Source organism: Neobacillus vireti (genome assembly GCF_036962345.1).
GTDB lineage: Bacteria > Bacillota > Bacilli > Bacillales > Cytobacillaceae > Neobacillus > Neobacillus vireti_A.
In genome coordinates, this window is sequence record NZ_JBALNB010000018.1 from 115,121 (window position 1) to 172,791 (window position 57,671).

The 57,671-nt window shown below is 37.9% G+C and carries 53 protein-coding genes (2 of these 53 running past the window's edge); 41 read left to right on the top strand and 12 right to left on the bottom strand.

Annotated elements, in window-relative coordinates; translation table 11 throughout:
* Positions 1 to 23: the final stretch of an IclR family transcriptional regulator gene (locus tag V7108_RS21340; protein WP_335520242.1), read on the top strand. 763 nt of this gene lie to the left of the window's left edge; the window shows 23 of its 786 coding nt (coding positions 764-786); its start codon lies beyond the left edge, outside the window; the stop codon is at positions 21 to 23.
* A 59-nt stretch (positions 24 to 82) separates the two neighbouring features.
* Here V7108_RS21340 and V7108_RS21345 read toward each other — a convergent pair whose 3' ends face one another.
* On the bottom strand, positions 83 to 1,072 hold the full coding sequence (locus V7108_RS21345; RefSeq protein WP_335520239.1) for an NADPH:quinone oxidoreductase family protein: 990 nt from the start codon (positions 1,070 to 1,072) through the stop codon (positions 83 to 85).
* Positions 1,073 to 1,161: 89 nt separating this feature from the next.
* Here V7108_RS21345 and V7108_RS21350 point away from each other — a divergent pair, with 89 nt between their 5' ends.
* From V7108_RS21350 to V7108_RS21420, 15 genes are all read left to right on the top strand, one after another.
* Positions 1,162 to 2,709 (top strand): NAD(P)H-hydrate dehydratase, encoded by a 1,548-nt coding sequence (locus V7108_RS21350; RefSeq protein ID WP_335569345.1) that lies wholly within the window; start codon positions 1,162 to 1,164, stop codon positions 2,707 to 2,709.
* A gap of 177 nt (positions 2,710 to 2,886) precedes the next feature.
* Positions 2,887 to 4,068 (top strand): MFS transporter, encoded by a 1,182-nt coding sequence (locus V7108_RS21355; RefSeq protein WP_335569415.1) that lies wholly within the window; start codon positions 2,887 to 2,889, stop codon positions 4,066 to 4,068.
* 119 nt (positions 4,069 to 4,187) lie between these two features.
* A complete protein-coding gene (locus V7108_RS21360; RefSeq protein ID WP_420489207.1) occupies positions 4,188 to 5,108 on the top strand; it encodes a DUF1002 domain-containing protein in 921 nt (306 codons plus the stop codon).
* Positions 5,109 to 5,379: 271 nt separating this feature from the next.
* On the top strand, positions 5,380 to 6,525 hold the full coding sequence (ftsZ, locus tag V7108_RS21365; protein ID WP_335518865.1) for a cell division protein FtsZ: 1,146 nt from the start codon (positions 5,380 to 5,382) through the stop codon (positions 6,523 to 6,525).
* A 180-nt stretch (positions 6,526 to 6,705) separates the two neighbouring features.
* Positions 6,706 to 7,689 (top strand): proline dehydrogenase family protein, encoded by a 984-nt coding sequence (locus tag V7108_RS21370; RefSeq protein WP_335569346.1) that lies wholly within the window; start codon positions 6,706 to 6,708, stop codon positions 7,687 to 7,689.
* 153 nt (positions 7,690 to 7,842) lie between these two features.
* Entirely contained in the window at positions 7,843 to 8,838 is a 996-nt protein-coding gene (locus tag V7108_RS21375; RefSeq protein WP_335569347.1) for a TAXI family TRAP transporter solute-binding subunit, read from the top strand.
* Positions 8,839 to 8,914: 76 nt separating this feature from the next.
* Positions 8,915 to 9,430 carry a DUF1850 domain-containing protein gene (locus V7108_RS21380; protein WP_335513204.1) on the top strand — a complete coding sequence of 172 codons (516 nt, stop codon included), beginning with the start codon at positions 8,915 to 8,917 and terminating at the stop codon, positions 9,428 to 9,430.
* On the top strand, positions 9,417 to 11,369 hold the full coding sequence (locus V7108_RS21385) for a TRAP transporter permease (RefSeq protein WP_335569348.1): 1,953 nt from the start codon (positions 9,417 to 9,419) through the stop codon (positions 11,367 to 11,369). Before V7108_RS21380 ends, V7108_RS21385 begins: the two co-directional genes overlap by 14 nt.
* Positions 11,370 to 11,537: 168 nt before the next feature.
* Complete coding sequence (locus V7108_RS21390) at positions 11,538 to 13,061, top strand: DHA2 family efflux MFS transporter permease subunit (RefSeq protein WP_335569349.1); 1,524 nt, start codon at positions 11,538 to 11,540, stop codon at positions 13,059 to 13,061.
* Positions 13,062 to 13,192: 131 nt separating this feature from the next.
* Positions 13,193 to 14,329: an acyltransferase family protein gene (locus tag V7108_RS21395; protein ID WP_335513210.1), complete on the top strand. Its 1,137-nt coding sequence runs from the start codon at positions 13,193 to 13,195 to the stop codon at positions 14,327 to 14,329.
* 201 nt (positions 14,330 to 14,530) lie between these two features.
* Entirely contained in the window at positions 14,531 to 15,862 is a 1,332-nt protein-coding gene (locus V7108_RS21400; RefSeq protein ID WP_335513211.1) for a hypothetical protein, read from the top strand.
* Positions 15,863 to 16,004: 142 nt separating this feature from the next.
* Entirely contained in the window at positions 16,005 to 17,138 is a 1,134-nt protein-coding gene (locus V7108_RS21405; protein WP_335513213.1) for a glycerate kinase, read from the top strand.
* A 103-nt stretch (positions 17,139 to 17,241) separates the two neighbouring features.
* Positions 17,242 to 17,811 (top strand): DNA-3-methyladenine glycosylase I, encoded by a 570-nt coding sequence (locus V7108_RS21410; protein ID WP_335569350.1) that lies wholly within the window; start codon positions 17,242 to 17,244, stop codon positions 17,809 to 17,811.
* Positions 17,812 to 18,196: 385 nt separating this feature from the next.
* Entirely contained in the window at positions 18,197 to 19,246 is a 1,050-nt protein-coding gene (locus V7108_RS21415) for a VanW family protein (protein WP_335520739.1), read from the top strand.
* Positions 19,247 to 19,408: 162 nt separating this feature from the next.
* Positions 19,409 to 20,194, top strand: a complete 786-nt coding sequence (locus V7108_RS21420; RefSeq protein WP_335569351.1) for an SDR family oxidoreductase — start codon at positions 19,409 to 19,411, stop codon at positions 20,192 to 20,194.
* A 52-nt stretch (positions 20,195 to 20,246) separates the two neighbouring features.
* Here V7108_RS21420 and V7108_RS21425 read toward each other — a convergent pair whose 3' ends face one another.
* Positions 20,247 to 21,941: a hypothetical protein gene (locus V7108_RS21425; RefSeq protein WP_335515012.1), complete on the bottom strand. Its 1,695-nt coding sequence runs from the start codon at positions 21,939 to 21,941 to the stop codon at positions 20,247 to 20,249.
* 259 nt (positions 21,942 to 22,200) lie between these two features.
* Positions 22,201 to 22,965 (bottom strand): 23S rRNA pseudouridine(2604) synthase RluF, encoded by a 765-nt coding sequence (gene rluF / locus V7108_RS21430; RefSeq protein WP_335515017.1) that lies wholly within the window; start codon positions 22,963 to 22,965, stop codon positions 22,201 to 22,203.
* Between the two features lie 152 nt (positions 22,966 to 23,117).
* Here rluF and V7108_RS21435 point away from each other — a divergent pair, with 152 nt between their 5' ends.
* Together V7108_RS21435 and V7108_RS21440 are read left to right on the top strand one after the other, a co-directional pair.
* Positions 23,118 to 23,987: a cation diffusion facilitator family transporter gene (locus tag V7108_RS21435; RefSeq protein WP_335515015.1), complete on the top strand. Its 870-nt coding sequence runs from the start codon at positions 23,118 to 23,120 to the stop codon at positions 23,985 to 23,987.
* Positions 23,988 to 24,042: 55 nt separating this feature from the next.
* Positions 24,043 to 24,528: a PaaI family thioesterase gene (locus V7108_RS21440; protein ID WP_335515010.1), complete on the top strand. Its 486-nt coding sequence runs from the start codon at positions 24,043 to 24,045 to the stop codon at positions 24,526 to 24,528.
* A 44-nt stretch (positions 24,529 to 24,572) separates the two neighbouring features.
* Here the strand turns inward: V7108_RS21440 and V7108_RS21445 are convergent, their stop codons facing one another.
* Both V7108_RS21445 and V7108_RS21450 read right to left on the bottom strand, forming a co-directional pair.
* A complete protein-coding gene (locus tag V7108_RS21445; protein WP_335569352.1) occupies positions 24,573 to 24,944 on the bottom strand; it encodes a hypothetical protein in 372 nt (123 codons plus the stop codon).
* A gap of 259 nt (positions 24,945 to 25,203) precedes the next feature.
* Positions 25,204 to 26,124, bottom strand: coding sequence for a TetR/AcrR family transcriptional regulator (locus V7108_RS21450; protein ID WP_335569353.1), 921 nt, complete (start codon positions 26,122 to 26,124; stop codon positions 25,204 to 25,206).
* Positions 26,125 to 26,308: 184 nt separating this feature from the next.
* Here V7108_RS21450 and V7108_RS21455 point away from each other — a divergent pair, with 184 nt between their 5' ends.
* The 4 genes from V7108_RS21455 (at position 26,309) to V7108_RS21470 (ending at position 30,676) form a co-directional block, all read left to right on the top strand.
* Positions 26,309 to 27,838, top strand: a complete 1,530-nt coding sequence (locus V7108_RS21455; RefSeq protein WP_335569354.1) for a DHA2 family efflux MFS transporter permease subunit — start codon at positions 26,309 to 26,311, stop codon at positions 27,836 to 27,838.
* A gap of 106 nt (positions 27,839 to 27,944) precedes the next feature.
* Positions 27,945 to 28,406, top strand: coding sequence for a branched-chain amino acid aminotransferase (locus V7108_RS21460; protein WP_335569355.1), 462 nt, complete (start codon positions 27,945 to 27,947; stop codon positions 28,404 to 28,406).
* 97 nt (positions 28,407 to 28,503) lie between these two features.
* Positions 28,504 to 29,190: an oxidoreductase gene (locus V7108_RS21465; protein ID WP_335514998.1), complete on the top strand. Its 687-nt coding sequence runs from the start codon at positions 28,504 to 28,506 to the stop codon at positions 29,188 to 29,190.
* A gap of 130 nt (positions 29,191 to 29,320) precedes the next feature.
* Entirely contained in the window at positions 29,321 to 30,676 is a 1,356-nt protein-coding gene (locus V7108_RS21470; protein ID WP_335569356.1) for an aspartate aminotransferase family protein, read from the top strand.
* A 58-nt stretch (positions 30,677 to 30,734) separates the two neighbouring features.
* On the opposite strand, the gene V7108_RS21475 is transcribed toward V7108_RS21470, so the two are convergent.
* Both V7108_RS21475 and V7108_RS21480 read right to left on the bottom strand, forming a co-directional pair.
* The gene (locus V7108_RS21475; RefSeq protein ID WP_335569357.1) at positions 30,735 to 32,048 is read right to left on the bottom strand and encodes a multicopper oxidase domain-containing protein; all 1,314 of its coding nucleotides are present in this window, start codon (positions 32,046 to 32,048) and stop codon (positions 30,735 to 30,737) included.
* A gap of 42 nt (positions 32,049 to 32,090) precedes the next feature.
* Positions 32,091 to 33,503 carry a multicopper oxidase domain-containing protein gene (locus V7108_RS21480; protein WP_335569358.1) on the bottom strand — a complete coding sequence of 471 codons (1,413 nt, stop codon included), beginning with the start codon at positions 33,501 to 33,503 and terminating at the stop codon, positions 32,091 to 32,093.
* Between the two features lie 497 nt (positions 33,504 to 34,000).
* Here V7108_RS21480 and V7108_RS21485 point away from each other — a divergent pair, with 497 nt between their 5' ends.
* From V7108_RS21485 to V7108_RS21520, 8 genes are all read left to right on the top strand, one after another.
* Positions 34,001 to 36,235: a DEAD/DEAH box helicase gene (locus tag V7108_RS21485; RefSeq protein ID WP_335520106.1), complete on the top strand. Its 2,235-nt coding sequence runs from the start codon at positions 34,001 to 34,003 to the stop codon at positions 36,233 to 36,235.
* Between the two features lie 351 nt (positions 36,236 to 36,586).
* Entirely contained in the window at positions 36,587 to 37,699 is a 1,113-nt protein-coding gene (gene proB / locus V7108_RS21490) for a glutamate 5-kinase (protein ID WP_335520102.1), read from the top strand.
* 8 nt (positions 37,700 to 37,707) lie between these two features.
* Positions 37,708 to 38,949: a glutamate-5-semialdehyde dehydrogenase gene (locus V7108_RS21495; protein ID WP_335520099.1), complete on the top strand. Its 1,242-nt coding sequence runs from the start codon at positions 37,708 to 37,710 to the stop codon at positions 38,947 to 38,949.
* Between the two features lie 141 nt (positions 38,950 to 39,090).
* Positions 39,091 to 41,367 carry an ATP-dependent DNA helicase gene (locus tag V7108_RS21500; RefSeq protein WP_335520096.1) on the top strand — a complete coding sequence of 759 codons (2,277 nt, stop codon included), beginning with the start codon at positions 39,091 to 39,093 and terminating at the stop codon, positions 41,365 to 41,367.
* Between the two features lie 97 nt (positions 41,368 to 41,464).
* On the top strand, positions 41,465 to 42,238 hold the full coding sequence (locus V7108_RS21505) for a hypothetical protein (RefSeq protein WP_335520094.1): 774 nt from the start codon (positions 41,465 to 41,467) through the stop codon (positions 42,236 to 42,238).
* Between the two features lie 23 nt (positions 42,239 to 42,261).
* Complete coding sequence (locus V7108_RS21510; protein ID WP_335520092.1) at positions 42,262 to 43,125, top strand: DUF3307 domain-containing protein; 864 nt, start codon at positions 42,262 to 42,264, stop codon at positions 43,123 to 43,125.
* Positions 43,126 to 43,207: 82 nt separating this feature from the next.
* Positions 43,208 to 43,732, top strand: a complete 525-nt coding sequence (locus V7108_RS21515; protein WP_335520090.1) for a type 1 glutamine amidotransferase domain-containing protein — start codon at positions 43,208 to 43,210, stop codon at positions 43,730 to 43,732.
* An 82-nt stretch (positions 43,733 to 43,814) separates the two neighbouring features.
* Positions 43,815 to 44,087 (top strand): DUF1292 domain-containing protein, encoded by a 273-nt coding sequence (locus V7108_RS21520; protein ID WP_335569359.1) that lies wholly within the window; start codon positions 43,815 to 43,817, stop codon positions 44,085 to 44,087.
* 42 nt (positions 44,088 to 44,129) lie between these two features.
* Here the strand turns inward: V7108_RS21520 and V7108_RS21525 are convergent, their stop codons facing one another.
* Both V7108_RS21525 and V7108_RS21530 read right to left on the bottom strand, forming a co-directional pair.
* Positions 44,130 to 44,576 carry a hypothetical protein gene (locus V7108_RS21525; RefSeq protein ID WP_335520051.1) on the bottom strand — a complete coding sequence of 149 codons (447 nt, stop codon included), beginning with the start codon at positions 44,574 to 44,576 and terminating at the stop codon, positions 44,130 to 44,132.
* Positions 44,577 to 44,772: 196 nt separating this feature from the next.
* Positions 44,773 to 46,140: an aldehyde dehydrogenase gene (locus tag V7108_RS21530; RefSeq protein WP_335520052.1), complete on the bottom strand. Its 1,368-nt coding sequence runs from the start codon at positions 46,138 to 46,140 to the stop codon at positions 44,773 to 44,775.
* 143 nt (positions 46,141 to 46,283) lie between these two features.
* Between V7108_RS21530 and V7108_RS21535 the strand changes: the two genes are divergently transcribed.
* Positions 46,284 to 46,532 carry a hypothetical protein gene (locus tag V7108_RS21535; protein WP_335520055.1) on the top strand — a complete coding sequence of 83 codons (249 nt, stop codon included), beginning with the start codon at positions 46,284 to 46,286 and terminating at the stop codon, positions 46,530 to 46,532.
* Positions 46,533 to 46,566: 34 nt separating this feature from the next.
* Here V7108_RS21535 and V7108_RS21540 read toward each other — a convergent pair whose 3' ends face one another.
* On the bottom strand, positions 46,567 to 47,163 hold the full coding sequence (locus tag V7108_RS21540) for a TetR/AcrR family transcriptional regulator (protein WP_335569360.1): 597 nt from the start codon (positions 47,161 to 47,163) through the stop codon (positions 46,567 to 46,569).
* Between the two features lie 252 nt (positions 47,164 to 47,415).
* On the opposite strand from V7108_RS21540, the gene V7108_RS21545 reads away from it, so the two are divergent.
* The 3 genes from V7108_RS21545 (at position 47,416) to V7108_RS21555 (ending at position 50,408) form a co-directional block, all read left to right on the top strand.
* Positions 47,416 to 48,186, top strand: coding sequence for a 3-hydroxyacyl-CoA dehydrogenase (locus V7108_RS21545; protein ID WP_335520061.1), 771 nt, complete (start codon positions 47,416 to 47,418; stop codon positions 48,184 to 48,186).
* A gap of 44 nt (positions 48,187 to 48,230) precedes the next feature.
* Positions 48,231 to 49,385: a thiolase family protein gene (locus V7108_RS21550; RefSeq protein ID WP_335520064.1), complete on the top strand. Its 1,155-nt coding sequence runs from the start codon at positions 48,231 to 48,233 to the stop codon at positions 49,383 to 49,385.
* Positions 49,386 to 49,469: 84 nt separating this feature from the next.
* Positions 49,470 to 50,408 carry an MBL fold metallo-hydrolase gene (locus V7108_RS21555; RefSeq protein ID WP_335520067.1) on the top strand — a complete coding sequence of 313 codons (939 nt, stop codon included), beginning with the start codon at positions 49,470 to 49,472 and terminating at the stop codon, positions 50,406 to 50,408.
* Between the two features lie 46 nt (positions 50,409 to 50,454).
* Here the strand turns inward: V7108_RS21555 and V7108_RS21560 are convergent, their stop codons facing one another.
* Entirely contained in the window at positions 50,455 to 50,982 is a 528-nt protein-coding gene (locus V7108_RS21560) for a helix-turn-helix domain-containing protein (protein WP_335520072.1), read from the bottom strand.
* A 148-nt stretch (positions 50,983 to 51,130) separates the two neighbouring features.
* On the opposite strand from V7108_RS21560, the gene V7108_RS21565 reads away from it, so the two are divergent.
* The 4 genes from V7108_RS21565 (at position 51,131) to trhO (ending at position 54,107) form a co-directional block, all read left to right on the top strand.
* Positions 51,131 to 51,775, top strand: coding sequence for an alpha/beta hydrolase (locus V7108_RS21565; RefSeq protein ID WP_335520070.1), 645 nt, complete (start codon positions 51,131 to 51,133; stop codon positions 51,773 to 51,775).
* A gap of 22 nt (positions 51,776 to 51,797) precedes the next feature.
* Complete coding sequence (locus V7108_RS21570) at positions 51,798 to 52,220, top strand: DoxX family protein (RefSeq protein WP_335569361.1); 423 nt, start codon at positions 51,798 to 51,800, stop codon at positions 52,218 to 52,220.
* A 17-nt stretch (positions 52,221 to 52,237) separates the two neighbouring features.
* Positions 52,238 to 53,017 (top strand): DODA-type extradiol aromatic ring-opening family dioxygenase, encoded by a 780-nt coding sequence (locus tag V7108_RS21575; protein ID WP_335569362.1) that lies wholly within the window; start codon positions 52,238 to 52,240, stop codon positions 53,015 to 53,017.
* Between the two features lie 142 nt (positions 53,018 to 53,159).
* Positions 53,160 to 54,107, top strand: a complete 948-nt coding sequence (gene trhO / locus V7108_RS21580) for an oxygen-dependent tRNA uridine(34) hydroxylase TrhO (RefSeq protein ID WP_335569363.1) — start codon at positions 53,160 to 53,162, stop codon at positions 54,105 to 54,107.
* A 40-nt stretch (positions 54,108 to 54,147) separates the two neighbouring features.
* Here the strand turns inward: trhO and V7108_RS21585 are convergent, their stop codons facing one another.
* Entirely contained in the window at positions 54,148 to 55,299 is a 1,152-nt protein-coding gene (locus tag V7108_RS21585) for a glycoside hydrolase family 18 protein (RefSeq protein ID WP_335569364.1), read from the bottom strand.
* A 371-nt stretch (positions 55,300 to 55,670) separates the two neighbouring features.
* Between V7108_RS21585 and V7108_RS21590 the strand changes: the two genes are divergently transcribed.
* The 3 genes from V7108_RS21590 to V7108_RS21600 form a co-directional block, all read left to right on the top strand.
* Positions 55,671 to 56,777, top strand: a complete 1,107-nt coding sequence (locus V7108_RS21590) for a metallophosphoesterase (protein WP_335569365.1) — start codon at positions 55,671 to 55,673, stop codon at positions 56,775 to 56,777.
* A gap of 148 nt (positions 56,778 to 56,925) precedes the next feature.
* Positions 56,926 to 57,216 (top strand): 4a-hydroxytetrahydrobiopterin dehydratase, encoded by a 291-nt coding sequence (locus V7108_RS21595; protein ID WP_335569366.1) that lies wholly within the window; start codon positions 56,926 to 56,928, stop codon positions 57,214 to 57,216.
* A 33-nt stretch (positions 57,217 to 57,249) separates the two neighbouring features.
* A protein-coding gene (locus V7108_RS21600; RefSeq protein WP_335569367.1) for an aromatic amino acid hydroxylase crosses the window boundary here: on the top strand, positions 57,250 to 57,671 show its 5' portion. 1,306 nt of this gene lie beyond the right edge of the window; only the first 422 of its 1,728 coding nucleotides appear in the window; its start codon is at positions 57,250 to 57,252; its stop codon lies beyond the right edge, outside the window.

Consider the following 57,671-nt stretch of genomic DNA (forward strand, 5'->3'; position numbering starts at 1 on the left):
TTTCTGTTCAAATTGAAAAATAAGGAAATTGGGAATCAGCAAAAAAAAGCCGCAAAACTTTAGACAGTTTTGCGGCTTTCATTTACATTTTTACGATAAATCGACCTATTGCACGCCCTTGTAAAATGAGTGGGAGAGTCGCTGGCAGTTCTGCTAAGCTTATTTCTTTGGAAATGGAATCTATCACTTCTGGTTTAAAATCACTGGCCATTCGCTGCCAAAGCTTCTTACGGACTTCCATTGGACAGTTGACAGAATCAATCCCTAGTAGATTGATACCGCGGAGGATGAACGGAAACACAGTCGTAGGAACGCTTCCCCCACCCGTTAATCCACTTACTGCCACTGAACCATTATAGTGGATTTTACTTAATATAGCTGCGAGTGACTCTCCGCCAACCGGGTCGACACAACCAGCCCAAAGCTGTTTATCTAAAGCTTTGACCTTTCCGTTATAAACTTCATCCCGAGAAACAACCTCTTTTGCACCAAGTTTATGTAAATAATCATGTTCACTTTCTTTTCCTGTACTTGCGGTAACATCGTAGCCTCGTTTTGCCAGGATAGCAACGGCAATACTTCCTACGCCGCCAGTAGCCCCAGTAACCAGCACTTTACCTTTTTCAGGAGAGAGCCCGTTTTCTTCAAGTCTTTGTACCGAAAGAGCTGCGGTTAACCCGGCGGTTCCATAGATCATTGCTTCTCTTAAAGAAAGGTTTTCAGGTAAAGGTACAATCCAATCGGCAGGAATACGTGCATATTCACTGTAACCGCCATAATGGGAAACTCCAATTTCATAACTGGTTGCAATGACGTGATCTCCCTCTGAGAAGCGGGGGTCTTTTGAAGAAACAACCACACCTGCTAAATCAATCCCTGCTACAAATGGGTAGGACCTAACGATTTTCCCTTCAGGAATACTGGCTAAGCCGTCTTTGTAATTAACACTAGAATAGGCAACATTAATTAATACCTCGCCAGCTGGTAAATCATCAAAAGTGATATTTTTAATCCCGACTGTAAAATCATTTTCTAACTTATCAACGACTAAGGCTCTGAAATCCCCACTCAATAGAAAGACCTCCTTATAATTAATAAATTTCCATTTCCATCATACTACATTATTATGAAAGTATAGAACTCTAAACTGGAGTGATGTTCATGTTTGCAGCAGGGCAAAAGGAAATGAAGAAAATGGATCAATTTACCATTGAAAGAATTGGCTTACCCGGGGCAGTGTTAATGGAAAATGCGGGGGCAAGAGTAGTCGAAGAAATACTCAAAAGCGCTGAGAGCAGCAATCCGAGAGTGATTGTTTTGGCAGGTGGCGGCAATAATGGCGGTGATGGTTTCGTCATTACACGCAGGCTATTTGATCATGGATTACATCCACAGCTGTGGCTATTAGTTGATCCTGTTCGAATAAAAGGCGATGCTAAAATTCATTTAGATGTTTACCTGAATAGAGGTTTACCGCTAATTCAACTTCAAAAAAATAACTTTGAAACCCTTCAGGATGAATTAAGTCAGGCAGACATTATAATTGACGCCATTCTAGGAACGGGTGTAAACGGTCCAGTTCGAGAACCTTTAAAGAATGTGATTTCCATGGTCAATTCATTTGAAGGAAAGAAACTCATTATTTCAGTTGATATTCCATCAGGGGTTAGTAGCGATACTGGTAGGGTTGAGGGGGAAGCTGTCAAAGCCTCAAAGACGATTACCTTTGTGTTCCCCAAGAAAGGCTTCTTTCTAAATGATGGTCCTCAATATGTTGGTGAGTGGAAGGCAGTAGACATTTCTGTGCCGCCTTCGATTGTTGAAAAATTAGGACTAGAATTGCCTAGGCTTATTACCGAACAGCTGGCAAAGGCTGCTATTCCAATCCGGCCAAAGCATGGTCATAAGGGAACCTTCGGTCATGCGCTTATCTTAGGCGGTTCCCGGCAATATATCGGTGCTCCAATCTTTTCGGCAAAGTCTGCATTGCAATCCGGAGTAGGATTAGCAACCCTGGCCATTCCAGAAACTATTTATCCAATGGTTGCTGCACAAAATCCTGAATCTTTATTACTGCCTTTGTCTGATGAGAATGGGCATTTTTCGGAAGAGGCAATCGTTGAACTCGCACCGTTGCTTGGTCAATTTGATTGTGTAGCAGTTGGGCCAGGAATAAGCAGATTTCCAAACGGAGAAGAGTGGATGAAAGCATTATTTTCTCATCTGACCGATCAACCTGTTGTCATTGACGCAGACGCTCTAAACCTAATTCGAAACCAAATGGACCTGCTGAGGAATTATAAGGGTAAGGTAATCATGACTCCTCATCCAGGAGAAATGTCAAAGCTGCTAAATGTTTCGGTGAAAGAAGTAGAAGCAAACCGACTAGAAATCGCGAGTCAATTTGCCAAGGAGCATGCCATCTATTTACTTTTAAAAGGACATCGTTCTATTATCGCTGAGCCAACGGGAGAGCTATACATAAACCCACATGGTCATGATGCGCTTGGAAAAGGCGGGAGTGGTGATATCTTAACTGGGCTCATTGCTTCTTTTCTAGCTCAGGGAGCTGCTCCAATACATGCGCTTATTTCTGCAAGCTATTTACATGCTCGTGCAGGTGAAGAGAGAGCCAAAGAATTATCCCACTATGGCGTAATGCCTTTTGATATCATCGATGGGGTGAAGAGGCTCTTAAAAGAAAGTTAGCATTATTATTTATGTACTAATTTCAATACCTTGAACTAAAATAGAAAAAGGTAAAAAAAATTTGGAGTTGATAGTATGTATTTAGTGAGACCCCCTTGTTAATCTAAAAAGAAGACCATCCGTCCACCTCCTATAATCCTCTTAAAAAAAAGAGAAAAAGGAGGACTCAACTGGATGATGGTAAAAAACGTAAAGAAGCTCTACCTAATTATATTTTTTCATAACCTTATCCCTGCATATGTAATCGAAAGGTTGTTTTGGGAGCAACGGGGTATGACAGTTTTGATGGTGATACTTTGTGAAATCATTTATGCCGTCAGCATAGTCATATTTGAAATCCCGACAGGTGTTTTTGCTGATAGATTTGGTAGAAAAACGCTCATTGTTTTTGGATCCGTGTTATCGATGTTTGAATTTATTATTTTGCTGTTTGCCTTTAATTTTTGGACATTTGCTTTGGTTGTTTTTTTAGCGGGCATTTCGAGCGCCTGTACAAGTGGTGCATGGAATGCACTTCTATATGAGTCACTTTTAACAGTCAAAAAGCAAAAATCCTTTGAAAAAATTGTTAGCAGAATGAATTCACTTGATTTTATCGCATCATTACTTGCAGCCCTATCTGGAAGTGTTATGGCAAAATATTTAGGTTTTGAATTTAACTATATTGTTTCAGCAGTAAGTATGTTCCTAGCATTGGTCCTTACAATCCAATTAGAGGAACCACAAAGGAAAAGTTATCAAAAGAAGATGGGAAAAAATGAGGGGTTTTTTATGGTTTATGTCCGAAAATCCATCTCCTTCTATAAAACCAATCCAAAGGTAGTTTCTATTATAGCGCATGCGATGGGTATTGCTGCCTGTATTACGTATTTAGATGAGTTTTGGCAGTTATATTTAAATGAGATTGGCTTCTCTGTTCTATTTTTTGGATTATTTTCAGCCTGTATTTCGCTCGCCAGAATTCTAGGAAACTTACTTGCACCTTATCTGCTTACCTATTTCAAAGTACAATCAATTTTTCTCTTTATACTTGGAATCACCACTGTTTGCTTTTTCATGTCTGCTATATATCCAGGTATAATCGGCTTAATCAGTATCATACTCATTTTTTTTGCTAGTGGGGTGATAGATCCAGTCGTAAATGGTTATCTTCACCACCATGGGAATTCGGAAATTCGAGCCACAATTGAGTCAATTCAATCATTGATCGAGAGCATCGTAACCTTTACAGTTGGAATAGGCTTTGGTATGATTTCATCAAGTTTCTCAACCGTTTCAGGGTTCATGTTTTTAGGAGCGATATCCTGCCTATTTTTCTTATACTATTTGAAAAGTATTCAAGGCTTTTTTAAGAATTAGGAGCCATCCTACGGGGTGGTTTTACTATTTAAAACATGCTTTGATCTAGTTGAAACTAATTAGCCTGTTTTTTCGTCTTTTAATTAAGCAGCTAAGAAATTTGATTAGGAGTGATTTATTTGAAGTATTTTTATAAAGTGATTTCAATTACAATTCTATTTGCATTAATAGTGTCCGTCAGTAGTACAAGTAAGGCATTTGCCGACAGTAGTGGTAATAAGGAAGAGAGCATCAATGAAAAGTTTGGATTGCCAATTGTCGTTTACGGGGAAGCACTGTCTGCTGCACAAAAAGATGAAGTGAGAAAGCTTTTAAAAGTAACTGACACGAGCAAAGTGAAAGAGATTACGGTTAGTGGTCAAGACTTAGTCAAGTATATTAAAGGTGACCGTCACTCAAATATGTACTCCTCGGCTAAAATTACTAGAAAGGATTCAGGCGAGGGGCTAGTCATTAATCAGGTCACCCCTGAAAATATTACAGAGGTCACCAATGAGATGTATGCCAATGCCTTATTGACTGCGGGGATTCAGGACGCAGTTGTAGATGTTGCTTCGCCGGTAAAAGTCAGCGGCCACTCTGCCTTAGTTGGAATCTATAAGGCGTATGATGAAGGTAATGGTGCAACCCTCAATTTAGAGCGGACAGAGGTTGCCAATGAGGAATTGAATTTGGCTACTGATTTGGCTAAAAAAGAAGGATTAAATCAAGATAAAGTGAGTGAACTTTTGACGGAAATAAAAAAGGACATAGCAGAGCAAAATCCAGCCACGAAAGAAGAATTAGCTGCTCTTATTGATGACAAGTTAAAAACACTAGAAATAAGTCTAAGTCCTGAAGATCGTCAGCTCTTAATTGATTTGTTTGAAAAAATGAGAGATTTAAATATTAATTTTGAAAATGTTAAATCACAGCTTGAAAATCTTACCCAAGATATCCAGCAAAGAATTGAAGAAGCAGTAGGAGACCAGAATTTTTTACAAAAAGTAGCAGATTTCTTTAGAGAATTGATTGCTAGTATCAAAAGTATTTTTGCATAATATAACGCTCAGTCACTTGACTGGGCTATTTTTATAAAAAATTATTGATAAATCACGAGGAATGACCGCAGGACTATATAAAAATCCCCAGATTTTTGTTAAAATAGGATTTAAGGACAAAAGTTTCGACAAAATTCACAAAAAGATAATTTTGGTAGATTATAATTTATTATATTGTAATGAATCTGCTAATAATTAGATTTTAATAGACGCACTAGAATTTTTTGAATAATGAGGAAATGAATTTTGCGGGAGCAGGAGGAAATAGATAATGTGGGATTTTGAATTGGACATAGATCAAGTAGCGAGAATAAAGGTAATAGGTGTTGGCGGCGGTGGGAATAACGCGGTAAACCGTATGATTGAAGACGGTGTACAAGGTGTTGAATTCATTGCTGTTAATACAGACGCCCAAGCCTTAAAACTATCAAAAGCTGAGATAAAAATGCAAATTGGTGCAACCTTAACAAGGGGGTTAGGAGCCGGGGCAAATCCTGAGGTTGGAAGAAATGCCGTTGAGGAAAGCAAAAAGCAAATTCAAGAAGTGCTAAAAGGCGCAGATATGGTCTTTGTTACCGCTGGTATGGGCGGGGGAACTGGGACTGGAGCTGCACCTGCCATTGCGCAAATCTCACGTGAGTTAGGTGCATTAACCATTGGTGTGGTTACACGTCCATTCGGTTTTGAGGGTCGTAAACGGGCCACTAATGCAGCTGCTGGTATTGATTTAATGCGTCAAGCAGTAGACACCTTGATTATTGTTCCCAATGATCGTTTGCTGCAAATCGTTGATAAAAAGACACCAATGATTCAAGCATTCCGTGAGGCTGATAATGTGCTTCGTCAGGGTGTTCAAGGTATTTCTGATTTAATTGCGGTACCTGGATTAATCAATCTTGATTTTGCCGACGTTAAAACCATCATGTCAAACCAAGGGACTGCTCTGATGGGGATTGGCCTTGCCAAAGGGAAAGATCGTGCTGTAGAAGCCGCAAAGAAGGCCATTTCAAGCCCGCTTCTAGAAACTTCGATCGATGGAGCACAGGGTGTATTAATGAATATCACTGGTGGTAGTAATTTGAGTCTGTATGAAGTTCAAGAGGCTGCGGATATTGTCTCTTCTGCTGCAGACAAGGAATTAAATATGATTTTCGGTTCGATTATTAACGAAAATTATAAAGATGAAATCATGATTACCGTCATTGCAACTGGTTTTTCCGAGATGGATCTTTCTCATAAAAGGCCATCAACTGGTCCGTCAAGAGATGTAACCGCAAAACCGCAATTACAAGGAATAGCAAGACGGGAGCACAGTGTGAAAGAAGATGTTAACCATACCAATGAAAGACCGCGGCAACAACAAACAGAAGATGCACTGGATATCCCAACATTCCTGCGCAATCGTAATAGAAGATAAGATAACCACAATGATTCAAAAAGACTGCTGAGAATATTACTTAGCGGTCTTTTTGTGCAGCAATAGAGAAAGTAAGTGTACCAATTTGCCAGGCTGACCATATTTTTATAATTATGAGAAGATTTTTTAAACTTTTATGCTAAAATAATATTGAAATAACAACAGCAGGGGGTAATCGCTATGTTAAAAGATATTTTTATAGGTTTATCTCAAAACCAATTTCTAAATAATGCTGCTAAAAAATATGGCCTAAAATTGGGGGCACAGAGTGTAGTTGCCGGAACCAATATCGATGAAGTCATCAAAAGTATTAAAGAGCTAAATGCACACGGAATTTCTTGTACAGTTGATAACTTAGGAGAATTTGTTTTTAAAGAAAAAGAGGCATCAGAGGCAAAAGCACAAATTCTTAACGTTATTGAAGCGATTCACGAGTATAAAGTGGACGCACATATCTCTTTAAAGCCAACACAATTAGGTTTGGATATAGAATATAACTTTTGCTTAAGTAATATAAGAGAAATTGTTGATCGTGCAAACAACTATGGTATTTTTGTTAATATTGACATGGAAGATACCAGCCACCTGCAGCCAACTTTTGATGTTTTGGATGATTTATCTAAGGAATATGACAACGTAGGGACTGTTATCCAAGCATATTTGCTACGTGGTGATGAATACCTTGAAAAATATAAAAACTATCGTTTACGAATTGTAAAAGGGGCTTATAAGGAGCCTTTTGAATACGCTTACCAAAATAAAAGAGACATAGATTCAAACTTCATCAAGCTTATCGAGTGGCATCTATTGAACGGCAAATTTACTTCTATTGCTACACATGATCATAGGATCATTAACCATGTGAAGGATTTTGTAAAACGAAATAACATACCGAATGAACAATTTGAGTTCCAGATGCTTTATGGTTTTAGAAAAGAACTTCAACTGCAATTAGCAAGTGAAGGATATAATTTCTGTACTTATGTTCCTTTCGGAGATGATTGGTATGGATATTTTATGAGACGTCTAGCAGAAAGACCTCAGAATTTAAATCTTGTTGCTAAGCAGGTTTTTAATAAAAAAACAAACACTGTAATTGGAGTTGCGGCTGGAGCGTTCTTGTTAGGCAGATTGACTAAGAATACCAAAAAGAAACGAAGATAAACCTTTAAACCAACCCTACTCAAATGAGAGGGTTTTTCTTTTTGTATTTATATAGGTCTAAAGAACTATTATGAGTAAAATTGACAAGTTTATTACTTTTCAATAATAAGAATGGATTGATGAACCTGTATTTTATAAAAAGGGGGCAATTTTATGAAGAAGAAAAGATTATACCTTACGATGGCCTTTCTCTTAACACTATCGATGATTCTGGCAGCTTGTGGAAACAAAGAAGAAGCTGAGGAAAAACCAGGCAGTGGATCTGGGGAAGACAAACCAAAATTTGTTAGTATTTTAACAGGTGGTACGGGAGGAACCTATTACCCGTTAGGAGGCTCCTTTGCTAAGATTATTAAAGATGAAACAGGAATTGAGACGAATGCTGAAACAAGTGGTGCTTCCGCTGAGAACATGAACACCCTTAAGAATGGCGATGCAGAAATTGCATTTTCCCAAACAGATATCGCTTCGTATGCAGTGGACGGTAAATTAATGTTTGAAAATAATAAGGTTGATAACGTGAAAGCGATCGCTACGTTATATCCAGAAACCATTCAAATTGTTACAACGAAGGAATCCGGCATTACTTCAATTGAAGATTTAAAAGGGAAAAAGGTATCAGTGGGTGCACCAGGATCCGGTACAGTAGCAAATGCCCAACAAATTCTTGAAGTACACAGTATGACATTTGATGATATCCAAAAACAAGATCTATCATTCGATGAATCTACCCAAGGCATTCAAGACGGTACGATTGATGCGGCTTTTGTAACAGCAGGAACACCTACAGGAGCGGTTGAAAGTCTTGGAGCAACAGAGAATGTTGTTATTGTTCCGATTGCACAAGACAAAATCGACGATTTGATTAAAAAGTATCCTTTCTATGTAAAAGAAGAGATTCCTTCTGGAACCTATGGATTAGAAGCAGCTGTAACCACAGTAGCCGTTCAAGCGATGCTTGTTGCAAGCAGCGATCTTTCAGAGGACGTTGTTTATGATGTTACAAAAGCAATTTTTGAAAATATTGACAAAGTGACACATGCAAAGGGGAAATTAATTAAGGTAGAAAATGCCTTAAATGGTGTGGGGATTGATGTTCATCCTGGCGCACAAAAATATTTTGATGAAAAGGGTGTTAAAGCACAGTAGCCGTTTCACCTCAGGTACTATGAATGGCCGGCTGAGCAAGAGCCGGCCTCCTTTTTCCAGTGGATAGGAGGGTTGGATGAAAAACGTTCTTTTAGTCCTATTTCTATCAATCTCCATGATTATTATTTATGTATTCATTCCACAACAACAATCTATTGTTTTCCAACCAAACGATAGTAATGCAAACATGGCTTACATCCCAACAAAAGAGGAAACTCAATTTAAAATTAAATACACCCATTCGATTCATTTAACTGATGTTGTTGAAAGTTACAAAATCACTCCCAGCAAAAAAATTCACCAATATGAGCTGATGTATGAAGACTTTTCAATCGGCATGCCTTCAAATGCTGAAGAAGGAGAAACGTTTGAGGTCCTAAATGGCTCCTATTACATTAAAAATATGAAACGGATTTTTCCTTTCTTTCATTTACGAATCGGACAGGTTCGTGCCAATCATACTGTGATTTTTAAAAATGTAGAATATCCATTATCCCATTCTATTCCGCCTGGGACGTCTGTAAAAGTAGAAATTCGTACATTGAACTTTATTGACCTTTGGAAAGGAGTGAATATACTTGAATCACTTTGAACAGACACTGTCTGATGAGAAACAACAGGAACTTTTGGAAAAGTATGATCCTGAAGCAGGAACAAGAAAACTAAAAGGTATAGCAGGCTGGATCGCCTTTACTGGCTTATTGTTATTTTCTTTATTTCACCTCTATACAGGAATATTTGGAACGCTGACAGCGCAGCTTCAACGTTCTATTCACTTAGGATTTGCCCTGGCACTTATTTTTTTCCTTTTTCCAGCGAAAAAGAAAAATCGGGGAAAGGAATTCAAAGTTGCTTGGTATGATATCATCTTTGCTGTCATTTCTGTGGTTGTAGGTGCTTACTGGCCACTCATGATTGATGAGTTGGTATTGAGGTCAGGGAATGTAACGCAGATTGACTTTTTTGTGGGTATTGCAGCAATTGTACTAGTTTTAGAGGCAACTCGCAGAACAGTTGGACTGCCTATTACCATTATCGCAATCATTTTTATGGTCTATGCGGTTTTTGGTCCCTATATGCCGAGTGTAATTGCGCATAGAGGACTCGAATTAGAGCGCTTAGTTCAAACGATGTTCTTTACAACTGAAGGGATTCTTGGGACTCCGATAGCGGTATCATCCACATTTATCTTTCTCTTCTTACTTTTTGGTTCCTTTTTAATCAAAACAGGAGTTGGAGAGTATTTTAACGATTTATCCATTGCGATTGCAGGCAGGAGTGTAGGCGGACCTGCGAAAGTTGCCGTATTTTCAAGTGCTTTACAAGGTACCATTAGCGGCAGTTCTGTTGCTAACGTGGTAACCTCGGGAGCTTTTACAATACCGATGATGAAAAATCTGGGTTATAAAAAGGAATTTGCAGGTGCAGTCGAGGCCTCTTCCTCTACTGGCGGCCAATTGATGCCGCCGGTTATGGGTGCTGCGGCATTCTTAATGGTAGAGTTTATTGGTGGAATCAGCTACTGGGAAATTGCCAAGGCAGCAGCGATACCAGCTGTTCTATATTTTACAGGTATTTGGATTATGACACATTTTGAAGCAAAGCGAATAGGTCTTCGTGGGTTAACAAAGGAAGAAATGCCTAATAGAAAAGAGGTTCTAGGAAAACTCTACTTATTACTTCCTATCATTGCGATTGTTCTTTTGTTAAGTTCAGGAATGAGTGTTATTAGGGCTGCACTTTGGTCGATTGTCATAACGGTTGTGGTAAGTGCGTTTAAAAAGAATACGAGAATCGGATTTAAAGGAATTATTGATGCCTTAGTAGACGGGGCAAGGTCAGCATTAGGTGTTGCTGCGGCCTGTGCGGCGGCAGGGATTATTGTAGGAGTGGTAACGAAAACAGGACTAGGGTTGAAAATGGCGAATGGTCTGCTAGATTTTGCTGGAGGGGCACTGCTGCCGACCTTGTTTTTAACCATGATAGCTTCCTTAATATTAGGAATGGGATCACCGACAACTGCTAATTATGTAATTACATCAACGATAGCTGCACCAGCAATTATTTTATTAGGTGTTCCAGATTTATCAGCTCACTTATTTGTGTTCTATTTCGGAATTGTTGCTGATATTACTCCTCCAGTTGCATTAGCTGCATTTGCAGCTGCAGCGATTTCGGGCGGCGAGCCGTTTCGAACTGGTGTAGAATCAACCAAGCTGGCCATTTCTGCATTCATTATCCCTTATATGTTTGTTTTGTCCCCGGAATTGTTGATGATTGATACAACATGGACTTATTTGATTTGGGTTGTGTTTACAGCATTTACGGGGATGATTGCGATTAGTGCAGGGGTAATTGGATTCTGGATGAGAAAATTACATTGGGTTGAACGGATAGCTGCAATAGGTGCAGGATTATGTTTAATCTACCCTGAAACTATCTCTGACATAATTGGCTTAGTTTTATTTGCAATCCTGCTTGCCCTACAATATTTCTTTAAGCAGGGGCAAATGCCAAAAGTACAACATTAAGTATTAAAACAAAAATCGAGACTCTTTTTTAGAGATCTCGATTTTTGCTTTGGACTCATCTAGATTCAATTTACTTTCATTGAAAATAATCGAACTGTAGTTTAAGATAAAGTTCATGTATGAATTTACCAATACATATGAACAGGATACTACAGGAGGAACACACCAATGGAACAATCCTTACAAAAAACTGACTCACCACCATACGGAATTATTGCCGTTTTAATGGTAGGCGCTTTTATTTCTTTCCTAAATAATACTCTATTAAATGTTGCACTGCCTTCCATTATGAAGGACTTAAATGTGGATACTTCAACTGTTCAGTGGCTGACCACTGGATTTATGTTGGTAAATGGGATTATGATTCCTAGTACTGCCTTCTTAATACAAAAATATACTGTTCGAAGGTTATTTTTAGTGGCTATGGGTTTATTTACAGCCGGGACGGTTATTGCTGGTATTGCCCATGCATTCCCTTTATTGTTAAGTGCTAGAATGGTACAGGCAGCTGGATCAGCTATCATGATGCCGCTCTTAATGAATGTAATGTTAGTAAGCTTTCCTATTGAAAAAAGGGGAACAGCGATGGGGGTTTTTGGTTTAATCCTCATGTTTGCACCGGCAATTGGTCCTACTTTATCTGGCTGGATCATTGAACATTATGATTGGAGAATGCTGTTCCATTTCATCACGCCTATTGCAGCAGTTATTCTCTTGATAGGCTTCATAAAGCTCAAAGATAAAAAAGAAAAAGTTGATATCACACTTGACTTCTTTTCGCTTTTACTTTCAAGCATTGGTTTTGGAGGGCTTCTCTATGGATTTAGTTCAGCTGGCAGTAAAGGATGGTACAGCCCTCAAGTTTATTTGACGATTATTATTGGGGTTATTTCTTTGATATGGTTTATCTTACGCCAATTAAAACAAGAGAGCCCGATGCTGAATTTTAGGATTTTTAAATATAATATGTTTGCATTATCATCAGCTATTTCTGCAATTGTAAATATTGCAATGTTTTCAGGGTTTTTGCTTCTCCCTATTTATGTTCAAACCATTCGTGGAATATCTCCATTGGATGCGGGCTTAATGCTTTTGCCTGGAGCTTTAGTAAATGCATTCATGTCACCTGTAACCGGAAGATTATTTGACAAATTTGGCGGCAGGATACTTGCGATTACAGGCTTGTTTATTACTACGGTTACAACTTATTATTTCAGCAGGTTATCTTTTGAAACAACCTATATGTCTTTAGTTATTTTACACGCCATTCGGATGTTTGGAATGTCGATGGTGTTTATGCCAGTGTCGACGAACGGGTTAAATCAATTACCACAACGTTTTTATCCGCATGGCACTGCGATGAATAATACTATGCAGCAGGTTTCAGCTGCCATCGGTACTGGTTTATTGATTACCCTTATGTCTAATCGTTCTGCTTCATATGGAAAAGAACTATCACAAGCCACTATGCAAAATATGACTGAGCAGCAAACTGCAGCTGGCTTAGCGGAGATGAAACAGCAAATTGCGATGCAATCAATGTTAGAAGGAATTAATTTTACTTTCTTCATATCAGCAATCATTATTGGTGTTGCATTGATACTTGCTTGCTTTATCAAACGCGCTGTGCCGGCAGAGGATAATGAAAATACTACCCAAACAACTAAAAAAGCCGTAAATGAATTGGCATAGCAAGAAATATTACAAAGAAATCGAAATAAAAATCGATTTCTTTTTTTGTGGAAATGATTTCCGACTATTTGTAAATGTTTTATAATTACATTGGAAAATAGTTTTGCGTTTTTTATAGGGGGAAATTTTCGTTGAAAAGAAGATATGATTTAGATTGGATTCGAGTTTTAGCGACGATTGCTGTTTTCATCTATCATTGTTTTATGTTTTTTAATCCATGGGCTTGGCATGTTAAAAATAATCAAACAGACCCAACAATAATAACGGGCATTTCTTTATTTATGAGTGTATGGCTAATGCCCATTTTTTTTGCATTATCGGGAATCAATTCCTGCTACGCCTTACAGAGAAGAACTGGCAAACAATATCTTAAAGAAAGACTAACACGACTAGGAATCCCTCTCTTATTTGGTGTATTAATATTGACTCCTCCTCAAATCTATATGGAACGGGTTAGTCATGGGCAATTTTCTGGATCATTTTTTACATGGTTCCCTCACTATTTTGATGGAGTTTATCTCGATATAGGAGGTACAGGGAATTTTGCCTTTGTTGGACTCCACTTGTGGTACCTTTTGGTTCTTACGGTTTTTAGTCTGCTCACACTGCCATTGTTTCTTAAAAAGAAACCATCTATTTCCAGAGAGTTAAAACCATTGCACCTCTATCTATTAGCAATTCCACTGATGCTAGTAACCAGTTTCGTGGATATTGTAAATTTAGGTGGCTGGGATATTAGTATTTATTTAATCATTTTTCTCTATGGTTATTTTTTCTTAGCCAACCAGACATTCATAGAGGTTGTTCAAAAAATGCCCGCATTTAATATGTCAGTTGCAATGGTGACCACCATAGTATTTGTTTATGGTTTCATGACAGGTATGACTGATGCAGGTGTCGGGGCTTCAATTTTCCTTGCTTGTGTCAAAGGTTTAAATGGTTGGAGTTGGCTGCTCGTCATTTTTACTTTTGCAGACAGTAAGCTATCCTATACAAATAAATGGCTTAACTATGGTAACGAAGCATCCATGCCATTTTATGTACTACATCAGCCGATCATTGTTACAGTAGGATTTTTTATTGCGGAATACGATTGGTCTATCCAGTTTAAACTTTTATTTATCATTATCACTGCATTTCTTATTATTATGTTCATCTATCAATTTGTTATTATAAAAGTCTCCTTTATACGGATCCTATTTGGGATGAAAGGGAATAGAAGAAAAACAATCGATATCCAAACAAACATTCAAACCGAAGAACATTGAAAGGATCAATAATTAAAAACTCAGTCCTCATATTAAAACTAGTTTTTTATCTTTTTAGGCTCGAAATGTTAACTTTTAGAAACTCTTTTTGAATTTAATTGAAATGTAGGTATAAAGGGACTACTATAATAAAAAAATACTAAATAGATTAAGTGAAAGAGAAGTTACTTTCTTTTCTCTTTTCCTCAAGGAGAGACAGCAATGCGAAGTTATCTCATCATAGGGATGTGTGTATTATTCTTATTTCAATACTTTTTAAAGATGCAGTGGCTTGAGTATGCGGTAGTTGCCCTATCTATACTTGCATTTTTGGGAAGTGCTCTAAAGGCTGATAAATTTCCACGTTGGCTTGGGATTATGATGATGACTGGAGGGTTAATGATTGAGTGGAATAAAGGTACAGGAATCGCTGGAATAAGTGAGGGGATATTTTTAATCCTCCCGTTGTTGAGTTTAATCACACTTGCTCCACTACTTTCAATCCCACTTAGGTTAGGTGGATATTTCCATTCCATATCTGTGTTGTTACGTAATTTATTACTACAGCCAAAAAAGTTATATGCAGGTATTACGGGGACATTATTTTTGTTAACACCGATATTGAATTTAGGTTCAGTAAGGATCATCAATGAATTTTTAGAGGAATTAAAACTCCCTGCTGCTTTGTCAGCAAAGGGCTATCTTGTTGGTTTTTCTACTGCGGTCATGTGGTCACCATATTTTGCGTCCGTCTCACTTGTATTGCATTATTTAAATATACCGTACAAGGATTATATTATTTATGGTGTAGCTCTTTCCCTGCTGTCTTTAATAATTGGTAACCTATTGTTTGCAATTTGGGAAAGACGAAACCCGTTATCAAAAGAAGAAGGCGTAAAGGTTCCGTTAGAAAAACAATATCGAAATCAACTTACGAAATTAGTGTTTTTTGTGATCGTGTTAATTAGTTCCTGTTTACTTATAGAGAAGCTGACAAGCTGGTCGATGATTGTTATCGTCTGTCTCTTGTCAATCATCATTCCACTTTTATTTGGTATACAGACAAAACGCTGGAGCGAACTTGTTCCGAGATTAATAGATTTTCGAGATCGAACCGTTTTGATGTTGAACAATGAAATTATGCTATTTATGAGTGCCGGGATGTTGGCCTTCGCCCTGAAAGGTACTCCGGTTGCAAATGGAATTAGTGACTTTCTAACGACTTTAGCGCAACAATCATTCGTGTTATTTGCTATTGCTGTTATGGTAATTGTATTAAGTATTACTTACTTGGGGATCCACCAAATTGCGGCGGTAGGGGCTTTAGCTATGCAGTTAAACGCTGTAGAGTTAGGAATTAGTAACATTAGCCTCGCATTGTTGCTATTACTAACTTGGTCTATTTCCTCAGCACTAAGTCCATTCTCAGGATTAAACCTTATGGTGAGCCGATTTGCAGGAATATCAGGTGTACAGACTGGCCTGCGCTTTAACGGATTGCACTTATCGGTTATTGCGATAATTGGAATTGGTATTATTTCCATAATAGGATAAAGAAAAGCCTTCACTTTTGAAGCGTCCTTGCTTGGTGCGATAAATTATAGTAGGGTGGTTGTAAGATAACCCTCTCTTTATCCAAATATTAAGAAAATATAAATATTAATTTTTCTACTTTAAATGTAAAGGACAGATTATGATGAAGTTTGTGTTAGCGCCTGATTCATTTAAGGAGAGTATGTCCGCAAAAAAAGCTGCCCTTGCAATGGAAAAAGGGATACATTCGGTTTTTCCAGACGCAGAATGTGTGATTGTTCCTATGGCTGATGGAGGAGAAGGGACGCTTGAATCACTTGTAAGTATGACAAATGGGGAAATAATTAAGACAGAAGTTATAGGCCCGTTAGGTGAAAAAGTTATTGCGGAATATGGTCTTTTAGGTGAAGGTCAAACAGCTGTTATAGAAATGGCAAGTGCAAGTGGATTAGAAATCATTAAACTAGAAGACCGTAACCCCTTAGTGACTACTACGTTTGGTACAGGTGAATTAATCAAACATGCACTAGACAAAGGTGTGACCCGTATTTTAATCGGGATTGGGGGAAGTGCCACGAATGATGGAGGAGTAGGAATGCTCCAAGCACTCGGTGTTTCCTTTAAAGATAAGAACGGTCAAGAATTAACCTTCGGCGGTGGTTCATTAAATCAAATTTCTTCTATCGATTTAACCGGATTAGATAAAAGAATTGAGAATGTGAAAATTGATGTGGCTTGTGATGTGACGAATCCATTAGTGGGGGTAAATGGTGCATCTGCTGTTTTTGGACCACAAAAGGGTGCTTCACCTGAAGTAGTACAGCTTTTGGATCAAAACTTAGCTCATTACGCTGAGGTTATCAAACGTGAGCTAGGTAAAGAAATAGCACATACAGAAGGTGCAGGTGCTGCTGGAGGTCTTGGTGCGGGATTAATGGCATTTTTAAATGCTAATCTAAAAAAAGGTATTGACTTAGTCATTGAATATACGGGTCTTGAGCAAAGAATTATAGGAGCTGATTATGTTTTTACCGGGGAAGGCAGTATTGACGGGCAAACGTTATTTGGCAAAACACCATTTGGAGTAGCTTCAATAGCAAAGAAGTATTCTATTCCAGTGGTAGCTTTTGCAGGACGAATTGGCAGTGGTGTAGAACCTCTTTATGAAAATGGATTTACCTCCATTATTGGAATACTAAAAGGTGTTTCTACTTTAGATGAAGCATTGAAATCCGGTGAAGCAAATCTATCCTTCGCTGCAGAAAATATCTGTCGAGTGATTAAATTAACTAGATAAATCCATTAAGCAGTCATCATTCGATGGCTGTTTGTTTTTTATGTATAATGTGAATAAATTACTAATTATAATTTGTTTGTTAAAAAGAATGGATGTGGAGTGTTTGACAACGAAAAGATGCGGTTGGGTGAATCAGGACCCACTTTATATCGAATATCATGACCAAGAATGGGGTGTACCTGTTTTTGACGATCGGCTGTTATTTGAATATTTGAACTTAGAAGGTGCGCAAGCAGGGTTAAGCTGGTACACGATTTTGAAGAAAAGGGAAAATTACCGCGAAGCATTTGATTATTTTGATGCAAAAAAAATTATTTCATATGATGAAAAGAAAATAGAAGAACTTTTACAAAATGAAGGAATTGTTCGAAATAAACTTAAAATTAACGCTGTCGTAACGAATGCAAAAGCATTTTTAAAGATTGTAGATGAATTTGGTTCATTCAGCCAGTATATATGGGCGTTTGTTGATGGAAAGCCTATCTACAATCACTTCAAAAAATTATCAGAGGTTCCAGCTACAACAGAAATAAGTGATAGGCTAAGTAAGGACTTGAAAAAAAGAGGCTTTAAATTTGTCGGTTCAACGATTTGTTATGCTTTCATGCAGGCGACAGGGATGGTTAATGATCATGTAGAATCGTGCTTTTGTTATAAGCTTAAATGTAAATGAAAATATTAGGAATAGAATAATCAAGTGGAGACTCGTTGATAATGGGTCTTTTTTTTGTCCATTATAATGAACGTGTAAATAGGCGAATAAAGGGAGATAATGACGTTTATTAAATATTTACTTAGCACTAGATCTATATTATATTGTTCTTAATAAAAAACAATTACTTTTTAACCAATTTTGAAACTAATCAGGTAATTAATCGTCTAATAGGTATATTGTATTAAAGGGAATTTTTGTAAATGAATATTAATCTAGAAAATTTCGCAGGAATATGAGAATTTAGCACGGAATAGAATAGGTGAATGGATATGGATTCCTTTTTCTGAATATTTGGAAGTGTTTTCGTTTGGGATGGCGAGATTTTGGGAAAGAAGGAGAAGTCATGGTTATGCGGAAATGGGTGCTATTTACTATTTTAATTGCAAGTTTAATAGGTTTGGTTGGGTGTGCGGAGAAAACATCAGCAGGTAAGGAGTCTGTACAAAAGAATAATGTAATGGAACAAGAAAAGAAGCTGGAAGAACAAAAAGCCGCTGAAGAAACTGCGAAAAAAGCTGCAGCAGAAGCCGAAGCTAAGAGAATAGCAGCGGAAGAAGCTAAAAAGCCAAAAGTTGTAAATGTAATAGATCCTGGTACAAAAAATATTGTTAAAAGCTTCATTCCTGTTGATTTTGGGTTTGGAACGGATAATGAAAAATATAAAAAAGAGCTTGGAAACTGGGCTAAAGAATTAGCGAGAGGGACAGAAACAACACCTGGTTACGACACCAAAATGATACTGGATAAAATTGACGCAAATGGTCAAGTTATCAAAGGGAAACCAAGAGTCATTCTTGAAGAAGCAGAGCTAGTTACAAAAATAATCGAAGCATCTGTAAATGGCGGAGATGTATTCCTGCCAATTTATGTTACCGAAAGCGGCTATAAGCCTGAAGACGCAGCCCATTTAGCTGAAGTTGTGGTTGCAACCTATACAACAAAATTTAATCCGAGTGTCACAGGGAGAAATAAAAACATTGAACTGTCTGCACAAGCAATCGATAATGTCATTGTTGGAGTAGGAGATATATTCTCTTTTAATCATACAGTGGGTCCGAGTGATGAAGCACATGGTTATCAGCCAGCTCAAGAAATTGTTAATAAGCAGCTGGTGATGGGAATTGGCGGCGGTATTTGTCAAACATCATCTACCTTGTTTAATGCTGTTGATCAATTGGCTGTTGACTATGTTGAATGGCACCATCATTCCCTAACAGTGGGGTACGTACCAGTAGGTCGGGATGCAACGGTTTCATATGGTGGAAAAGATTTTCAATTTAAGAATACAGCGGGAGTGCCAATATTAATTAAGGCCGTTTATAATCCAAATGGAACCTTAACCGTTGAGATGAGAACTTCTGCTGCCTATCAAAGCTTACTTCAAAAAAGATAGGTTTGTATTATCTGAACATTATAAGGTCAAGGCATCATCCTAAACGGATGGTGTCTTTTCAATTTTGCATCCTATCCAAGTATGGATTAGCCCTATCCAAACTTTCAAGAATGACACCTTTTAAAAAGGGTATTATAAGTTAAAAAAAGGATTGTTAAATTAATGGATTTATTATTAGATGGACAAGTTGCATTCATTACTGGTGCAGGTTCTGGAATAGGCCGCGCTGCAGCATTAAAGTTAGCAGAAAACGGAGCGAAAATTGCTCTAGTTGATTTGCATCCGGAAAACTGTAAAGAGGTTAAGAAGTTGGTGGAGGAAAAGGGGAGTGAGGCCCTGATATTGGAAGCCAATGTTTCTTCAGATGTAGACATGAAGAAGAGTTATGACGCTGTCTTAAAGAAATGGTCAAGACTTGATATTGTTTTTGCTAATGCTGGTATTAATGGTGTAGTAGCACCAATTGAGGACCTTTCACCAGAGGATTGGGATTTAACTATTTCTAATAATCTACGAAGTACCTTTTTAACAACCAAATATGCCATACCTTATATGAAGAAGAACGGCGGCAGTATGATTATCACAAGCTCCATTAATGGTAATCGTAAATTTACAGGTTTTGGAATGTCCGCTTATAGTACTTCAAAAATAGGTCAAATGGGATTTGGAAAAATGGCGGCACTTGAATTAGCTCGATATGGAATACGGGTAAATATTATATGTCCGGGAGGAATTGAAACACATATAAATGAAAATACATGGAAAGAAAAAGAAGATTTAAAGAAAATAGAAATTCCAATCAACTATCCAGAAGGAAATCATCCACTTGGTCATCGTTCAGGAAAGCCAGAAGAAGTAGCGAATCTTGTGTTATTTTTATCATCTAAACAATCGAAACACATCACCGGAACCGAAATTTACATTGATGGTGCAGAGTCTCTATTATAAACTTCCAAAAAAACACGATGGAGGAATCACACCTTCATCGTGTTTTCATTTATTATTCTAGACCTTCAATCACAATTTCTTTTGCTGGAAGGAAGTCTTCCTCCGTATCCAAATAGGTGATGTTGACTTTATCACCTTCTTTTAGATAAATGACTAATGGTTCTTTTTCTGAGGATATGATATAGCTTTTCTTGTTGTCTAATAGGAAAGAAACCACGGTGAAATCGCCTGATTTTTCTTTATAAACCCGTAGAATTGTACCTGTTATTTTTTTTTCATCGGCTTTTGAACTGCCATCAACAGAACCGCCGCCTCGTTGCAGGGCTGTTTTATATTGTTTTAAAGCTTCGTTTGGTGTTACACCGAAAACGGATATTTCTGGATTCGCGGCTGAAACAATAAAATAGTTCTGTAAAAAGCCGTTCGAATCTAAAACAGGTGTCAACCAGCTAGCTTCACCATAGAAATTATAAATAACTGGCATTTCACCATGCCATTTCTTTTCAATAAACTTCTTTTCGATAATTTGTAAAGCACCCTGTGAGTCCATATAGGATTCTTCAGGATTTCCAGTATAGTAAGTAGCTTCACCTGTACGAGAGTTTGTAAGTGAGTAACCAAGCATGGAATCTACGCCTTCTTTAGGACTCGTGAAATCAGTGAAATATAACATTACCCCGTTTTGATCGAAAATCGGGCTTACATTTGCCTCAGTTCCTTCGTCAGAGGGGAGTTTTACATCTGATTTCCCAAAAAGACTATTCCAAAAGCCATGAATATAGTTTCCAAAATAGCTGTTTTGTAAGCTGACAATCTCAGGTGAAACGGCACCATCAATAAACTCAGGAACATCTGTTAAGGTGTATGACTTGGTATCCCCATTCTTCGAATCTACTACCACTACACCTTTAACATCAAATCCATTTCTGGCGGAAACAAATTCACCGTAAGAACGGATATAATATGGTTTACCTTCATCATCAATTTCTAGTTGAACATCACCATAGAAAATGTGTTTCGGGAATTGCATACGAATATGACGCTCAATCGATTTATTGAAAAAGGAAGATGGTGTATAGACCATTGTGGAATTAATGAATTTCGGGTTCGCTGATGAATCCGTTGCACTTAAAGTAAAATAGCCAGGTGTTTCTTTGCCTTTCCACCATTTGAAGAATCCTGAAAATTCGACAGGTGCAATATAAACATATTCATCGTTCACCTTCTGGATTTGAAGGTTTCCTAGTTCGTAATAACTTGTATTCGGGACCTGGCCAAAAGCCTTTTTCATTTTATTTCGAGCAAATTCTGGTGGTACGCTGGCAGGTGTTTCTTTTTCGTCGAAGGTCTTAATTTCTACCTTCTGGTCCATCTTTGCAATTTCATATTTTTCATCTGCATTAAATAGGAAGGCAGTGAGAAAGTAAATTCCTAGAATCAAACTAACTGCAAAGAGTAGTGCTTTCACTTTCATTTCCATTCCAGTAGATATTAACGCGCCCAATGCAGTAATAATAATTGCATGAACCCATAGTGAAGATGGATTCATATCAAAATTCGTAAAATAATAGTAAGCAAAAACAGAAGGAATCAAAATCACTATTACTGCAATAATGGCTTTCGGAGTAAACTTTTTATCCTCTGAGGTACTTTTTTTATTATCTGTATTAATTGGACGAAAAAACGGAATAAGAACAAGAGCAGAAGCAATCGCAACAATCAGCGCAAACAAAAACATATTCCCCATAAAATAATCCCCTTTATCAAATATCTTTTTCCCAAGTCTATCTATATACGATTAAATAGGTCGAAAGTTTCAAAGTGAAAAAATTTGGTGACAGGCACCACCAATGTACATTTGTACGCCTGAGGTGGACAGTGAGTAAATTTTTATAATTATCATTCCGGTCTTTTATTCTACTACCAATTCATAGTGGAGCTTTTTCTGTAGAATACAATAGAAAAAGAAGAGCCATAAACGTAGTACACGTTAAGACTCTTCTTATTTACCATTCTCTAGGTTCATAATTAAGATCAGCGAATAATTGGTTCTTTTCTTTTTTAGTTAAGTCCCGCCATTGACCAACAGGCAGGTTTCCTAATTGAATATTCATGATCCGAATTCTTTGGAGACGGACCACGGAATAACCAAGCGCCGAACACATCCTTCTAATTTGCCGATTTAACCCTTGTGTTAATGTGATGTTAAAAACATATTTAGATAACTGTTTCACCTTACATGGCAGTGTTTTCGTATCTAATATATGCACTCCTTCTGACATTTTTTTTAAGAAATCAGAATTAATTGGTTTATCTACGGTAACAATATATTCTTTCTCATGTTTTTTCTCGGCACGGAGAATTTCGTTGACGATATCTCCATCATTTGTTAGAAGTATTAATCCATCTGAATCTTTATCCAATCTGCCAATATGAAAAATCCGCAGTGGATGATTCACAAAATCTACAATATTTCCCTTAACGTGTTTTTCTGTTGTACTTGTGATTCCAACAGGTTTATTTAAAGCGATATAGACATTTGTTTTTGCTACCTTGATGGTTTCTCCATTTACACGAACCACGTCTCCAGGCTCAACTTGACTGCCCATTTTTGCAAGCTGCCCGTTAATCGTGACTCTGCCTTCTTCAATCCATTTATCAGCACCACGCCTTGATGTTTTTCCAGACTCGGCAATAAATTTATTTAATCGCAGGTTCAACACTTCCTTAATATGTTGGATTATGTTTTTAGAATACTTAACTACCAGCATAATTTCAAGGCAAGAATTTTTCATTGTTTACTCCCGCCAACTTTTTTTCATACCTATTACTAATTTCGAATAGGGGAAAAAGGTTTCTCTAGACCCACTAGATGTTTTTGTTCAATAATAAAGATAAGCAATAGAAGAAGGTGATAGGAATGATTGAGGAACAAGGATATTTGGATTTAAAAAAAGGGGAACGCGGGGCAATTATAAGTATCGTAGCTTATATTTGTTTATCAATCGTAAAATTAGCCATTGGTTACATGGCAAATTCAGAGGCATTGAAAGCGGATGGCTTGAACAATGTCACCGACATTATTGCTTCAGTGGCTGTTCTTATAGGACTAAAATTATCCCAGAGGCCGGCAGATGATGACCATCCCTATGGGCATTGGAAAGCGGAAACCGTAGCGTCAATGGTCGCATCTTTTATTATGATGGCTGTAGGTTTGAAAGTGGCTTATGAAGCGATTGTTAGTATTTTTTACGTGCAAAAGGCTGTTCCTGATGTAATCTCTGCTTGGACGGGGCTGTTTTGTGCCTTCGTTATGTATTTTGTCTATCGGTACAATAAAAGATTAGCAACAGAAATAAACAGTCAATCTGTAATGGCTGCCGCAAAGGATAATTTATCCGATGCCTGGGTCAGTGTCGGCACCTTTATCGGTATTATTGGCGCGCAATTTGGTCTGCCATGGTTGGACCCCTTAGCAGCCATTATCGTAGGATTTCTAATTTGTAGAACCGCCTGGGACATTTTTAAAGAAACTTCACTCCATTTGACTGATGGCTTTGACGAAAAGCAAATAGAAGCATATAAAGAGACTATCCAGCATTGTACCGGAGTAAAAGGTGTAAAAGAAATAAAAGCTAGGAATTATGGTAATAACGTGGTAGTCGACGTTATCATCCTCGTTAATTCGACTTTAGATGTAAAAGGTGCACATGATATTGCCTCAAAAGTAGAAGACGAATTAATCGCTAGTCACAGGGTTTATGATGTTCATGTACATGTAGAGCCTAAATAGAATCATCGTAACGAAGGACAATATGTTATAATTTTCTGAAAAGGGGGATTATACAATGGATGATAAGGTAGTTCAAGCTATTCAAGATGAGTATCCAGATGATTTTGCATGGTGTTATGGATGTGGCAGGCTAAACAAAGAAGGTCATCATTTTCGGACAGGCTGGATTGGGGAGAAAACAGTCACTATTTATTCACCGGAAGCACAACACATCGCAGTTCCTGGTTTTGTTTATGGCGGTGTCATTGCAGCGCTTATTGATTGTCATGGAACAGGATCTGCCTCTTTAGCTTTACATAAAAAGAATGGCTATCTTCCAGGTGAGGCTGTCGAACCTCCACGGTTTGTAACTGCCTCTTTGAACGTTGACTTTGTCAAACCAACGCCGCACGGTGTACCTTTAAAGGCCATTGGTATTGTTCATGAGATACACCCTAAAAAATTTAGAGTAGAAACAGAAGTATATGCAGATCGTGTTCTTTGTGCCCGTGGCGAGGTCGTTGCAGTTGTCATGCCAAGTACATTTGTTCAGCACAAATAAAACAGAAGGAATGGAGCCGGTTAGGTTGGCGCCATTCCTTTTTTTTAGAGGTATTTTCTTCTTATTTTGTACACCGACATGTTAGTCCCATCCCAGCCTTTAGAGATAATGAAATTTCCACTTATCGACTCATACAGTTTCACATCGTCGGGTTTAGATAGTTCACGGTTATTTTCTGGAATTTGTTCAATTGAATCGTTAATTACTGTTACTTTAGGGTGATGTTCAATGGAGTCCTCTTTCTCTATTATTTCGGGCAGTTGTTCAAGTGATTCGTCTTTTATTGTCATTGCAGGGGAAATTTCTGTATCTTTATTTAGAGATTTCTTGTGACCCCAAAATTTTGATGAATCAAAAATTGATTGTCTGCTCTTTCTCTCATTTATTTGATTCATGTCTGCAGCTAAATCACTCATTGGTTGGCACCTCCTGTAGCTTTTTAAAGCAGCATCGAACTGCTTCTCCTCAAATTAGTAAAACAAACCTTGTTTTTACTAATTTACGTAAAACTACACAGAAATGCATAGGCAAACACTCAGGTCAAAAAAACTATTATTAAACTTTAAACCTATTACGAAGTAGCAAACTTATGTCCACCTCAGGTGGACAAATAGGTCGAAATGTCCACGAGTGGTGACAGGCACCGATTAAAAGGCCCAAATAGAGGGCACCGCATTAGTTTTGTTCTTCGGTATCTTCTAATTGTTGAAAGAATGATGTGGTGATTTGGTTTACCTGTTGGAGTTCTTTTTGCCATAGTGCTGCTGGATTGTTTTGTAAGGTTTGCAGGGCACTTTCGATTAGGAATTTTCTTGGTTCTCTGGTATGCATGATTTCTTCCTGAATGAAATCTAATAGTTCGAGATATTTTTCTTGTTCATTTATTTCTTGTATTTGTTTTGTTATGGAATTTCTCAATGGACCGGTAATTTTACAAAATTGATCTAACTGTTCCCGATTTTTTTTCTGAGCTCCAGGGAGCCATTTTTCCAAAAGTTCTGGCTCATGTAATTGCTCCCCGGTTTCTGTCACTTCGTGGACCATTTGTACCAAACGATTTACACTATATCTAACAACCTCACTAATATTCTCGCTAGAATTTGTCGCTACTCGATTGTAATGTAGATTATTCTGCAATAAACCTGTGAACATAATGGCACAATCTAATAGATATGGTTTATTTTGTTCCCCGAAGATATCGATAAACCGACCATACATCCACCGAAGCGACCTTAACCGACTGTGACTAATGTATTGTTTAAGGTCGACGTCATTCGAAGCCATAACTTCTTCATAAAGAGCAATTAATTTATTTTTCCTATTCGTAATCATTGCCATTTCCATTTGTTTAGCAAAAATCTCTATATCTGCAGGATTTTTACCGATTAACAATTCGTTTCGTTCCTTTTCAAGCTTTTTATAAACGGTCTTATAAATAGCAATTAATAATTCACTTTTGGAAGAGAAATACTTGTAAAAAGTTCCTTTAGAAATTCCGCTAAAATCTAATATATCCTGAATAGAAGTTGCTTGATATCCTTTTTCAATAAATAATTGATGGGCTTTATTAATGACATGTTGCTTTCGCTCGTTCATATTATCACCTATAATCCGAATTATACTAAGAGTATAAAAATATACTACATGATAAAGAGGGGGATTACAAACCCATTATTTTGTAGTATTTTTTGATTGCAAAAAATGAACTGGCGGTATATTATTAATTAGCATGAAACAGTGGTATAAAAAATTGTACAAAGAGTTTATAGGGGGTATTAACATGGGAAATGAAAAAAACGAGATAAAACGTCCCCCATATGGGATAATTTCGATTTTGATGATAGGGGCATTTATCACTTTTTTAAACAACACTTTACTTAATATAGCACTTCCTTCTATAATGGCGGATTTGAAGGTGGATGCTTCGACCGTACAATGGTTGACTACAGGCTTTATGTTGGTTAATGGGGTCTTAATTCCAACAACCGCATTCTTAATTCAAAAATATTCCGTACGAAATCTTTTCTTAGTAGCAATGGGCTTATTTACTGCAGGAACGATTCTAGCTGGCGTTGCCCATGTATTCCCAATATTACTCGCAGGCAGGATGACACAGGCAGCAGGTTCAGCGATCATGATGCCATTATTAATGAATGTTATGTTAGTAAGCTTCCCTATTGAAAAAAGGGGGGCAGCAATGGGGATATTTGGCTTAATCTTAATGGGGGCACCTGCAATTGGGCCTACGCTTTCTGGCTGGTTAATTGAGCACTATGACTGGAGAATGTTGTTCCACTTTGTAACGCCAATTGCGGCTATTGTTCTATTAATCGGTTTCTTTTTATTAAAAGATAAAAAAGAAAAAGTTAATATTCAACTTGATTTCATATCTGTTTTACTTACAAGCGTAGGATTTGGCGGCTTGCTTTATGGGTTCAGTTCAGCAGGCAAACAAGGCTGGGACAGTCCACAAGTTTATTTAACGATTGTTATTGGAGCTATTGCATTACTTATGTCCATCTTACGTCAACTTAAACAAGATCAACCTATGCTTAATTATAGGATATTTAAGTATCCAATGTTTGCCTTATCATCTGTGATTTCTATGGTACTTACAATGGCAATGTTTTCTGGGATGTTATTACTGCCGATTTACGTACAAACGATCCAAGGTATTTCACCAATGGATGCCGGGCTTATGATGCTGCCGGGAGCAATTATTATGTCGTTAATGTCACCTATTACAGGTAAGCTATTTGATAAATTTGGTGGACGTACGTTAGCAATAATTGGCTTAAGCATCACTGTTTACACTACTTATCTGTTCAGCCAATTATCATTTGATACGTCGTACATGCATTTACTTTTACTTTTTACATTACGTATGTTTGGAATGTCGATGGTCATGATGCCGGTTTCGACAAACGGATTAAATCAACTTCCTGCACGATTTTATCCCCATGGTACTGCTATGAATAATACGTTGCAGCAAGTCTCTGGTGCTATTGGTACAGCCTTATTGGTGACTATCATGTCAAACCGCACAGAGTCGAGAGCCATAGAACTTGGTGAATCTGCACGTTCAGCTTTGACTGAGCAGCCAACACAAGCTGCACTTGCAGAAATGCAGCAGCAAATTATGATGCAAGCTATGTTGGATGGTATAAATTTTGCCTTTTTTGTCTCAACCTTTATAGCAGCACTCGCACTTTTCCTAGCCTTCTTTATGAAGCGGGTAACACAAGCTTCAGATAAAATGGATGAAAACCCAGTTGAAAAAAAAGTTATAACTAAATTAGCAGAAAATTAAGTATAAAAAAGCAGCCTTGGCTGCTTTTTTATACTTTAAAGATATTTGCTTTTTTACTGGGAAACATTCTATAGTAAAAAGAAATGAATATTGGGAGGGCAACAGGATGGAAGTAAATTTTTCTAATGCTTATATTGAACGATGCAGTAAGGAAACAGATACCATGATTGCAAATGAATCTTCTAGTTTTTTATATCAGCCAATTACCTATTTAAAAGAACATAAAAATGAATTTATTTATGTTGAATCTATTTTATTTGAAGAAATTGGTGTTGAGGGTATTTCCCTCGAGGTTGATGATGTTTTTGGTACATATGATGTTATGCTAGGCTTAAAACTTCAAAAAAAGTTTGATAATGTATTAAGAGAGCATTTAAATCACACTTTAGATGGGGAAAATTCAAAATTTGATTTAATGTTTAGTCAAGATGATGGCTTATGGGATTTGAATTTTGCCTTAAATTATGTCAAGGGGTTCCAAGAGGATATGTCTATTGAGGGTGCCTTTCAACTCATTCACCACTATTTATCCAATTTGGTGGAAGCCGTTAAAAAACCGACCAGCTAATTCAACTGATTGGTTTTTTTGAAGAAAAGCAAATAAAGTCCGAGAGAGTAAAGACTTTATTAAGGTTATCTTTTTATGTCGTATGGAGGGTTCGTTCATGAGTAATAAAAAAACGGCACTTGTTCTTGGAGCGACGGGTCTTATTGGAAAAGAACTAGTTAAAGTAATTAATGAAAATAATCAATATGAAAAAATACATTTATTGATTCGTAGACCTATTAAGGTTCAAAACGAAAAATGTGTTCAACATATTATTAATTTTGATGAACTACATAAATTTTCTGAACTATTTCACGTGACAGATGTATTTTGCTGTTTGGGCACCACAATAAAAAAAGCGAAGACAAAAGAAGCTTTTCGTAAGGTAGATTTTGAATATCCTGTTGAGGCAGCAACCTTAGCAAAAGAAAACGGCGCTGAAAAATTTCTAATTGTAACTGCCATGGGTGCTGATCCTAAGTCAGTATTCTTTTACAATCGTGTAAAAGGGGAAGTTGAGGATGCGCTTACTAAGATAAACCCACCCTCTCTGCATATTTTCAGACCTTCATTATTGTTGGGAGAGCGGGAGGAGTTTCGGTTTGGAGAAAAAATTGCAGAAAAAGCTAGTGGTGTACTGAACAAGTTAATGATAGGTCCGCTGCGTCCATACCGAGGGATTGAGGCAAAGAAAGTTGCTGCAGCAATGTCCCTGGCTGCTCAATCCAATACAAAAGGAAAGCATATCTTGCTTTCACATGAAATCGACCATATGACTCCTTCAATTGCGGAAATAATCAGGTAGGCAAGGACAATTTTTCTAGCAATCTCATTGTTTTTTTAGAATAGGCATGTGAATGGAAATAGCGGCGTAAACTTCAGTATGAGGAAAATAATACATCCTAATTTTAAAGGGTAAATAAGGAGGATGGATAATGGTTCATACTGGTCGCCCACAAGAAGAATTACTTGCACAGGATGATAAATATATTTGGCATTCCATGAAGCCGTATAATCCAGAGGCCACCATCGTGGCAATAAAGGCAGAGGGTTCGTGGGTAACCGCCGCCGATGGAAAGCGTTACTTAGATGGTATGGCTGGTTTATGGTGCGTTAATGTTGGCTACGGCCGACAAGAACTAGCAGAAGCTGCCTATGAACAGCTTAAAGAAATGGCTTATTTTCCACTGACACAGAGCCACGTACCAGCGATCAAGCTTGCAGAAAAACTTAATGAAATGTTGGGTGACGAATATGTCATCTTCTTTTCAAACAGCGGGTCAGAGGCGAATGAAACAGCATTTAAAATCGTACGTCAATACCATCAGCAAAAAGGCGAATATAATCGCTATAAAATTGTATCCCGCTACCGAGGCTACCATGGGAATTCGATGGCAGCACTTGCTGCAACCGGCCAAGCGCAAAGAAAATATAAGTATGAACCTCTTGCTCCAGGCTTTATACACGTGTCTCCACCGGATTCCTATCGAGATGATACGAACGTAACCGAACCTAAAGAACTGTCATCTGTGAAGGAAATTGATCGAACCATGACATGGGAGTTGAGTGAGACGATCGCTGCAATGATTATGGAACCTATTATTACAGGCGGTGGGATATTAGTGCCGCCAGAAGGTTACATGAAGGCAGCAAAAGAGGTTTGTGAAAAACATGGAGCACTCTTGATTGTAGATGAGGTGATTTGTGGTTTTGGACGCACAGGGAAACCTTTCGGCTTTATGCACGAGGATGTAAAGCCGGACATCATTACCATGGCAAAAGGAATTACAAGTGCATATTTACCACTATCTGCAACAGCGGTTCGGAAAGAAATATATGAATCTTTTAAAGGAACAGACGAATATGATTATTTTCGGCACATTAATACCTTTGGCGGTAACCCAGCAGCCTGCGCTTTGGCGTTAAAGAATCTAGAAATCTTAGAAAACGAGAACCTGTTTAACCGTTCACGGGACTTGGGGAACCAGGTGGTAAATGAATTGACCAGACTGCTCCAGGATCATCCATTTGTTGGCGACATTCGCGGCAAAGGGTTATTAATTGGAATTGAACTAGTAAAAGATAAGCAGACCAAGGTACCGTTAGATGTTTCATTGGTGAATCATGTGATTGCAGCCTGTAAACAGGAAGGACTATTAATTGGAAAAAACGGGGCAACAGTAGCGGGGTATAATAATGTATTGGCTTTATCGCCTCCATTAAATATTACACAGGAAGATATTGAATTTATTATTAAGACGCTCAGCGATTCAATAAAAAAAATAAAATAAGCGCACAAAAAAGTCCTGCGTGTTTTTTTAAAACACATAGGACTTTTTGTTTATTAATCTATTTAATTATAATAGGAATTCTCCCGTTTAGGAGAAATGCATCGCTTAAATGGTGTCTAAATTCTACCTGAGCAAAAGTGTTAATGGACCGTTCTGCTCTTATTAGTACATCTATTCGCTGCGCAGTGGACATTTCAATCGGTTTACCAGCTGGTATGGTATAAGGCTGGTTGTAGCGCCCAAAAGGAGGGACACCAAGCGCACGTCCATCAAGGGCGATTACGACAACATCCATTGGGAATGTTACTTTAATTTTTGTATAGGCTGCACAGAGTAACCGGATTAGGATGGTCTGATTTCTACGGGCATTTACTGAAATCTGCATTCCATCCACGCCGCTATTTAATGCAGCAGGGATGGTCAATCCAGGACGGATGGTAACGGTGCTGCCGACACGCCCTGGGAAATTAATGCCCGTAACGACAAAATAATCAGGATTATAATCGTGAAAGGCAAAGAAATCATCACTGCCACTATCATTTTCATGGAAATCATCATCTAGACCTGGTTGTTTTCCCATCTTTGGGAATGTCTGGTGTGCATGGTCCGCTTGTTCTCTCCAAACAGAATCAATGTCATCAATGACCCATAGGGCTTCTACATCATAAGGAACCGTCATGGCATGCGGGTCACCGCTTTCTAAATTTCCACCGACAAATCCCCGGAATTTAGGGTATTTTTCAAGATTGGCCGCGGTTCGGCGCGGATACCCTCCGACATTTTTCCCATCACTAGAGTCATAGGCATCAGGTGGTTCTACTATCAGGAATCCATATAACCCAAAGTCGAAATGTTGAATGGTACTTCGATGACAGTGATAGAAATAACTGCCGATATGATTAGGCTGCCATTGATAGGTATATTCCCCCAATTCCATGGAGGTGTGTCCGACTCCATCATTCATGGCAGTAGGCTCGATTCCATGCCAATGTACAGTATGTGCGGGCTGTCCATGTGCTTCAACATAACTATGAAAAACCACACCTCGTGGAACCCGGATGGTTGGCCCAGGGAACGTACCTGATGCAGTCTCAGGAACATCAGGAGTACTAATTAAAAAAAAGCCAAGTTTCCGACCATCCCACATTGGAAGATCTACTCCATGCATAAGGTGAAGTCGCTGGTTATTTGGGATACTCATCGTTGCTCCCTGTATTGTATCTGCTACAAATTTAGGAACTGGATTCGTTGGAATTAACAGTTCAGGTGTTGGGGGACTCTCTTGGGGGGGATCAAATGATTTAACCCATGATCCCTCATGACCCGCCACTGACCTTCGTAGAATCTTATAACCAGGTTTTGAAAAAGACATAGCATTACTCCTTTATTTATTACTTTAATTGTATGAGAACGTTTAATGCGCTCCATCATGTCCAGCTGCTGGACCGGTTATATAAGGTCCAGGAACATGTTTCGTTTGAGCACCGGGGAAGGTGCTGACACCCCCAGGAGTGTTCCGGTCTCCAATAAAATCTAACCCACTCATCATTCCCATCCCATAGTTTCCACCTTGAGCAGATTGACTTGTCTCTGAGTGGTCATGCATTGGGTAACAAATTGGAGATAATTGAACAGAAATATCAACATTTCCAGTTTTTGCGCCAATTTTAGGAAAGAAGGTATTCAATTCCTCTGTTGGGGGCCAGACAGGGTGTGCAACAGAACCTTTAATACCCGGATTTGCGACAGATATGAGCGGTTTATCAGCAAGACCGATCCCGCGCTCATTCGGTACATCTGGCGGCCTTGTAAATGGAACAGCCCATTCGATTATATCGAGTGGCTTGACCGTATAAGTATCTATCCAAACTGGATTCGTTTGTACAACACCATTTACCCCTGTTACATAGACGTGATTTGCATGTATGTGCAGCGAATGAAGTGAAAGACCAGCGTTAAGAATACGAACAACCGCTGGTTCACCAACCCTGTGACTTGGGGTAATCGTAGGATTGTGTGCCGCGAACCATCCAGATTGACCGTTAATTGTAAAAAAGTCTGGTTTCAGATTTAATCCATCTGACCTATACCGATCACTTTGGAATGACCTAATAAATTGCGCAGCAGGAAAGTCTCTTCCTGGCGGATAATTTCCGACCTGACCAAAAAGACGTGAACTAGCAGCATGGAGTACCCACACATACTGTCTAAAAGCAGGTGTATGAGTAGAATCATCACCCTGATCCCAAGCTAATCCAGGGAAGTGTGCAGTAGTACCAAAATCATCAAAAAGCTGCTGAACGGCAGGGGTAGGTGCTGCATACGGTGTGAATTTATGTCCAGGAACTGCTGCGTTTGGCATAACAATCAATGCACCATGAAGACCCATTATCCGGTTAACTGGCGCGTTTAAATTATCATAATATAAATAGGTCCCAGCTTTTGAAGCGATGAATTGGACCTGCTTAGTCGCTCCTGGTGCAATAGGACCGCTATTAACCATCCCTTGTATAAAAAATGCATGAGGTTCATCCAAACCATTGGTAATGGTAACTTTAATAACGCTTCCCTCTGTTGTATAAATATGCGGGCCCGGAATTTCTGCTGGGAAATTTTCCTCTTTGTACAACCAGAAGTAACATTGGGCCTTGTTAATTGAGTTGTGCGTAATCATATCTTTAATGGCGTCGGTTATCGTAAATTTGAGCTCTTGAACCTGTTTGACTGCAAGGAGTTGGTTATTTGAAACCCATGCCGGCAAGACACTTCCGACTACTAGTGCAGCCAAACCGCCTCCAGCATACTTAACAAAATCTCTTCGCTTCATTTTTACCTCCTTATATAGTCTAGAGAAAAGGTTTTCCAAGCAAATGGCCTATGTATATCCACTGTAATTCGAGTCTAACTTCAGGGATAACTGGTCCAAAGTCACAAACCGTTCTCGAAATTTTTGCGTTTTTACTAATATCAACCAATGCGGCTGGTACTAAATAACTATTCATTCCCTGGGATGAAAATTCCTTTCTTTCGACATTGGCGGGAGCCTTTTTTTTATCGAGTATATATTTATTTTTATGACAAATAATTTACTTTTTATAGGTAGAAAGACTTATCAATGAACAAATGGTTCATTACTATAATGTTATAACGAACAAGCACATCTGCTAAATAAGGTAATTGTCGGAATTTCTTTGTAGAGTAAAGTGTTTTAACTAACAATAAACATCCGAAGTTTATTATTTTTTGATTTATTTAGTAAAATAAATGATGGTATAGTAGATGTTTCATTACATAAGTAGCTTCTAAAGTAAAAGGATGGAAATAATGACAAAAACGAGTTCTTATATTAAAGAGTGGCAGCAGGCACTACAAAATGAAATTGTATTTTTAAAGAAATATGGGAGTAACAAATACCGAGTAACAAATGGCAGGCTGGTATCAAGTGATGGTTCGTTTACCTATTATTTTGACACTGCTTTCTCATTGAAAATTCCAGTAGGTTCCTCGATAACACTTGTTTGGGGTGGTCTTAAGCAGGGAGGACGTACCCTTTCCTCCGAAGGGAAAGGTATAATTATACAATTAGAACAAACATTAAGTGATTTAATCCCTGAGGCATATATTTATCACGATCCTTGGGAGCTCCTTGAACAGCTTATTGAGCGGTTAGAGGAGATTAGTAAAAGTAAGAAAAAACGAGTAAGAGTTCATCGATTAATGAATCCATCAATGCCTGCTAAGCATCCGATTGATAAGATAAAAAGCAATATTCATGAGGTGCTATTAAGGTCAAAGTACAATCCTGTTACCTTTGTGTGGGGACCACCAGGAACAGGGAAAACCTATACCCTTGCACGTGTTGCTGCTAATAAATATTTTCAAGACAAAACAGTCCTTATTCTTTCACACAGTAATCAAGCGGTGGATGTATTAATTAGTGAAATCTCAGCTTTTCTTAAAAAGAAGGAACGCTTTCGCGAGGGAGATGTGCTGCGTTACGGCTTTAATACAGCCGTAGCCGAAGGAACCCAGGAAGCCCTCACAACTAGTCAGCTATTACAAAAAAAAGAACCCAGTCTTGCTGAAGATAAAGACCGATTAATAGAAGAAAGAAAAAATATAAAACTGGATCTTGCTCGTTCCTTTAGTAGAAGGGACTCCAATCAACTATTGGAACTAGAGAAAAAAATTGCAAGAGTGCTTGAAAAAATTCGCCAAAAGGAAATGGAGTTTGTAAAGGCTGCGTTTGTGGTAGGATCAACACTTGCTAAAGCAGCTAGTGATCCTGCCATTTATGGAAAGGAATTTGATGTCGTCATTCTTGACGAAGCAAGTATGGCGTATGTGCCACAGGCGGCATTTGCAGCTTCTCTTGGAAAAAGAGTCATTATTTGCGGTGATTTTAAACAATTGCCGCCTATTGCCTCATCAAGAGACACACTTGTTACGAAGTGGATGAAAGAAGACATATTTCATCGAGCAGGTGTTGCAGATTGGGTAGAGTCGGGAAAACTTCATCCACATTTATTTTTATTAAAGGAACAGCGAAGAATGCACCCCGATATTTCTGCCTTTACCAATAGATACATTTATCATTCTTTAGTTGGTGATCATGACAGTGTACGGATGAGCAGAAATGCGATAGTAGAACAAGCACCTTTTCCAGGACGAGCTGCTATTCTGTTAGATACGAGTTATATGGGCGCATTTTGTTTGAATGAAAAAACGTCTAATTCTAGGTCCAATCTTTGGCAGGCACTGATTTCATTTCAATTAATTCATGAATCCTATTTAGGCGGCTCTAGGTCAATCGGATATGTGACACCCTACCGGGCACAAGCAAATATAGTGGATCTCTTGTTACAAGACTTATATGAAAAAGAACGGTTGTCAGCAGATATAATCTCTGCAACTGTACACCGTTTTCAAGGCAGTGAGAGGGATGTCATGATCTTTGATACAGTTGATTCCGATCCACAGGATCGCGTCGGAATGCTATTAACGGGAAAGGATAGCGAACGGCTTATTAATGTTGCCATTACGAGAACGAAGGGAAAATTCATTCATGTCTGTAATCATGCCTTTATCCGCAGGCATGTCTATAATAGGAAGACCCTAAGAATGCTTGTAGAACATCAAGAAAAACAGCAACAAAGTGTAAGGACGAAGGATATTGGAACCTGGATAAAAAATCAACTCCCTAGATTAATGTGGATCCATGCATTAAAGAAAGAACAGGTAATAAAGGATTTAAATCATGCTCGTTCTTCAATCGTTATGTCTTTACCTGTCCATATTCAGTTACCGGAGGATTTGAAATACTCGTTAGCTGGCCGTAATCTGTCCGTGGAGTTAACAGTTATTTCAGAGAAAGCATGGCCCGAATTAAAACCAAATATCTGGCAGGAAACAGGCTGGAATTGCCCTTTCATTATGATTGATCAGCAAATTTTATGGCTAGGTCAGCCGTTAGAGAGAGGAAAAGGAATTCAACCTCCCTATATTGCCGTTAGGTTAGACTCAGAAAAGATATGTGAGTATTTGAACGAACAGTTTTAATCAAATTAGTTCCAAATGGAAAATAAAATTTAAATTTTCAATCAACTAGCTTGACAATTCGTCGTTTTCTATAGATAATCAAATAAATTGGAAATCGAAAATGGTATGGGATTAGTAAACTTGGGAACGTGTTAGAGAATGAAACTCAAAGGCTGAAAGGTTTCTCACGGGAAAAAGATTGAACCTGCCCTATTAAGCTGCTTATGCAAACATAAGCCGTTCTCCCACGTTACGGGTTAAAGAGGATGCATTGCATCAATTAAGGTGGTACCGCGGAAACGATTTTTCCGTCCTTTTTTAAGGACAGAAAAATTGTTTTTTTATTTTTCAAAAGACAGGAGCAAGAGTAGGATGAAGAAACAACTCGTGGTAGTAAAAATTGGGAGCAGCTCGCTAACCACAGCCTCAGGGATCATATCCGAAGAGAAAATTCGGGATCATATCGAGGCCATTGCTTATTTAAAACAGCTAGGTCACGATGTCATCTTGATTTCTTCTGGTGCAGTAGCCGCAGGATTTGGAGCGTTAGGCTACCCAGCTAGGCCAAAGAGTTTAGCCGGAAAGCAAGCTGCTGCTGCAGTAGGACAGGGATTATTAATGCAGCATTATAATACAGCATTTAAAGATTTTGCTATTGTTCCTGCCCAAATTTTATTAACGAGGGAGGATTTTTATAGCCTTGAACGGTTTCATAACCTATTCAATACGATAACAGAGCTCCTTCAAAGAGGAGTTATACCGATTATCAATGAAAACGATTCAGTTGCAATTGAGGAATTGACTTTTGGTGACAATGATATGCTGTCAGCTCTCGTGAGTGGTTTTCTTCATGCAAATGCCTTAATTATTTTAACAGATATAAATGGGTTATATAATGGGAACCCGAAAGTGGTAAAGGATGCAAAGAAAATTGACTTTATTCCAAGAGTGACAGATGAGTTCCTTGAAGCTGCAGGAGACAGTGGTTCCTCTGTTGGAACTGGGGGAATGAAATCCAAGCTTCTAGCAGCGAAAAAAGCACTATCATTCGGTGTTAGTGTTTTTGTTGGAAGAGGTCAAGGGAAAGAGAAGCTTTCTCGTATACTAGAGGGCAGTGGGGATGGTACCTATATTGGAGGACCTTTCCAAACTCAAATGCAAAAGAAAAAGCAATGGATTGCTTTCCACTCCCAACCGGCGGGTGTAGTTGAAATTGATGCAGGAGCAGAAGATGCCATTCTCACAAACGGAAAGAGTCTTCTTCCTGTGGGGGTTACGAAGGTTATCGGTGATTTTAATGCGATGGATGTTGTCGAGGTTCACAATCAAAATGGTGAATTAATTGGTAAGGGACAAATCTATTATTCTTCCAAAAATTTACAAATGGTAAAAGGGTTACCTGGTGAGAAGACGAAAAATTTTTCAATAAATAAACGTGCGGAAGTGATTCATCGTAATAACTGGGTCAGTCTGCCAGAGGAGTGAAGTTGAATATGAGTGAATTACTAGAAAAAGCCCAAAAACTAAGGTCAGCATCTAAGGTACTTGCTATCTTATCAACTGAAGAGAAGAATGAAGCTTTATTGAAGATGGCTGACGCCTTATTAAGTGAAAAAGAGTTCATTTTAAATGAAAATAAAAAAGACATTCGAGCAGGTGAAGAAAAAGGTTTCATTCCATCTTTATTGGACAGGTTAATGCTTACCGAGGAGAGGATTGAACAAATTGTTGAGGGGATTCGCCAGTTAGTCAAACTTGAGGATCCAATTGGTGAAATCATTGAAGCGTGGGAGCGCCCAAATGGTTTACAGATTCATACTGTTCGCGTTCCACTTGGTGTGATTGGCATGGTATATGAGGCTCGTCCGAATGTCACTGTAGATGCTGGAAGTCTTTGTTTAAAAGCCGGAAATGCTGTTCTATTAAGAGGCAGTACCTCTGCTCTTCATTCTAATAAAGCACTTGTACATGTTATGCGTGAGGCTCTTAGAGATAGTAAAATACCAGCAGATGCCGTACAGCTTCTTGAGGATACGAGCAGGGAGACAGCTTCACAAATGTTTAAACTGAATCAATATTTAGATGTGCTGATCCCCCGCGGCGGCGCTGGATTAATTCAGTCCGTTATCGAAAATGCAACCGTACCAGTTCTCGAAACAGGTGTTGGTAATTGTCATGTATTCATAGATGAAACAGCAGAAAAGAAAATGGGTATTGAAATTGCCTTAAATGCAAAATTACATCGACCATCAGTATGTAATGCCGCTGAAACTTTGTTGATTCATAAGAATTGGCCTTATGTTTCTGAGGTCATGCATGCATTACAGGATCAGGGAGTTGAGCTAAGAGGCGATGAATTGTTGTCTTTAGAGTATTCTTTTATCAAGGTAGCTTCTGAAAAAGATTGGTATACTGAATTTCTAGCACCTATACTATCGGTGAAACTAGTTAACGACGTAAAGGAAGCAATTGATCATATCGATCAATATGGCACCAAACACTCTGAAGCCATTATCAGTGAGAATAACGAAAATGTCCGGATTTTCTTCCAGGCTGTGGATGCAGCTGTTGTTTATCATAATGCTTCTACCCGTTTTACGGATGGTGAGCAATTTGGCTACGGTGCTGAAATAGGTATAAGTACACAAAAATTACATGCTCGTGGACCAATGGGGCTGAAGGCAATAACGACCTCAAAAGCGATTGTTCAAGGAACAGGGCAGATTCGTTCTTAATTTATATACTAAAAGTGTGTGAGGACAAGAAATTTCTTGTTCTCATTTTTTTACGTTATTTAAGTGAGTGTCCCAAAAAGTAAAGGTATCTGTTATAATAGTATACAAACATACATTCTCATATGGAAGCAGGTGATATTCTTGACAAATACCATTCAAATAGCGGTTAGATCGCTGGTGGAACATGTATATAGCAGTGGCAGTATAGATTCAAAATTCCGGTCACAGTCCACGCTTTTAGATGGAACGAGAATTCACCAAAAAATCCAAAAAACATATCAAGAATCGGATCAAAAGGAAGTCTATCTTCGAACTGACTATTCTTTTAAAGACCTGATTTTTACGATTGATGGAAGGTGCGATGGATTATTATTTCGTGACGAAGAGGTAACTATTGACGAAATAAAATCTACTTCCCAGCCGTTAGAGCAACTTGAAGGTGATGGTCATCTAGTCCATTGGGCTCAAGCTAAAATGTACGCCTACATTTATGCTAAGTACCAACAGATACAGGAGATTTTTGTACAATTGACCTATGTACAAGTGGAAACCGATGAGAAAAAATATATAAGGAAAAGTTTTACCTATAAAGAACTAGAGGTTTTTGTTCATGAGGTGGTAGAAAACTATTATCCCTATGCAAAATTACTATATGATCATCGAAAAGAAAGAAATGAAAGCAGCAAACAATTAGAATTTCCGTTTGAAACATACCGCGCCGGCCAAAGGAGACTAGCTGGTGTGGTATATAAGACCATATCAGAGGAGAAAAGTTTGTTTGTTAAAGCTCCAACCGGTATCGGAAAAACAATCTCTACCCTTTTCCCGGCTGTGAAAGCGTTTGGAGAAGGATACCTAAATCGGATTTTTTATCTTACCGCAAAAACGATAACGAGGACTACGGCCGAAGATGCAGCTTCCAAAATGCGTTCCTGCGGTCTTTGTTTGAAGTCGGTTACGATTACAGCTAAGGATAAGGTTTGTTTTAAGGAAGAAACAAAATGTCAGAAGGAGTATTGTGAGTTTGCGAATGGTTATTATGATCGTGTAAATGGAGCTATTTTAGATATAGTGGCTAATGAATACTGTATGAATCGTGAAGTGATCGAAAAATATGCCCGCAAACATACCATATGTCCTTTTGAGTTTTCGATTGATCTTGCTTATGTAGCCGACACCATCATTTGTGATTACAATTATATTTTTGACCCTCGGGTATCGTTAAAGCGATTGTTTGAGGAGCAAAAGAAGACTACACTTTTACTAATCGATGAGGCGCATAATCTTGTTGACCGCGGACGAGAGATGTTTTCTGCAGCGCTAAACAAAGATCCTTTTCTTCAATTGAAAAAGGAGTTTAAAGGTGTCGACAAAGTGATTTATGAGAGTGCTGCTAAAATAAATGCATGGTTTATATCTTTGAAAAAGGAAACAGTAGAGCAAAATGAATTTACCTTGGAGGTGCTAGATGAAGAATTGATATTGCTTTTAACCCAATTTATTGAAGGGGCCGAATCTTTTCTTCATAAAGATTCCTCTCCAAATCTGCTGGAACTATACTTTAAGGTAAATGCCTTCCTGAAAATACACGATTTACTTGATGATCACTTTATAATCTATGGTGAGAAAATTAAGAATGATATATCCCTTAAGCTGTTTTGTATCGACCCATCAAAACTGCTTCAAAAAATGGGAAAGGGCTACCGCTCAAAAGTATTTTTTTCAGCCACTCTTTCTCCACTGCCCTATTATCAGGATATTCTTGGCGGCAAAGAGGAGGACTATTTGCTGTCTATACCATCTCCATTTAAAGAGGAACAAACAGATATTTTTATCAAACCGCTGTCAACCAGATATCGGGATCGTGAAAGTACAAAGGAGAAAATCGTTACATTGGTTCATTCCTTGATTCAAAATCGGCCTGGAAACTATTTAATCTTTTTCCCTTCCTATCACTATTTACTTACGGTATATGATTTGTTTGTAAACGAATTTCCGAAGGTTAGGACCTTGCTTCAGGGTGCAGGTATGTCAGAATTGGAGAGAGAAGAATTCTTGGAGCAATTCAAACCGAGTCAAAATGAAACGTTAATAGGTTTTGCTGTGCTAGGCGGTGTTTTTTCAGAAGGTGTTGATTTAAAGGGTGACCGCTTAAATGGTGTCGTTGTGATAGGAGTAGGGCTTCCGCAGCTGTGCTATGAAAGAAATCTGATTAAAGATCATTTTACTATGAAGGATAAAAACGGCTATGATTACGCCTATGTGTATCCCGGTATGAATAAGGTTTTACAAGCAGGCGGCAGATTAATACGGTCAGAAGAGGATCACGGGACGATTGTACTCGTAGATGATCGATTTTTGCACCGACAGTATCAAAGTCTCCTTCCGCTAGAATGGAGAAATTTCATCGTCATTTAAATTAGATTGAATGGTCTAATCTGATGGTAGTTTGACTAATTACTCTAAAATCAATAAAATTAGATAATATAATCTAATTTTTGAGGAGGGGTATGGTATGAACCATCCTATTTCAATTTTTATACTTGATGTTAGCAACTCTTCATCTTCTGATAAGGGTGAGGAGTTAACAAATTACTTAGATGAAATGGTTAACTGGATTCATGATTGGACTGAGTGTATAGAACATTGCAAAGTGAAGCATCGAGCAGGCGATGAAATTATCTTCGTTGGTTATGGGTATTCGACTGCCTATATTCTTGCATTTTTTATTAGCAGGATATGGAAATTCAAAGACCATACGCCATACTTTGGTTTGTCTTTTGGTGATAGTGATAAAGAGTTAGAGGAAGTCGATATTGAAAAGTGGATTCACCCATTAATAAAGCAGGCAAGGTATGCCAATGATTTATTGAAACAGGAACAGGAAAGACCGCTATTTAAATTTGAGCTTGATCAATTTAATCAAAATACTTCGTTTTTTCCATATAATCAGTTTCGAAATGAGTTTGAGGTTTTAATCAATTCCTTACTACGTTTACAGATGAGTATGATGAAAGAACAAACCCTTATTCAGGAACAGGTTTTTACCTATTACTTCATATTGGAGCAGCAAAAAGCGGTAGCCGTTTTGCTTGGAAAAACTGCACCGACCATCTCAAGTCATTATAAAAAAGGGAAATCGGAAGAAATCATAAAGGTTTTTACTGAATTGGTCACAATTCTAAATTCGCTGCAGGAAAAATCTTATAAGGATAAACTTGAAAAAACGAATAGTGAATCTTTGATGGATTCCATTCGAAAACATTTGAAAGTAAATCATATTAAGTAATTACCTGATTGAGAGGAGTATCCATGCTATTATTATGCCTTATTCTCGCCCATCTCATTGCTGATTTTTATTTACAGACTGATGAAATGGTCGTAGATAAGATGAAAAATATTAAGAAACATATCGGACACCATTTTCTTGTAAATATACTTGTGCTGACTGTTTTTTACCTTTTTTCTTTTAAAGAAATGGGTGTTTATTCTGGCCTTATTTTCCCGTTGCTCTTTATTGTGAGCAGCCATTTTATTATCGATATCCTGAAAATAAAGCTCCTTGATACTATAAAAATAAGCAATGAAGAAAACTTAAAAAGAGCCAGTTTCTTCATTATTGATCAGATGGTACATATTGTATTGATTCTACTTGCAGGACAGTTGTTTTTAGGAGTTAAGCTTTCAGGCATCTCTGATTTTTTTCTAAATGGGAAAGAATTAGGAACTGTAAACTCGGTTTTGTTTATAGGCATTGTTATTATTCTTGCAACAAGTGTAAGCGGGCACATGATAAAGATCCTTTTAGGCTCACTGCCTAATCAGCTTTTAACCTTTGAAGGAAAATATACATTTAAAAATGAACGGCATGAAGCTGACTATGCAAAGAATCATACCGGTAATAGAGCATTGACCGAGGAATACAATTATACGATTTTTAGCAAACATGATCTCTCCCGGGGGAGATTAATTGGATATATTGAGAGATTACTAGTCTTAGTGTTAACTTTTTACAGCGCTTATCCAGCGATTGGATTTATCGTTGCTGCTAAATCAATTGCACGTTTCAAACAAATGGATGACCGGAACTGGGCAGAGTATTTTCTATTGGGTACTCTTACATCCATGTTCATTGGAATAACACTTGGGATTCTGCTAAGGGAAGTGTTGACATAGACACCATTGATTGAAATAACAGTGGTGTTTTTTTTGTGGTTTGTATTTAATATGTCATAATAAGAAAGAGGAGGGATGTATGATGCGTTTAAAAGGTAAGAAAGTAGTTAGTCTTGTCCATCATGAATTTGAAGATCTTGAATTATGGTACCCCATTCTAAGACTAAGAGAAGAAGGGGCAGTTGTTCATTTAGCGGGTGAGAAGGCTGAGGAAGAGTACATAGGAAAATATGGAGTGCCAGCAAAATCTGATTACTCCTATAGCGATATTAAAGGTGAGAATTATGATGCCATTTTGGTGCCGGGCGGCTGGGCTCCAGATAAGATACGCCGCTTTCCGGAAGTCCTCTCCCTGCTTCAACATTTCGAAGAAAATCAAAAGCCAATTGGGCAGATCTGCCATGCTGGCTGGGTCCTAATTTCTGCAAAGATTTTGCAGGGGAAGAAAGTCACGAGTACACCTGGAATTAAGGATGATATGGAAAATGCTGGTGCGACTTGGTATGATGAACCGGTTGTTGTCGACGGGCACCTTGTTTCAAGCAGACGCCCGCCAGATCTTCCAGACTATATGCGAGAGTTTATAAAAGTAATTGAGCAAAAATAAGTTGCTAGTCAGTATAATTTGCGGCTTATTGAGAAATACTTTTTGATTAGGACTAAATTTTTTTATGTGAGGAGAATGTAACATGGCGAATATTGAAGTAGGCGAAGTATTTACAATTAGTGATGAGAACGAGCAAGAGCAGGAAGTAGAGGTTCTGGCTTCTATCAATATAGAAGGTACTAATTATGTTGCGGTAGGTTTTGTTGAAGATATTCAAGAGGAAACCGAAGATGATATTGATATTTTCTTCTTAAAAGTAGATAAAGATGGAGACTTTTCAGCAATCGAAAGTGATGAAGAGTTTGATAAAGTGTCGGCTGCTTTTGAAGAGATTATGGATGAGGAAGAAGAGTAGTTAAAAAATGGTGTAGAAGAAAAGTTTCTTCTACACCTTTAATTACATTGATTGATTAGCATTTTTGTCCTTTTGTGCTTCAATATAAGTAATAAAATCCTGAAAATCCCCAATAAAGAAAGTATGAAATTCTATTGTCCCATCATTTGTACTAAATGGTACACCAACTAATGTGATTCCTTCCGTAGGTTGAATAACTTCAATTCCACTAGCTCCATACCATTTATAGCCATCTTTTTTTAGCCTCATTCTCTCATTTTTAAATACATTTGATTTTAAAAGGTCTGCAACAATCATATTACGTTCAGAACCAGTTAGTGGTAAAAGTTCATGGCAAGTACAGTTTTCATCATCTGGCTCTTCATCCTGTACTAGTGGCGGTGGTCCTAAATAGATAACATTTTCCGCAGCAAATACCGATTTCTCAGCACCAGCAAACATCAATAAAACAATTAAACTACTTAATAAAAGGGTTACTATTTTCTTCATTCACTTTCCTCCTTCTTTTGGTCTAGTTATATATTCCTTTATTTCTCGACATTTTCCTGCAAACATTTTGAATAAATTGCGACAATTATAGGAAATCTTGTTAATTTTGCTTTATTTATTAGTTTTTATATACCCTTGTGTAAGGTTAACTACACTTTTAAGTAAAAGAAAGCCTCGCAGGGAACTCTCTGCAAGGTTACTTAATAAAGCGTTTAATTTGTTTTAACGCGTCTTTCCGATTTGGATATCGAAATGGTAGATCGAACGTAGTTGTTTGTTTTAAGATACTTTTTTGGTGCGAGAAGACATCAAAACTTCCTCTACCATGATAGGCCCCAATCCCACTGTCTCCAACTCCGCCAAATGGAAGGTAGGGAGAACTAAGGTGCATAACGGTATCGTTAATACATCCCCCGCCAAAAGAAATAGAATTAAGGATCGTTCCTTGAAATTCATTGCTTTGAGAGAAAATATATAGTGCCAATGGTTTTGGGTTTTCGTTTATTTTACCTACCATCGTATTTGCATCGTCATATTCAAGAATAGGTAGAATGGGGCCGAAAATTTCCTCTTGCATCACAGGGTCTTCCCAATTGACTCCTCCAAGTACGGTAGGCTCAATCGTTAATGTATCGATAGAATAATTGCCACCATGAAGGATTTCTCCACTTGAAAGTAAGTTAATAACACGGTTAAAATGCCGTTCACTCACAATCCTAGTGAACTCTTGGTTTTTTATGATTTCCTCATAAAGGTCCTTGATACTTTCTGTGAGTATCTTTATGAATTCATCCTTAACATCCCGATGAACATATAAATAATCAGGTGCGACACATGTTTGACCAGCATTGATAAACTTGCCCCAAGCTATTCGTTTGGCTGCTAGTTTGATATTCGCATCATGATGGACAATACAAGGACTTTTTCCTCCCAATTCGAGCGTAACAGGAGTTAAATGTTTGGCTGCTGCTTCCATAATTAACTTACCTACCGCAACACTACCGGTAAAAAAGATATAATCGAATTTTTCTTTTAACAAGGTTTGAGTAGTTTCAGCATCGCCCTGGACAACAGAAATGTACTCAGCAGGGAATGTTTTACTGATAAGCTCAGCCATAAGCTTTGACGTTTCTGGTGTTAGTTCTGATGGTTTAAGGATGGCACAATTTCCGGCAGCAATTGCTCCAATGAGTGGTGCAATCGCTAATTGCAGAGGATAATTCCATGGAGAAATAATCAATACCACACCATACGGTTCAGAATAAATATAGCCTTTTGAGCCCATTTGGGTGAAGGCAGTTTTTACTTTACGTGGTGCTGTCCAATTTTTAATGTGTTTAAGAGTAAAGCGGATTTCCTCTAATACAATCCCCAATTCGGTAATATACGTGTCAAAATCACTTTTATTCAAATCGCTTTTAAGAGCAGCCATCAGCTCTGTTTCATGTGAACGGATCATGTTTCCTAATAATGTTAAAGCTTCTATTCTGTAGGTAACATCTTTGGTTTTGCCCGATTGAAAGAAATCCCGCTGTCTATTAAGTAATTCACTAGAAATTTCCATTCTCACACCTCCACACGATAAGAATATTTTACCACATCTTATTTTAATCAGTAGAATTTGAAATAGGCCGTAATGGAATAATTTTGTATGAATAATAATTATCGGAGAATACTATGATTAAATATTAGTGAAGGAGACATGAAATGCAAATCGAAACCGGTATGAAATATCAAATTTCTCAAAATATCAAGGGGAATTTTAATTCAGCAGATACCCTAACAATAACGACTAATAATGGGATAACCGTTCAATTTACACTTGAAGATGGAAAAGGATACGGTTCTATGCCGATCGATCATTTAAATTATTTATTAAAAAGGTCCAATTTAACACCATCTACTACAAATAAAAGAGTGCTGTTAAGTCCAGAAAATGAAGAAAAAATTGGATAAATAAAGCCTTCCTTGAATGCCAAGGAGGGCTTATTTATTTCTCGTTTGTGATCATTTTTAACAAATAACGAGCGTAGGTATCTGATATTTCCTCCGCGCTTTGAGGACCATTCTGGTCATACCATTCTTGAATCCAGTTAAGAGCTCCTAAAATGATTAGCCGCACCATTCTCACGTCCACATTTTCAAAAGCATTTATTTCAATGCCTTCCAGAATAATTCTGTCAAAATACAGTGAGTAACTTTTTCTCAGTTCAAGAATTTCCTTTAGTTGATCTTCCGAAAAATTATGATTCGGTTTTGTTAGTGCCATAAACATTGATTTCTCACGTGTTGCAAGAAGAATATGTTCTTTAATCGCGTGCCTTAGTTTTTCAATTGGGGTGGAATCACTATTAACCACTTTCTCAATGCCATCAAGGCAGAGTTCCATAATCATCAAATGGCATTGATACAGTAAGTCATCTTTATTTTTAAAATAATAATACATCGACCCTTTTGTCATAAGCAGCTTGGCAGCGATTTCTTCCATTGTAGTTCCTTGGTAGCCTTTTTCAACAAGAATAGCTGCTGCAGAGCGAAGGATTTCCTGCTTCTTTTTAGCCATTTTCTGAGCTCTAAAAGATGACATATTTCAAACCTCCTACCTCTATGAACTCTAAATCTTCCTATCTATTTGAACAATTAGAAATTTTTTTACTCTTTGTTTAAATATAGGACAACGGTTTAGGAAAATCAACGGGAATATAGTGGAGATCGATTAATTTTTTAAATCAGTGTTCAAAAAATAAATCAATTGTAAAATTTTAAGAAAATTGTTATTATTAACACAATAATAACATCTTTTGGAAACTGGGATATTGATTGAATAGGAGCGGGAAATATGAGAATACAAGATTCTATTGCATTGGTAACTGGAGGCGCTTCTGGTCTTGGAGAGGCAACTGTCCGAAATATTGTAAAAAATGGCGGTAAAGCAGCTATACTTGACCTCTCTGAAGAAAGAGGGACAAAGTTAGCCGAAGAATTAGGGGAGAATGCTGTTTTTTACAAGTCAAATGTAACAAGTGAAGAAGATGTACAACATGCTATTGATAGAGCTATAGCCCAATTTGGGAAAATCAATACAGTAGTGAACTGTGCAGGTATTGCAATTGCAGAAAAAACAGTTGGCAAGGGCAGCAATGCACATAGTTTTGATAGTTTTAAAAAAGTGATAGAAATCAATTTAATTGGCACATTTAACGTGATTCGCCTTGCTGCAGCCCAAATGGTAAATAATGAGCCGAATCAGGAAGGGGAAAGAGGGGTTATCATTAATACGGCCTCAGTTGCGGCATTTGATGGTCAAATCGGCCAGGCAGCATACAGTGCCTCAAAAGGCGGAGTTGCAGGTATGACTTTGCCTATCGCCCGCGATTTAGCGAAATCCGGGATTCGTGTTATGACCATTGCTCCAGGGATCATCGAAACACCTTTATTTGCATCTTTATCTGAGCAAGCAAAAGCAGCCTTAGAATCACAGGTTCCATTTCCATCCAGGCTTGGACGACCTTCTGAATATGCACAATTAACCCAGTCCATCATTGAAAATGTCATGTTGAATGGAGAGACCATCCGTTTAGATGGTGCCATTCGTATGCCTCCGAGATAATCCAAAACAAGGAAAAAATATATTTAAAATTAGGAGGAAAGAAAATGCGTGAAGTTGTGATTGTAGAGGGTGTTCGTACACCAGTTGGTAAAAGAAAAGGGCTGCTCGGTACTGTACGCCCAGATGAATTAGCTGCAAAAGTCCTAAAAGAATTAGTAAATCGTGCTGGGATTTCACCGGGAATCGTGCAAGACGTAATCTTGGGGTGTGTTTCACAGGTAGAAGAACAAGGTATGAATATTGCCCGTACTGCTGCCTTGATAGCGGATTTTCCAATACATGTTCCAGCAACCACATTAGATCGTCAATGCGGTTCAGGTCAGCAGGCCATCCATTTTGCATCTCAAGCCATACTTAGCGGCGATATGGATATTGTCATCGCAGGCGGTGTTGAGAGTATGACTCGGGTTCCACTGGGGTCTACTAGTCAACATTCAAAATTAAGCGAAGAGCTTACTTCGCGTTATGAAATCATTCATCAAGGCTTGTCAGCAGAAAGAATTGCGGATGAATGGGGATTTACGCGCACCAAATTAGATGAATTTTCAGTAGAAAGTCATAATCGCGCCCTACTTGCTCAAGAAGAAGGCAGATTTGATAGAGAAATCATGCCATTAGAAGTAACATTGGAGGATGGCACTACGGTTGTTGTGAAACAGGATGAAGGTCCGCGAAAAGGGTCTACAGTTGAAAAATTAGCCACTCTAAAGACAGTCTTTAAAGAAGACGGGAAAATTCATGCTGGAAATGCTAGTCAAATGAGTGATGGAGCAGCGGCAGTTCTCTTAATGTCTTGGGAAAAAGCAGAGGAACTGGGAATTAAACCACGTTTCCGAATTGTTGCCCGTTCGGTAACTGGCTCTGACCCGACGTTAATGTTGACAGGTCCAATTGAAGCAACTAGGCAGGTATTAGTGAAAGCAGGATTAACTATTGATGACATCGACACATACGAAGTGAACGAAGCTTTTGCACCAGTACCAATGTGCTGGTTGGAGGAAATTAAGGCTGACCCTAAGAAATTGAATCCTAATGGTGGAGCTATTGCACTAGGACACCCTCTGGGAGCTACAGGTGCAAAATTAATGATTTCTATGATGCACGAATTAGAAAGAACGGGCGGTCGTTATGGACTGCAGGCTATTTGTGAAGGCGGTGGTATGGCCAACGGAACGATTATTGAAAGAATCAGTGAATAGGTAAGAACGCGGGAATAAGCAGGAAAAACAATCATTTTGCTGATTATTATTTTTTACAAGATTACTAGAGAGGAGCAACGCGAATTGCTTAATGAGATAGGTGTGACGCAAGTAACCATCCCACTGCCTTTTCGATTAAATCATGTTAATTGCTTTTTAGCAGAAGGGGAAAGAGGGTGGACGATTATCGATGCAGGATTAAATAATGAAGTATCTAGAGACATTTGGAGACCCATCATCGAAAAACATGATATTAAGGATATCATCATTACCCATTATCACCCTGACCATTTTGGATATGCCGGAACACTTCAAAAACTTACAAATGCAGAGGTTTGGATGACGGAAATCGATGCAGAGGCTGGTTTATCCTATTGGGAGCCAGAGTCACTTACGATTGTAAATAAGAACTACGAAACCTGCGGGTTACCCGAGAATCTATCAGTGGTGTTAACTACAGACGAAAGAAGTTTTAATCTCCAGGTAAAACCATACCCAACCATCCACCATTACATGGAAGAAGGCATGAAAATTGTTTTTGGTGATTATGAATATGAAGTTATTTTTACACCGGGGCATTCAGATGGGTTAATCACCTTATTTAACAAAGACAAAAGTATCTTATTTTCAACCGATCATATTTTACCAAGAATTTCTCCTAATATTTCATACTGGTTCCGAGGCAATCGAAATCCATTACAAGCTTTTTTTACTTCATTAGAAAAAATTAAATTATTGGATGTAGATTTTGTCATTCCTTCCCATGGGAAGCCGTTTAGAAATGCAAATCAAAGAATAGAAGAATTATTGGAACATCATCATGAACGATTAGAGCAGACTTATGATTACATTAAACAGCCTGCGACCATCTATGAAGTTAACACCAAGCTTTTTAAGAATCTGAATATCCATGAAACTCGATTTGCAGTTGGTGAAACACTCGCCCATTTGGAGTATTTATATTTAAACAACCAATGTCAAAAATCCATTAAGGATGGAACATGGTATTATGAGTGCATTTAGGTAGAAGGGTATCCCACGTGGGCACCCTTCATCTTTTTTTACATTATTATATTTCTCTGTTGGTATATACAGCAATTAATACAACCGCGTGGCAATCTCCAATATTCTTTACAGAATGAGGTACACTTGCATTCCAGCTGAAGGAGTCACCTTGTTCTAAGATAGCAGAATCTTCCCCTTGCTCTGCCAGCACTTTTCCTTCTAGTACCAAATGACATTCTTCCCCTTCATGGGCGTGGGCGTCACCAATCGAAGCACCAGGGGGAAATTCTACACTTCGCAAACTTAATCCACCCATCGAAGAAATGTGCTCAATATTCAATTTGTTAAAAGTTGTCATTGTTCGATTATCTTTTCGAACTACGCGTAAATGTTGTTTTTTTTCTAATAATAAATAGGGAAGAGGAACCTCTAAATAGCTGGCAATGGTTTGCAGCGTATTGATGGAAGGTGAGGTGTTATTATTTTCAACATTGCTGATAAATCCTTTTGAAAGACCTGTACCTTCACACATTTGTGCGATTGTGATTTTTTTTCGATTTCTAATTGCACGAATTTTTGAGCCGATATCCAGTTTTATCACCCTTTATAGTTTCCTAATATAGAACATATTTATATATTAGCAAAAAAATGATTGACAATCCATAAGATCTCTTGTTATCTTATAAACAACAAATGTTCATATTTGAAAACATTTAATAAAAAGAAAGGATGAATAGTATATGAATGCACCGATGATATATGAGCTCCGTCGTCCGAATCAGATTGACCCTGATAAAAAATATCCTGCGTTGTTTATCATGCATGGAATTGGCAGTAATGAGCAAAACATGCTGTCGTTGGTTAGCGGGTTAGAAGAACAGTTTTACATTTTCAGTATTCGCGGTCATCTCTCACAACCACCAGGATTTGCCTATTTCACAATTCAAGGGTACGGCAAACCCCATCGGGAAGTGTTCGATGAAGGCGTAAATAAGCTTACAGGCTTTATTGACTATGCTTGCGAAAAGTATCCGCTAGATACTTCAAATTTATACTTGTTAGGTTTTAGTCAAGGTGCCATTTTATCCATGACCCTTGGGTTAACATTAGGAAATAAAATTAAAGGTATTGTTGCTTTAAGTGGTTATATTCCTGCCTTCGTCAAAGAAGAATACACAATTAAACCTGTAGATGAGGTATCCTTATTTATTTCTCATGGAGAAATGGATCAAGTTCTTCCTTTTGAATGGGGAGTTGCCAATAACGAATATTTTCGCCAATTAGGTGCTAACGTTACTTTTAACACCTATCAAGAAGGACATAGTGTTTCCTTAAAAAATCTGCAGGATTTTACAAACTGGTTATTACAAGACTTAGAAAAATAATTTATTAATGGAGAGGAAGAAAATGATGAAAAAAATAGAGGTAAGCACATTAATTTTACGATTAGTATTAGGAGTTACATTTTTTGTCCATGGGTTAGTAAAATTCCAGGGCGGTATTGAAAATATCGTAGGCTGGTTCGATGCCATAGGCTTACCAGGCGGCCTGGCTTATGCAGTTGCTTTGTTAGAAATAGTTGGTGGAATTGCATTAGTAGTTGGATTAGGAAGTAGAATTGTATCAGCATTATTTGTGCTATTAATGATTGGAGCAACTATCAAAGGGAAATTAGCTATTGGCTTTTTGGGAGATGGTCAAGGTGCTGGTTGGGAATTAGATTTAGCATTACTTGTAATGGCATTATTTATTGCTATTAATGGCAGCAAAATGTTTGCTTTAGATAAATTTGTTTCCAAAGGACAAAAGAATCAGACTCAATCACTCTAATTCAGGGGGTACGGACAATGATACCATCACTCTTTATCGCACACGGTGCACCGTTACTGGCCATTGAAAACAATGAATATACTCAATTTTTAAGTCAACTAGGTAAGAATTTGCCGCGTCCAAAAGCGATTGTCTTGTTTTCTGCGCATTGGGAATCTCGCGTGCAAAAAGTAAGTGAAGTAGATCAGTATGATACGATCTATGACTTCGGTGGATTTGACCCGAAACTTTATACGATTAAATATCCTGCACATGGTTCTATGGAAATTTCTAATGAAATAAAAGAGCTGTTTAAAGAAAATGGAATACCATTTGATGTGGAAACGAAGCGGGGATTAGATCATGGCGCATGGGTCGTACTTCGGATGCTATATCCAAATGCTGATGTTCCTGTTATCGCGATGTCGGTTAATCCTGCTCTAACTCCAGAAGAACAGTATAAAATAGGAAAATCCCTTGCTACTTTACGCGCTAATGATGTATTAATTATCGGAAGTGGTGGTACGGTTCACAACCTTAGAGCTGTAAGCTGGGGTGACGATGGCGCAATACATCAGTGGGCACTTGAGTTTGATGATTGGATTGCACATCATCTTCATACATGGGACACTGATTCATTGTTTAAATACGATTCGCTTGCACCTAATGCTGAATTTGCAGTTCCTAAGTTTGGAAACGAACACTTTATTCCGATTTTTTACGCAATGGGAGCAGCAGATAATAGCAGAAAAGCCGCTTTAATCCATCGAAGCTATCGTTATGGTAACCTAAGTCACAGCGTTTGGCAGTTTGGATGATAAAGGCAAAATAACACTAACCAAGCGTTAGTGTTATTTTTATTAAAAGGAAAAGCATATAATTTGATGATTTATTTGAATCTTGATATAATAATTCGGTTATAAATATAAATAATGTAATAATGTTAATAAGGTGGTAATTATGAATCTAGATTATAGAGTTTTACTGTATTATAAATATGTTACGATTGAGAATCCTGAAGAGATACAACAAGAGCATCTACAGTATTGTAATGAAATAGGTTTAAAAGGGCGGATAATCATTGCATCTGAAGGTATTAATGGTACCGTTTCAGGGACAGTTGAACAAACAAATGCTTATATAAAATACATGGATGAGCACCCGCTATTCGCGGGAACCATTTTCAAAATTGATGAGGCTTCAGAGCATGCATTCAAGAAAATGCGTGTTCGATTACGACCAGAGCTTGTTACTTTACGGTTAGAAGATGATGTTAATCCAAATGTAACGACAGGGAAGCATTTAAAACCGAAGGAATTTTTTGAAGCTATGCAAAGAGAAGATACAGTTGTCATTGATGCAAGGAATGACTACGAATATGACCTAGGTCATTTTAGAGGTGCTGTTCGCCCAGACATTTTAAATTTCCGTGACCTGCCAGATTGGATTAGGGAGAATAAAGAACAATTTGAAGGAAAAAAAATCCTTACTTATTGTACGGGCGGGATCCGCTGCGAAAAATTTTCAGGCTGGATGCTTAATGAAGGGTTTGAAGATGTTTCACAATTAGAAGGCGGCATCGTTACCTACGGAAAAGATCCAGAAGTGCAGGGAGAATTATGGGATGGACAACTATATGTGTTTGACGAGCGTATAAGTGTACCCATCAATCGCAAAGAGCATGTGGTTGTTGGGAAGGATTATTTCACAGGTGAGCCATGTGAGCGTTATGTAAACTGTGCTAATCCTGAATGTAACAAGAAAATTCTTTGTTCTGAAGAAAATGAACATCGCCACCTGCGCAGCTGTTCACATGAATGTAGAACACATCCCCGAAACCGCTATGTGGCAGAGCATGGACTTACCGAAGAAGAAGTAAACGAAAGATTATTGAATCTCCAAGCATAAAGGAAAGGCTGCACACTTCATAATAGTGTGCAGCCTTTTGTTATTTCTTTGCAAGAACATCATTTGACTTTGAAAGTTCATCGAATATCGCGGTTGTTAAGCTAAGATCACCCCTACTGTCATGACCAGCTTCCCACAACATCATTCCTCCAAAGCCATTATTCATCGCTAGATTCGTCTTCTTTTGGATGGTCTTCACACCATTATAATGATACGTTGTTCCGTTCATATAAACCGTGTCGTTCAGAGCATTTGCTGGATCCTGCTTGACTATGGCAGCATACGAAACCTGTTTAATGGCAGGGTCTTCTGGTTGAGCATAGAAAGGAACACCTAAAACGAGCTTTTCTTTTTCTAAGTTATACTCATCAAAAAGTTCTGCCCAATAGTTTACTATTTTCTCTGTAAAAGGATATGGAGATAGATTAGCAGCATTATAGCCGCCATCCCACTGACCATCATAGGCCATAATATTGACATGATCCACATGCTGGAACATAGAGGGCTCATAAACGACAAAGCCCATTTCGGTGCCTGTCACCGCATGAATTTTTGCATAAACGGCTACCGATAGCTCTTTCCCCTTGGAATGTAGCTGATTGCTTAGTTCGCTGGTAAAAGCAGCTAGGTTAGCAGCGTCTGACTTTGAACGAGGGTGCTCAAAATCGATATCAATGCCATCAAGCTGTTCGGTGTCGACTATATGAATTAGCTCATTTACAAGTCGTGTTCTCGCGTCTGGATTGCTAATAGCCGCTCTAAATGGCTCATAGGATTCCCCGCCATTAATATGAAACCAGCCGCCTACGGCTAGAATTACTTTTGTATTGTGTTCTTTGGCTTTTATCACCATTGTTCGTAAATTAATGATAGCGGAATCGCCATTTAGTAATATGCCCCCATCTGCTGTCGGATGAGCAAACGAAAAGATCACGTGTGTTAATTTGGAATAATCCACTGCATTCGGATCACGGAAATCCTGAACATAGCCTAATAATACTTTAGAGTCTTCTACCACTTCTTCGGGAATTTCTTTTTCTACAAGATTTTTATCTGACTTAGGCAGTTTCTCCACTTTTTGCGGTTTAACCGCCTGATCTGTTTGATTTGTTGTGTAAATAACTCCTGTAAAAATTCCCCCAATAAAGGTAAATAAAATTACCAGGGCTAGGAGGATTGTGCGTTTCTTCATATTTTACGATTCCTCCCTACTATTCTCATACTTAACGATTGTATCAAAAATAGATAGGAGGAAGTGTTGGTAATATCCGCCTTGCGAAATTATGGTAAATTCCTGGTTTGAATTTGTTGTTAATTAAGCACAAATATTGTCTAATAATAGTAGGTTGCTTTCTTAAAAAATGTTGTTAAAATCTTAAAGCCGATTTTAACGTGGAAATAGTTATGTTGCACTTTAGAATTAAGTATGTAGGCTTTTTTCTTATTAGTTTTTTCTATTTTCTGTGGATACATAGCACAATAATTAAATTGTCTTCCAAATGCAACAAAGTTTAAGAAAAAAGCCTTTAAGTAAGACATCTAAAGAAAAGGAGATTTACATCTGTGTGGGCTGTTGGAATAGGGATCATCTTACTATATAATTTATTGATTTTTTATATTGGCTATAATATTTGGGTTTGGTTGAAGCACATAAGTGGTGATCGAAAGAGTATTAAAATTATTTTCTGGGTTGTACTTATAATTTTTGCTTATTCATTTGTTATTTCACGCTGGTTGGATGAGAGTTTATTTTTTACCTGGCTGGGTGCCATTTGGCTTTCGTTATTTTACTTCTTAATCTTGTTGCTGCCATTAGCGAATATCGCAATATTTTTAAGGAGATTTACAAAAATAAAGAAAGAAAAGTTTGTTAAATGGACAGGTAATTTTCTAATAATCGTGATTGTTGGTTCATTCTTTTTCGGAGTGTTTAATGCTTACAGTCCTGCAGAAAAAACATATCAAGTTCAAATTCCTAAACAGTCAGCAGGGAAGCAAAGTTTAAAAATTATCATGGCTTCCGATATGCATTTTGGGGATCTATCTGGAGCAAGGCAGGCAAAAAAGCTGGTAGAGTACATTAATGCCGAGAAGCCTGACCTCGTTCTATTCCCGGGGGATATTATTGACGATGATATAACGCCTTTTCTTGAACAAGGAATACCAGGTATTCTGAAACAAATCAAAGCACCTGCCTATGCCTCTCTTGGAAATCATGATCGCGATGATGTTGATCTTGTTAAAATATTTAATAACAGCGGTATGAGAGTTTTGGATGATGAAGTATTGGATCTACCAGAGGGAATAACGTTGGTTGGCAGGAAAGATAGAGGTTATCAAGACGTTGTAAGAGCAGAGCTTTCAGAGTTAATGAAACAGGTCGATATTTCGAAACCCGTGTTTTTACTCGAGCATCAGCCTTACGATTTAGATATTGCCGAAAAAAATGGAGTGGATTTAATTCTTTCTGGTCATACACATCGAGGACAGGTTGCTCCAGGTAACCTGATAACAAATATGATATTTGAAAATGATTGGGGCTATTTAAAGAAAGGCAGGCTTCAATCGATTGTCTCTTCAGGCTATGGAGTCTGGGGACTGCCACTGCGGATTGGAACGCGGTCAGAAATTGTTCAAATTAACGTTACCTTCAATCCCTCCATTCGATAAAGAAAAAATCTATCTGATATCAGGTAGATTTTTTTCTTTATTTAACTATAGATAACTGATAGTGTTTTTTTTATTGTAATTGAATAATATTTATTGATGACTAAAAATTTCAATGAAAGCGCTTTATCAGTATAAAGGAGAGAAGCGAATGGAAAAATTAATGCCTTCAGAAATTCAACTAATGTTATCCTCCGTACCGAATTGGAAATTAACCGAAGAGAAATGGATTGAACGAAAGTATCGTTTTCGAGAATACCTGAAAGGAATCGATTTTGTTCAACAAGTGGCAAATTTATCAGAGCAGACTAATCACCATCCATTTATTTCTATCGACTATAAGGTCGTCACAGTAAAGATTTCATCTTGGAATGCAAGGGGTTTAACAGCTTTGGATTTTGAATTAGCTGCGAAGTATGATGAATTTTATAATCAAATGTAAAGTTAATTTTCTTCTAAAGGGAGAGATTTACTAATGGGAGAAGCAAAAAAGATTCCGAGGCATTTACAAAAATATGTAGTGGATCAACAATATGAAAAATACACACCGATTGATCATGCCGTTTGGCGGTATGTCATGCGACAAAACCATCATTATTTAAAGGATACAGCCCATTATGCATATGTTGGCGGATTAAAATCTTCTGGTATTTCTGTAGAGAGAATACCCAATGTGACTGACATGAACATAGCGTTAGAGCCATATGGATGGGGAGCTGCTAATATTGATGGCTTTATCCCAGGGGTTATATTTTTCGACTTTCAAGCACACGGTATTCTCCCAATCGCCTCTGATATTCGTAAACTAGAAAACATTCAATATACGCCTGCTCCAGATATTATCCATGAAGCGGCAGGTCATGCACCTATTTTATGTGAAGAGAAATTCTCGGAGTA

Excerpts from the sequence above, each read along its gene's own strand:
- V7108_RS21350 (WP_335569345.1), top strand. The coding sequence starts at position 1,162 with ATGTTTGCAGCAGGGCAAAAGGAAATGAAGAAAATGGATCAATTTACC.
- V7108_RS21355 (WP_335569415.1), top strand. The coding sequence starts at position 2,887 with ATGGTAAAAAACGTAAAGAAGCTCTACCTAATTATATTTTTTCATAAC.
- ftsZ (WP_335518865.1), top strand. The coding sequence starts at position 5,380 with ATGTGGGATTTTGAATTGGACATAGATCAAGTAGCGAGAATAAAGGTA.
- V7108_RS21370 (WP_335569346.1), top strand. The coding sequence starts at position 6,706 with ATGTTAAAAGATATTTTTATAGGTTTATCTCAAAACCAATTTCTAAAT.
- V7108_RS21375 (WP_335569347.1), top strand. The coding sequence starts at position 7,843 with ATGAAGAAGAAAAGATTATACCTTACGATGGCCTTTCTCTTAACACTA.
- V7108_RS21380 (WP_335513204.1), top strand. The coding sequence starts at position 8,915 with ATGAAAAACGTTCTTTTAGTCCTATTTCTATCAATCTCCATGATTATT.
- V7108_RS21390 (WP_335569349.1), top strand. The coding sequence starts at position 11,538 with ATGGAACAATCCTTACAAAAAACTGACTCACCACCATACGGAATTATT.
- V7108_RS21400 (WP_335513211.1), top strand. The coding sequence starts at position 14,531 with ATGCGAAGTTATCTCATCATAGGGATGTGTGTATTATTCTTATTTCAA.
- V7108_RS21405 (WP_335513213.1), top strand. The coding sequence starts at position 16,005 with ATGAAGTTTGTGTTAGCGCCTGATTCATTTAAGGAGAGTATGTCCGCA.
- V7108_RS21415 (WP_335520739.1), top strand. The coding sequence starts at position 18,197 with ATGGTTATGCGGAAATGGGTGCTATTTACTATTTTAATTGCAAGTTTA.
- V7108_RS21420 (WP_335569351.1), top strand. The coding sequence starts at position 19,409 with ATGGATTTATTATTAGATGGACAAGTTGCATTCATTACTGGTGCAGGT.
- V7108_RS21425 (WP_335515012.1), bottom strand. The coding sequence starts at position 21,941 with ATGGGGAATATGTTTTTGTTTGCGCTGATTGTTGCGATTGCTTCTGCT.
- rluF (WP_335515017.1), bottom strand. The coding sequence starts at position 22,965 with ATGCTGGTAGTTAAGTATTCTAAAAACATAATCCAACATATTAAGGAA.
- V7108_RS21440 (WP_335515010.1), top strand. The coding sequence starts at position 24,043 with ATGGATGATAAGGTAGTTCAAGCTATTCAAGATGAGTATCCAGATGAT.
- V7108_RS21445 (WP_335569352.1), bottom strand. The coding sequence starts at position 24,944 with ATGAGTGATTTAGCTGCAGACATGAATCAAATAAATGAGAGAAAGAGC.
- V7108_RS21450 (WP_335569353.1), bottom strand. The coding sequence starts at position 26,124 with ATGAACGAGCGAAAGCAACATGTCATTAATAAAGCCCATCAATTATTT.
- V7108_RS21455 (WP_335569354.1), top strand. The coding sequence starts at position 26,309 with ATGGGAAATGAAAAAAACGAGATAAAACGTCCCCCATATGGGATAATT.
- V7108_RS21460 (WP_335569355.1), top strand. The coding sequence starts at position 27,945 with ATGGAAGTAAATTTTTCTAATGCTTATATTGAACGATGCAGTAAGGAA.
- V7108_RS21465 (WP_335514998.1), top strand. The coding sequence starts at position 28,504 with ATGAGTAATAAAAAAACGGCACTTGTTCTTGGAGCGACGGGTCTTATT.
- V7108_RS21470 (WP_335569356.1), top strand. The coding sequence starts at position 29,321 with ATGGTTCATACTGGTCGCCCACAAGAAGAATTACTTGCACAGGATGAT.
- V7108_RS21475 (WP_335569357.1), bottom strand. The coding sequence starts at position 32,048 with ATGTCTTTTTCAAAACCTGGTTATAAGATTCTACGAAGGTCAGTGGCG.
- V7108_RS21480 (WP_335569358.1), bottom strand. The coding sequence starts at position 33,503 with ATGAAGCGAAGAGATTTTGTTAAGTATGCTGGAGGCGGTTTGGCTGCA.
- V7108_RS21485 (WP_335520106.1), top strand. The coding sequence starts at position 34,001 with ATGACAAAAACGAGTTCTTATATTAAAGAGTGGCAGCAGGCACTACAA.
- proB (WP_335520102.1), top strand. The coding sequence starts at position 36,587 with ATGAAGAAACAACTCGTGGTAGTAAAAATTGGGAGCAGCTCGCTAACC.
- V7108_RS21495 (WP_335520099.1), top strand. The coding sequence starts at position 37,708 with ATGAGTGAATTACTAGAAAAAGCCCAAAAACTAAGGTCAGCATCTAAG.
- V7108_RS21505 (WP_335520094.1), top strand. The coding sequence starts at position 41,465 with ATGAACCATCCTATTTCAATTTTTATACTTGATGTTAGCAACTCTTCA.
- V7108_RS21510 (WP_335520092.1), top strand. The coding sequence starts at position 42,262 with ATGCTATTATTATGCCTTATTCTCGCCCATCTCATTGCTGATTTTTAT.
- V7108_RS21515 (WP_335520090.1), top strand. The coding sequence starts at position 43,208 with ATGCGTTTAAAAGGTAAGAAAGTAGTTAGTCTTGTCCATCATGAATTT.
- V7108_RS21520 (WP_335569359.1), top strand. The coding sequence starts at position 43,815 with ATGGCGAATATTGAAGTAGGCGAAGTATTTACAATTAGTGATGAGAAC.
- V7108_RS21525 (WP_335520051.1), bottom strand. The coding sequence starts at position 44,576 with ATGAAGAAAATAGTAACCCTTTTATTAAGTAGTTTAATTGTTTTATTG.
- V7108_RS21530 (WP_335520052.1), bottom strand. The coding sequence starts at position 46,140 with ATGGAAATTTCTAGTGAATTACTTAATAGACAGCGGGATTTCTTTCAA.
- V7108_RS21535 (WP_335520055.1), top strand. The coding sequence starts at position 46,284 with ATGCAAATCGAAACCGGTATGAAATATCAAATTTCTCAAAATATCAAG.
- V7108_RS21540 (WP_335569360.1), bottom strand. The coding sequence starts at position 47,163 with ATGTCATCTTTTAGAGCTCAGAAAATGGCTAAAAAGAAGCAGGAAATC.
- V7108_RS21545 (WP_335520061.1), top strand. The coding sequence starts at position 47,416 with ATGAGAATACAAGATTCTATTGCATTGGTAACTGGAGGCGCTTCTGGT.
- V7108_RS21550 (WP_335520064.1), top strand. The coding sequence starts at position 48,231 with ATGCGTGAAGTTGTGATTGTAGAGGGTGTTCGTACACCAGTTGGTAAA.
- V7108_RS21565 (WP_335520070.1), top strand. The coding sequence starts at position 51,131 with ATGAATGCACCGATGATATATGAGCTCCGTCGTCCGAATCAGATTGAC.
- V7108_RS21570 (WP_335569361.1), top strand. The coding sequence starts at position 51,798 with ATGATGAAAAAAATAGAGGTAAGCACATTAATTTTACGATTAGTATTA.
- V7108_RS21575 (WP_335569362.1), top strand. The coding sequence starts at position 52,238 with ATGATACCATCACTCTTTATCGCACACGGTGCACCGTTACTGGCCATT.
- trhO (WP_335569363.1), top strand. The coding sequence starts at position 53,160 with ATGAATCTAGATTATAGAGTTTTACTGTATTATAAATATGTTACGATT.
- V7108_RS21585 (WP_335569364.1), bottom strand. The coding sequence starts at position 55,299 with ATGAAGAAACGCACAATCCTCCTAGCCCTGGTAATTTTATTTACCTTT.
- V7108_RS21595 (WP_335569366.1), top strand. The coding sequence starts at position 56,926 with ATGGAAAAATTAATGCCTTCAGAAATTCAACTAATGTTATCCTCCGTA.